The 55764-nt window shown below is 69.3% G+C and carries 59 protein-coding genes and 1 pseudogene (2 of these 60 only partly in view); 29 read left to right on the plus strand and 31 right to left on the minus strand.

Annotated features, from left to right (window positions below; all coding sequences use genetic code 11):
- The 5 genes from ACIA75_RS15530 to ACIA75_RS15550 form a co-directional block, all read left to right on the plus strand.
- Positions 1 to 241: the final stretch of a helix-turn-helix transcriptional regulator gene (locus tag ACIA75_RS15530; RefSeq protein ID WP_397104201.1), read on the plus strand. It extends 728 nt beyond the left edge of the window; 241 of the gene's 969 nt are visible here — the last part of the coding sequence; the start codon falls outside the window, past its left edge; the stop codon is at positions 239 to 241.
- 153 nt (positions 242 to 394) lie between these two features.
- Positions 395 to 646 (plus strand): Sec-independent protein translocase subunit TatA, encoded by a 252-nt coding sequence (gene tatA / locus ACIA75_RS15535; RefSeq protein ID WP_397104203.1) that lies wholly within the window; start codon positions 395 to 397, stop codon positions 644 to 646.
- 170 nt (positions 647 to 816) lie between these two features.
- Positions 817 to 1785 (plus strand): twin-arginine translocase subunit TatC, encoded by a 969-nt coding sequence (tatC, locus tag ACIA75_RS15540; RefSeq protein ID WP_397104205.1) that lies wholly within the window; start codon positions 817 to 819, stop codon positions 1783 to 1785.
- Positions 1786 to 1865: 80 nt separating this feature from the next.
- Complete coding sequence (locus ACIA75_RS15545) at positions 1866 to 4565, plus strand: DEAD/DEAH box helicase (RefSeq protein WP_397104207.1); 2700 nt, start codon at positions 1866 to 1868, stop codon at positions 4563 to 4565.
- Between the two features lie 228 nt (positions 4566 to 4793).
- The gene (locus ACIA75_RS15550; RefSeq protein ID WP_397104209.1) at positions 4794 to 5630 is read left to right on the plus strand and encodes a DUF4333 domain-containing protein; all 837 of its coding nucleotides are present in this window, start codon (positions 4794 to 4796) and stop codon (positions 5628 to 5630) included.
- A 282-nt stretch (positions 5631 to 5912) separates the two neighbouring features.
- Here the strand turns inward: ACIA75_RS15550 and ACIA75_RS15555 are convergent, their stop codons facing one another.
- Positions 5913 to 6881: a 5'-3' exonuclease H3TH domain-containing protein gene (locus tag ACIA75_RS15555; protein ID WP_397104211.1), complete on the minus strand. Its 969-nt coding sequence runs from the start codon at positions 6879 to 6881 to the stop codon at positions 5913 to 5915.
- A 70-nt stretch (positions 6882 to 6951) separates the two neighbouring features.
- Between ACIA75_RS15555 and ACIA75_RS15560 the strand changes: the two genes are divergently transcribed.
- Complete coding sequence (locus ACIA75_RS15560; RefSeq protein WP_397104213.1) at positions 6952 to 8085, plus strand: M24 family metallopeptidase; 1134 nt, start codon at positions 6952 to 6954, stop codon at positions 8083 to 8085.
- A 252-nt stretch (positions 8086 to 8337) separates the two neighbouring features.
- On the opposite strand, the gene ACIA75_RS15565 is transcribed toward ACIA75_RS15560, so the two are convergent.
- Positions 8338 to 8742, minus strand: coding sequence for a pyridoxamine 5'-phosphate oxidase family protein (locus ACIA75_RS15565; protein WP_397104215.1), 405 nt, complete (start codon positions 8740 to 8742; stop codon positions 8338 to 8340).
- An 82-nt stretch (positions 8743 to 8824) separates the two neighbouring features.
- Between ACIA75_RS15565 and ACIA75_RS15570 the strand changes: the two genes are divergently transcribed.
- The 4 genes from ACIA75_RS15570 (at position 8825) to ACIA75_RS15585 (ending at position 12453) form a co-directional block, all read left to right on the plus strand.
- Positions 8825 to 9589 (plus strand): SDR family NAD(P)-dependent oxidoreductase, encoded by a 765-nt coding sequence (locus tag ACIA75_RS15570; RefSeq protein WP_397104217.1) that lies wholly within the window; start codon positions 8825 to 8827, stop codon positions 9587 to 9589.
- A gap of 67 nt (positions 9590 to 9656) precedes the next feature.
- A complete protein-coding gene (cbiE, locus tag ACIA75_RS15575; protein WP_397104219.1) occupies positions 9657 to 10934 on the plus strand; it encodes a precorrin-6y C5,15-methyltransferase (decarboxylating) subunit CbiE in 1278 nt (425 codons plus the stop codon).
- A 125-nt stretch (positions 10935 to 11059) separates the two neighbouring features.
- Positions 11060 to 11683 (plus strand): hypothetical protein, encoded by a 624-nt coding sequence (locus tag ACIA75_RS15580; RefSeq protein WP_397104221.1) that lies wholly within the window; start codon positions 11060 to 11062, stop codon positions 11681 to 11683.
- Positions 11680 to 12453, plus strand: coding sequence for a cobalt-precorrin-6A reductase (locus ACIA75_RS15585; protein ID WP_397105337.1), 774 nt, complete (start codon positions 11680 to 11682; stop codon positions 12451 to 12453). Before ACIA75_RS15580 ends, ACIA75_RS15585 begins: the two co-directional genes overlap by 4 nt.
- Positions 12454 to 12642: 189 nt before the next feature.
- Here ACIA75_RS15585 and ACIA75_RS15590 read toward each other — a convergent pair whose 3' ends face one another.
- The 3 genes from ACIA75_RS15590 to ACIA75_RS15600 are packed head-to-tail and all read right to left on the minus strand — an operon-like array spanning position 12643 to position 15519.
- On the minus strand, positions 12643 to 13167 hold the full coding sequence (locus ACIA75_RS15590; protein ID WP_397104223.1) for a PadR family transcriptional regulator: 525 nt from the start codon (positions 13165 to 13167) through the stop codon (positions 12643 to 12645).
- Positions 13168 to 13219: 52 nt separating this feature from the next.
- Positions 13220 to 14887: a precorrin-2 C(20)-methyltransferase gene (locus ACIA75_RS15595; protein ID WP_397104225.1), complete on the minus strand. Its 1668-nt coding sequence runs from the start codon at positions 14885 to 14887 to the stop codon at positions 13220 to 13222.
- Positions 14884 to 15519: a precorrin-8X methylmutase gene (locus tag ACIA75_RS15600; protein ID WP_397104227.1), complete on the minus strand. Its 636-nt coding sequence runs from the start codon at positions 15517 to 15519 to the stop codon at positions 14884 to 14886. Before ACIA75_RS15600 ends, ACIA75_RS15595 begins: the two co-directional genes overlap by 4 nt.
- Before the next feature lie 139 nt (positions 15520 to 15658).
- Between ACIA75_RS15600 and ACIA75_RS15605 the strand changes: the two genes are divergently transcribed.
- On the plus strand, positions 15659 to 16081 hold the full coding sequence (locus ACIA75_RS15605; protein WP_397104229.1) for a PPOX class F420-dependent oxidoreductase: 423 nt from the start codon (positions 15659 to 15661) through the stop codon (positions 16079 to 16081).
- A gap of 4 nt (positions 16082 to 16085) precedes the next feature.
- Here ACIA75_RS15605 and ACIA75_RS15610 read toward each other — a convergent pair whose 3' ends face one another.
- The 6 genes from ACIA75_RS15610 to ACIA75_RS15635 all read right to left on the minus strand — a co-directional run bounded on the left by ACIA75_RS15610 (position 16086) and on the right by ACIA75_RS15635 (position 21799).
- A complete protein-coding gene (locus ACIA75_RS15610) occupies positions 16086 to 17045 on the minus strand; it encodes an SDR family NAD(P)-dependent oxidoreductase (RefSeq protein WP_397104231.1) in 960 nt (319 codons plus the stop codon).
- Entirely contained in the window at positions 17042 to 18310 is a 1269-nt protein-coding gene (locus ACIA75_RS15615; protein ID WP_397104233.1) for a class I SAM-dependent methyltransferase, read from the minus strand. The genes ACIA75_RS15610 and ACIA75_RS15615 overlap by 4 nt, the downstream gene beginning before the upstream one ends.
- Positions 18307 to 19032, minus strand: coding sequence for a DUF1365 domain-containing protein (locus tag ACIA75_RS15620; protein ID WP_397104235.1), 726 nt, complete (start codon positions 19030 to 19032; stop codon positions 18307 to 18309). The genes ACIA75_RS15615 and ACIA75_RS15620 overlap by 4 nt, the downstream gene beginning before the upstream one ends.
- A complete protein-coding gene (locus ACIA75_RS15625; RefSeq protein WP_397104237.1) occupies positions 19029 to 20354 on the minus strand; it encodes an NAD(P)/FAD-dependent oxidoreductase in 1326 nt (441 codons plus the stop codon). The genes ACIA75_RS15620 and ACIA75_RS15625 overlap by 4 nt, the downstream gene beginning before the upstream one ends.
- Before the next feature lie 149 nt (positions 20355 to 20503).
- Positions 20504 to 21346 carry a MerR family transcriptional regulator gene (locus ACIA75_RS15630; RefSeq protein ID WP_397104239.1) on the minus strand — a complete coding sequence of 281 codons (843 nt, stop codon included), beginning with the start codon at positions 21344 to 21346 and terminating at the stop codon, positions 20504 to 20506.
- Between the two features lie 87 nt (positions 21347 to 21433).
- Entirely contained in the window at positions 21434 to 21799 is a 366-nt protein-coding gene (locus ACIA75_RS15635; protein ID WP_397104241.1) for a hypothetical protein, read from the minus strand.
- Between the two features lie 98 nt (positions 21800 to 21897).
- Here ACIA75_RS15635 and ACIA75_RS15640 point away from each other — a divergent pair, with 98 nt between their 5' ends.
- Positions 21898 to 22503 carry a lipocalin family protein gene (locus ACIA75_RS15640; RefSeq protein WP_397104243.1) on the plus strand — a complete coding sequence of 202 codons (606 nt, stop codon included), beginning with the start codon at positions 21898 to 21900 and terminating at the stop codon, positions 22501 to 22503.
- 147 nt (positions 22504 to 22650) lie between these two features.
- Here ACIA75_RS15640 and ACIA75_RS15645 read toward each other — a convergent pair whose 3' ends face one another.
- Entirely contained in the window at positions 22651 to 23061 is a 411-nt protein-coding gene (locus tag ACIA75_RS15645; RefSeq protein WP_397104245.1) for a PPOX class F420-dependent oxidoreductase, read from the minus strand.
- Positions 23062 to 23157: 96 nt separating this feature from the next.
- Here ACIA75_RS15645 and ACIA75_RS15650 point away from each other — a divergent pair, with 96 nt between their 5' ends.
- Positions 23158 to 23583, plus strand: coding sequence for a nitroreductase family deazaflavin-dependent oxidoreductase (locus tag ACIA75_RS15650; protein WP_397104247.1), 426 nt, complete (start codon positions 23158 to 23160; stop codon positions 23581 to 23583).
- A 3-nt stretch (positions 23584 to 23586) separates the two neighbouring features.
- Here the strand turns inward: ACIA75_RS15650 and ACIA75_RS15655 are convergent, their stop codons facing one another.
- From ACIA75_RS15655 to ACIA75_RS15670, 4 genes are all read right to left on the minus strand, one after another.
- On the minus strand, positions 23587 to 24258 hold the full coding sequence (locus ACIA75_RS15655; RefSeq protein ID WP_397105339.1) for a sterol desaturase family protein: 672 nt from the start codon (positions 24256 to 24258) through the stop codon (positions 23587 to 23589).
- Positions 24259 to 24326: 68 nt separating this feature from the next.
- A complete protein-coding gene (locus tag ACIA75_RS15660; protein WP_397104249.1) occupies positions 24327 to 25052 on the minus strand; it encodes a FadR/GntR family transcriptional regulator in 726 nt (241 codons plus the stop codon).
- A gap of 65 nt (positions 25053 to 25117) precedes the next feature.
- A complete protein-coding gene (locus tag ACIA75_RS15665) occupies positions 25118 to 26203 on the minus strand; it encodes a dihydrodipicolinate reductase (RefSeq protein WP_397104251.1) in 1086 nt (361 codons plus the stop codon).
- A gap of 46 nt (positions 26204 to 26249) precedes the next feature.
- Positions 26250 to 27377 carry an NDMA-dependent alcohol dehydrogenase gene (locus ACIA75_RS15670; protein ID WP_397104253.1) on the minus strand — a complete coding sequence of 376 codons (1128 nt, stop codon included), beginning with the start codon at positions 27375 to 27377 and terminating at the stop codon, positions 26250 to 26252.
- A 236-nt stretch (positions 27378 to 27613) separates the two neighbouring features.
- Here ACIA75_RS15670 and ACIA75_RS15675 point away from each other — a divergent pair, with 236 nt between their 5' ends.
- Positions 27614 to 28465, plus strand: coding sequence for an oxygenase MpaB family protein (locus ACIA75_RS15675; RefSeq protein WP_397104255.1), 852 nt, complete (start codon positions 27614 to 27616; stop codon positions 28463 to 28465).
- 160 nt (positions 28466 to 28625) lie between these two features.
- Here the strand turns inward: ACIA75_RS15675 and cobG are convergent, their stop codons facing one another.
- The 3 genes from cobG to ACIA75_RS15690 form a co-directional block, all read right to left on the minus strand.
- Complete coding sequence (gene cobG / locus ACIA75_RS15680) at positions 28626 to 29801, minus strand: precorrin-3B synthase (protein WP_397104257.1); 1176 nt, start codon at positions 29799 to 29801, stop codon at positions 28626 to 28628.
- Positions 29802 to 29868: 67 nt separating this feature from the next.
- The gene (locus ACIA75_RS15685) at positions 29869 to 30048 is read right to left on the minus strand and encodes a hypothetical protein (RefSeq protein ID WP_397104259.1); all 180 of its coding nucleotides are present in this window, start codon (positions 30046 to 30048) and stop codon (positions 29869 to 29871) included.
- Positions 30045 to 30311, minus strand: a complete 267-nt coding sequence (locus tag ACIA75_RS15690) for a hypothetical protein (RefSeq protein WP_397104261.1) — start codon at positions 30309 to 30311, stop codon at positions 30045 to 30047. Before ACIA75_RS15690 ends, ACIA75_RS15685 begins: the two co-directional genes overlap by 4 nt.
- 530 nt (positions 30312 to 30841) lie before the next feature.
- Here ACIA75_RS15690 and ACIA75_RS15695 point away from each other — a divergent pair.
- Positions 30842 to 31171: a hypothetical protein gene (locus ACIA75_RS15695; RefSeq protein WP_397104263.1), complete on the plus strand. Its 330-nt coding sequence runs from the start codon at positions 30842 to 30844 to the stop codon at positions 31169 to 31171.
- A 299-nt stretch (positions 31172 to 31470) separates the two neighbouring features.
- On the plus strand, positions 31471 to 35103 hold the full coding sequence (gene cobN / locus ACIA75_RS15700; protein ID WP_397104265.1) for a cobaltochelatase subunit CobN: 3633 nt from the start codon (positions 31471 to 31473) through the stop codon (positions 35101 to 35103).
- A 127-nt stretch (positions 35104 to 35230) separates the two neighbouring features.
- On the opposite strand, the gene ACIA75_RS15705 is transcribed toward cobN, so the two are convergent.
- Together ACIA75_RS15705 and ACIA75_RS15710 are read right to left on the minus strand one after the other, a co-directional pair.
- Positions 35231 to 35722, minus strand: coding sequence for a hypothetical protein (locus ACIA75_RS15705; RefSeq protein ID WP_397104267.1), 492 nt, complete (start codon positions 35720 to 35722; stop codon positions 35231 to 35233).
- Between the two features lie 198 nt (positions 35723 to 35920).
- A complete protein-coding gene (locus ACIA75_RS15710; RefSeq protein ID WP_397104269.1) occupies positions 35921 to 36691 on the minus strand; it encodes a nucleotidyltransferase domain-containing protein in 771 nt (256 codons plus the stop codon).
- 273 nt (positions 36692 to 36964) lie between these two features.
- On the opposite strand from ACIA75_RS15710, the gene ACIA75_RS15715 reads away from it, so the two are divergent.
- Positions 36965 to 37090 carry a hypothetical protein gene (locus tag ACIA75_RS15715; RefSeq protein WP_397104271.1) on the plus strand — a complete coding sequence of 42 codons (126 nt, stop codon included), beginning with the start codon at positions 36965 to 36967 and terminating at the stop codon, positions 37088 to 37090.
- 136 nt (positions 37091 to 37226) lie between these two features.
- Here ACIA75_RS15715 and ACIA75_RS15720 read toward each other — a convergent pair whose 3' ends face one another.
- Positions 37227 to 38030: an SDR family NAD(P)-dependent oxidoreductase gene (locus tag ACIA75_RS15720; protein ID WP_397104273.1), complete on the minus strand. Its 804-nt coding sequence runs from the start codon at positions 38028 to 38030 to the stop codon at positions 37227 to 37229.
- Positions 38031 to 38114: 84 nt separating this feature from the next.
- Here ACIA75_RS15720 and ACIA75_RS15725 point away from each other — a divergent pair, with 84 nt between their 5' ends.
- Positions 38115 to 38669 carry a TetR/AcrR family transcriptional regulator gene (locus ACIA75_RS15725; protein WP_397104275.1) on the plus strand — a complete coding sequence of 185 codons (555 nt, stop codon included), beginning with the start codon at positions 38115 to 38117 and terminating at the stop codon, positions 38667 to 38669.
- 12 nt (positions 38670 to 38681) lie between these two features.
- On the opposite strand, the gene ACIA75_RS15730 is transcribed toward ACIA75_RS15725, so the two are convergent.
- The gene (locus ACIA75_RS15730) at positions 38682 to 39035 is read right to left on the minus strand and encodes a protein kinase (protein WP_397104277.1); all 354 of its coding nucleotides are present in this window, start codon (positions 39033 to 39035) and stop codon (positions 38682 to 38684) included.
- 45 nt (positions 39036 to 39080) lie between these two features.
- Between ACIA75_RS15730 and ACIA75_RS15735 the strand changes: the two genes are divergently transcribed.
- The 3 genes from ACIA75_RS15735 to ACIA75_RS15745 all read left to right on the plus strand — a co-directional run bounded on the left by ACIA75_RS15735 (position 39081) and on the right by ACIA75_RS15745 (position 41337).
- Positions 39081 to 40028: an endonuclease/exonuclease/phosphatase family protein gene (locus ACIA75_RS15735; protein WP_397104279.1), complete on the plus strand. Its 948-nt coding sequence runs from the start codon at positions 39081 to 39083 to the stop codon at positions 40026 to 40028.
- 48 nt (positions 40029 to 40076) lie between these two features.
- Positions 40077 to 40313: a hypothetical protein gene (locus ACIA75_RS15740; RefSeq protein ID WP_397104281.1), complete on the plus strand. Its 237-nt coding sequence runs from the start codon at positions 40077 to 40079 to the stop codon at positions 40311 to 40313.
- A gap of 223 nt (positions 40314 to 40536) precedes the next feature.
- Positions 40537 to 41337, plus strand: a complete 801-nt coding sequence (locus tag ACIA75_RS15745; protein WP_397105342.1) for a polysaccharide deacetylase family protein — start codon at positions 40537 to 40539, stop codon at positions 41335 to 41337.
- Between the two features lie 116 nt (positions 41338 to 41453).
- Here ACIA75_RS15745 and ACIA75_RS15750 read toward each other — a convergent pair whose 3' ends face one another.
- A complete protein-coding gene (locus ACIA75_RS15750) occupies positions 41454 to 42692 on the minus strand; it encodes a cytochrome P450 (protein WP_397104283.1) in 1239 nt (412 codons plus the stop codon).
- Between the two features lie 232 nt (positions 42693 to 42924).
- Between ACIA75_RS15750 and ACIA75_RS15755 the strand changes: the two genes are divergently transcribed.
- A complete protein-coding gene (locus ACIA75_RS15755) occupies positions 42925 to 43752 on the plus strand; it encodes a mycofactocin-coupled SDR family oxidoreductase (protein ID WP_397104285.1) in 828 nt (275 codons plus the stop codon).
- Between the two features lie 71 nt (positions 43753 to 43823).
- On the opposite strand, the gene ACIA75_RS15760 is transcribed toward ACIA75_RS15755, so the two are convergent.
- Positions 43824 to 44087: a helix-turn-helix transcriptional regulator gene (locus ACIA75_RS15760; RefSeq protein WP_397104287.1), complete on the minus strand. Its 264-nt coding sequence runs from the start codon at positions 44085 to 44087 to the stop codon at positions 43824 to 43826.
- A 74-nt stretch (positions 44088 to 44161) separates the two neighbouring features.
- Between ACIA75_RS15760 and map the strand changes: the two genes are divergently transcribed.
- A complete protein-coding gene (map, locus tag ACIA75_RS15765) occupies positions 44162 to 44926 on the plus strand; it encodes a type I methionyl aminopeptidase (RefSeq protein ID WP_397104289.1) in 765 nt (254 codons plus the stop codon).
- A 227-nt stretch (positions 44927 to 45153) separates the two neighbouring features.
- Here the strand turns inward: map and ACIA75_RS15770 are convergent, their stop codons facing one another.
- The 3 genes from ACIA75_RS15770 to ACIA75_RS15780 are packed head-to-tail and all read right to left on the minus strand — an operon-like array spanning position 45154 to position 48900.
- Complete coding sequence (locus tag ACIA75_RS15770) at positions 45154 to 46536, minus strand: metallopeptidase TldD-related protein (protein WP_397105344.1); 1383 nt, start codon at positions 46534 to 46536, stop codon at positions 45154 to 45156.
- Between the two features lie 20 nt (positions 46537 to 46556).
- Complete coding sequence (locus tag ACIA75_RS15775) at positions 46557 to 48113, minus strand: TldD/PmbA family protein (protein WP_397104291.1); 1557 nt, start codon at positions 48111 to 48113, stop codon at positions 46557 to 46559.
- Between the two features lie 19 nt (positions 48114 to 48132).
- A complete protein-coding gene (locus tag ACIA75_RS15780) occupies positions 48133 to 48900 on the minus strand; it encodes a TSUP family transporter (protein ID WP_397104293.1) in 768 nt (255 codons plus the stop codon).
- Between the two features lie 57 nt (positions 48901 to 48957).
- Between ACIA75_RS15780 and ACIA75_RS15785 the strand changes: the two genes are divergently transcribed.
- The 3 genes from ACIA75_RS15785 (at position 48958) to ACIA75_RS15795 (ending at position 51399) form a co-directional block, all read left to right on the plus strand.
- Positions 48958 to 50127, plus strand: a complete 1170-nt coding sequence (locus ACIA75_RS15785) for a sensor histidine kinase (RefSeq protein WP_397104295.1) — start codon at positions 48958 to 48960, stop codon at positions 50125 to 50127.
- 27 nt (positions 50128 to 50154) lie between these two features.
- Complete coding sequence (locus tag ACIA75_RS15790) at positions 50155 to 50814, plus strand: response regulator (RefSeq protein WP_397104297.1); 660 nt, start codon at positions 50155 to 50157, stop codon at positions 50812 to 50814.
- Between the two features lie 63 nt (positions 50815 to 50877).
- Complete coding sequence (locus tag ACIA75_RS15795; protein ID WP_397104299.1) at positions 50878 to 51399, plus strand: FxsA family protein; 522 nt, start codon at positions 50878 to 50880, stop codon at positions 51397 to 51399.
- Positions 51400 to 51477: 78 nt separating this feature from the next.
- Here ACIA75_RS15795 and ACIA75_RS15800 read toward each other — a convergent pair.
- Positions 51478 to 51621: pseudogene (locus ACIA75_RS15800) on the minus strand (alkanesulfonate monooxygenase); the annotation flags it as partial.
- 237 nt (positions 51622 to 51858) lie between these two features.
- A complete protein-coding gene (locus ACIA75_RS15805; protein WP_397104301.1) occupies positions 51859 to 52419 on the minus strand; it encodes a PadR family transcriptional regulator in 561 nt (186 codons plus the stop codon).
- Between the two features lie 101 nt (positions 52420 to 52520).
- On the opposite strand from ACIA75_RS15805, the gene ACIA75_RS15810 reads away from it, so the two are divergent.
- A complete protein-coding gene (locus ACIA75_RS15810; RefSeq protein ID WP_397104303.1) occupies positions 52521 to 53255 on the plus strand; it encodes a glyoxalase in 735 nt (244 codons plus the stop codon).
- Positions 53256 to 53377: 122 nt separating this feature from the next.
- On the opposite strand, the gene ACIA75_RS15815 is transcribed toward ACIA75_RS15810, so the two are convergent.
- Positions 53378 to 53779 carry a PPOX class F420-dependent oxidoreductase gene (locus ACIA75_RS15815; RefSeq protein WP_397104305.1) on the minus strand — a complete coding sequence of 134 codons (402 nt, stop codon included), beginning with the start codon at positions 53777 to 53779 and terminating at the stop codon, positions 53378 to 53380.
- A 97-nt stretch (positions 53780 to 53876) separates the two neighbouring features.
- On the opposite strand from ACIA75_RS15815, the gene ACIA75_RS15820 reads away from it, so the two are divergent.
- Together ACIA75_RS15820 and lnt are read left to right on the plus strand one after the other, a co-directional pair.
- A complete protein-coding gene (locus ACIA75_RS15820; RefSeq protein WP_397104307.1) occupies positions 53877 to 55475 on the plus strand; it encodes an amidohydrolase in 1599 nt (532 codons plus the stop codon).
- Between the two features lie 145 nt (positions 55476 to 55620).
- A protein-coding gene (lnt, locus tag ACIA75_RS15825) for an apolipoprotein N-acyltransferase (protein ID WP_397104309.1) crosses the window boundary here: on the plus strand, positions 55621 to 55764 show its start. Its footprint extends 1527 nt past the window's final position; the window shows 144 of its 1671 coding nt (coding positions 1-144); its start codon is at positions 55621 to 55623; its stop codon lies beyond the right edge, outside the window.

Here is a 55764-nt window from a genome sequence, read left to right on the forward strand (position 1 = left end):
CGCCGCCGATTACGCCTGGGTGCTGGACCAGTACCCGATGCATCGGATGGTGGTCCACCCGGACGGCAGCCTCGAGGCGACGATGCGGTTCGCCACCCTGGACTGGATGGCGCGGCTGGTACTCGGCTTCGGGTCCGGTGTGACCGTCCTGGGACCACCGGAGTTGGTGGGGGCGGTCCGGGACCGCTCCGAGGCCGCGCTGGCCGCCTATCAGGGTGCCGGGCTGGACGAATCGCCCTGACCCGGCGCGTCCGGGGCGGCGCGCCCGGGCGGCGGGGTGGTGAACAGCGGTTGACCAACGGTGTCACATCGCTGTGAGTGCCCCCGCTCCCGTTCGATGCCGCCATTACGCCAGGTAGCATCGGACAGACCACAGTCTTGGGAGGTAACCACAATGGGCAGTCTGAGCATCTGGCACTGGCTGATCATCGCGGCGGTGTTCGTGGTGTTCTTCGGCGCGAAGCGGATGCCCGACGCGGCCCGCAGTCTCGGCCGGTCGCTGCGCATCTTCAAAAGCGAGGTGAGCGAAATGCACAACGACGGCAAGTCCGCGAGCCCCGCAGCTCAGCCCGCACCGGAACTGCCGGCGGGCCGGGAAGCGAACGCATCGGCCACCGAGACCCGGAACGAGTCGAAAACGCTCTGAGGCCCGTCTCCGTGGGCCCGGGCAGCGCCCGGGCCCGGTTTGCGACGGCTGTCGACCCGGCGCTGCCGACCGGGCACTGACACCTCTCCCGTGCGGGGCACCGCCGGGGCCGGTCCGGTGCCGCAGGCCGAGCGGAGCGAGGCACGCTGATACGAGGGCATCCACACACCATGCGAATTCCGTTCGACCCCCGGCGCAGCAAACGCCGCACCAATCCCGACGGCACGATGTCGCTGGTCGAGCATCTCCGGGAGCTGCGCACCCGGCTGCTGATCTCGCTCGCGGCGATTCTCGTCACCACCATCGTGGGCTTCCTGTGGTACGCGCATTCGTTCCTCGGTGTGGAAAGCCTCGGCGAGATCCTGCGTGGCCCGTACTGCGATCTTCCCGATTCGGCGCGGGCCTCGCTGTCCCCGGACGGGGCGTGCCGGCTGCTGGCCACGGCGCCGTTCGAACAGTTCATGCTGCGGTTGAAGGTCGGTATGACGGCCGGCGTGGTGATGGCCTGCCCGATCTGGCTGTACCAGTTGTGGGCGTTCATCACGCCCGGTCTGTACCCGAAGGAGCGCAAGTACGCGGTCGGCTTCGTGGCATCGGGTTCGGTGCTGTTCGTGGTCGGCGCGATCCTCGCCTACTGGGTGATCGCGCACGCCCTGAGTTTCCTGCTCAGCATCGGCGACAATGTGCAGATCACCGCCCTGAGCGGTTCGCAGTACTTCAGCTTCATCATCCAGTTGCTGATCATCTTCGGCGTGAGCTTCGAGACGCCGCTGCTGATCATCGGACTCAACCTGCTCGGGATCCTGACCTACGAGCGGTTGAAGGCCTGGCGGCGCGGCATCATCTTCGGCCTGTTCGTCTTCGCGGCCATCGTGACACCGCAGGATCCGTTCTCGATGCTGGCGCTGGCGCTGGCGCTGACCGTGCTGTTCGAGGTCGCGGTGCAATTCGCCCGGGTCAACGACAAACGCCGGGCCAAACGCGCCGAGCAGGAGCTCGGGGCCCTCGACGACGAACAGGCCTCGCAGATCGGGGCACCCACCGGGGTCGATCCGGCGGCGCCGATCACCGCGGCGGATCCGGTGCCTGCGTCCGATACGCCGACCCGCACCGCATCGGACTATTCGGACACACTCTGAGCCGTTTCGCGCGGACCGGCGGCGATCAGGCGATTTTATCGGCGCGACCGGTGTCGTAATCCTCCATTAGTCTCGGACACGTGACATCGCACGCGTCGCTGACCGCCGAACTCTCCCGGTTCGCCGCCGAGCTGACATTCGAGCTGGACCCCTTCCAGCGCCAGGCCTGTACCTACCTCGAACAGGGACACGGGGTGCTGGTCTGCGCGCCCACCGGCGCCGGGAAAACCGTGGTCGGGGAGTTCGCGGTGCATCTGGCGCTGGCGTCCGGCGGCAAATGTTTCTACACCACGCCGATCAAGGCACTGTCGAACCAGAAGTTCGCCGATCTGACCGAACGGTACGGGCGCGACCGGGTCGGCCTGCTCACCGGCGACCAGTCGATCAATCCGGACGCCCACGTGGTCGTGATGACCACCGAGGTGCTGCGGAATATGATCTACGCCTCGTCGGACGCGCTGCGCGCGCTGTCGTATGTGGTGATGGACGAGGTGCACTACCTGGCGGACCGCTTCCGCGGCGCGGTTTGGGAGGAGGTCATCCTGCACCTGCCCGCGGAGGTACGGCTGGTCAGCCTGTCCGCGACGGTGTCGAATGCCGAGGAGTTCGGCTCCTGGATGGAAACAGTGCGCGGCAACACCGCCGTCGTGGTGGACGAGACCCGCCCGGTGCCGCTGTGGCAGCACGTGATGGTGGGCCGCCGGATGTTCGATCTGTTCGACAGCGAATCGTCGGACCAGCGGGTCCTCGTCGATTCCGACCTGGTCCGCTACATCAAACAGCGCGAGGCATCCGATCGCATGGAGGGCTGGGGCGGTCCGCGCGGCCGGGGCGGCCCGCGGCGTTTCTTCCGCCCGCTGCCGCGGCCGGAGGTGCTCGCCCGGCTCGACGAGGAAGGGCTGCTACCGGCCATCACCTTCATCTTCAGCCGGGCGGGCTGTGACGGGGCGCTGGCGCAATGCCTGCGGTCCGGGCTCGACCTCGGCGGTGCCGCCGACCCGGAGGTCGTGGACGCGATCATCGAGAAGCACACCGGGGAGCTGCCGCGCGCCGATCTCGAGGTGCTCGGCTACTGGGAATGGCGGGAGGCGCTGCATCGCGGGCTGGCCGCGCATCACGCCGGTATGCTGCCCGCGTTCCGGCACACCGTCGAGGAGCTGTTCGTCAAAGGCCTGGTCCGGGCGGTGTTCGCCACCGAAACGCTGGCGCTCGGTATCAATATGCCCGCTCGTACGGTCGTGCTGGAACGGCTGGTCAAGTTCAACGGCGAAACGCATGCCGAACTGACCCCGGGGGAGTACACGCAGCTCACCGGGCGTGCGGGCCGGCGCGGTATCGATGTCGAAGGGCACGCGGTAGTGCTCTGGCAGCCCGAGGTCGATACCAGCGCGGTTGCCGGGCTCGCCTCGACCCGCACGTATCCGCTGCGCAGCTCCTTCAAGCCCGGCTACAACATGTCGATCAACCTGATCGACCGGCTCGGTTCCGACGAGGCGCGGCTGCTGCTGGAGCGCTCGTTCGCGCAGTTCCAGGCCGACCGCTCGGTGGTGGGCCTGGTCCGCGGTATCGAACGCAACGAGGCGCAGCTCCACAAGCTCGCCGACCAGCTGGGCGGTACCGACGGCGATTTTCTCGAGTACTTCACCCTGCGGGAACGGATCAAACAGCGGGAACGGCAACTCACCCAGCAGACCCGCAGCGACCGGCGCACGGCGGGTGTCGCGGCACTCACCGAACTGCGGCGCGGGGATGTAGTCGCGATCGGTGCCGGGCGCCGGGCCGGTCTGGCGGTGATTCTCGAACCCGATGCCACTCCGGGGGATCCGCGCCCGCTGGTGCTCACCGAGGACAAATGGGCCGGCCGGGTCTCGGTCGCGGATTTCCCGGTCCCGGCCGAACCGCTGGGCCGGATGCGGTTACCGCGCCGGGTCGACCATCGCACGGCGCGCACCCGCCGGGATCTGGCCTCGGCGCTGCGCAGTACCGGGATCACCGCACCCGGCCGCCCGCGGCGCGAGAAACGCGCCCGGGGCGCGGACGATCCGGAATTGGCGACCCTGCGGCGCACCCTGCGGGCCCACCCCGCCCACTCTCGGCCCGACCGTGAGCAGCTGGCCCGGGTGGGGGAGCGTTATCACCGGGTGCGCCGGGAAACCGAGGCCATGCGCCAGAAAGTCGCGGCGACCACGAATTCGCTGGCCCGGACCTTCGACCGGATCGTCGGGCTGCTGGAGGAGCGCGGGTTCGTGCACGACGGGGAGGTCACCGCGGACGGGCGGCGGCTGGCCCGGATCTACGCCGAAAGCGATCTGCTGGTCGCCGAATGCCTGCGCCAGGGCTTGTGGCGCGGCCTGGGACCGGCGGAGCTGGCGGCGGTTGTGTCGATTCTGGTGTACGAATCGCGTTCGGAGGGAGGGTATCTCGGGGCCGCCGGGCCGACGGCGCCGATCCGGCGTGCGGTGGCCGACACCATCGCGCAGTGGTCCCGGTTGCGCACCGACGAGGCCGAGCACCGGCTGGCCCCGACCCGCGAACCGGACCTCGGATTCGTCGGCGGCATCTACAAATGGGCCCGCGGTGACGCTCTGGTGGACGCCATGCTCGCGGGCGGGGATCAGGGCACGCCGCTCTCGGCGGGGGATTTCGTGCGCTGGTGCCGTCAGGTGATCGATCTACTCGACCAGATCCACTCCACCGCAGACGATACCGAGGTCGCGAACACCGCGGCCAAGGCCGTGCGAGCGATCCGGCGTGGTGTCGTTGCGGTGGACGCGGCATGAGCGGGTCAGGCCCGGAGGCGGCAGCGCAGCGTAACCACGTAGGGCCCCCGCTCGTGCGTAATGGGCAGAGCATGAGCGTGTCAGGCCCGGAGGCGGCAGCGCAGCGTAACCACGTAGGGCCCGCGCTCATGCCCCGGTAGAGCCAGCGTGAGACCATCGATTGTGATTTGATTTCAACCGCACGCGGGGGGCTACCGTGTGTTCGACAATGCGAGTGGAGGCAACCAGATGAGTGGGCCGTACGGACCGAACGACGCCCCGGGGCCCGGGGAGGGACGTAACGATCCCACCCAGGCCTGGAGCGGGCAGCAGCCGCCCGGCGCGGCGCCGCAGTGGGGGAGCCCGCCACCCGCGCAACCCCCGAACGATCCGCAGCAGGCGCAGGCCACCCAGAAATGGGGTGGTGGCGACCAGAGCGGCCAGCAGTGGCAGCCCCAGCCGCAGCCGCAGCCGCAACAGTGGAGCCAGCCCCAGCCGCAACCACAGCAGCCGCAACCGCAGCAATGGAGTGAGCCCACGCAGCAGCAGTGGGGTCAGCAGCCGCCGCCGCAGCAGTGGGGGGACCCGAACCAGCAGCAGCCTCAACAGCCGCAACCACAGCAGTGGGGGGATCCGAATCAGCCGCAACCGCAGCAGCAGTGGGGCGATCCGAACCAGCAGCAGTGGGGTCAGCAGCCGCAGGCGCAGTCGGGGCAGTGGGGGCAACCCGCCCAGCAGCAGTGGGGCGCGCAGCAGCAGCCGTCGAGCGGGGGCGGGAAGAAGACCGGCCTGATCGTCGTGTTCTCGCTGCTGGGCGTGGCGGTCGTGGCCGGCGTGGTGGTGGCGATCCTGATGCTGACCGCCAAGGACGAACTCGATCAGGCCGCGGTGCAGACCGGCGTGACGAAGGTTCTCGAGGAGTCCTACGGCATCGAGGACGTCAAGGATGTTCAGTGCCCCGCGGGCCAGGAGGTCGCGGTGGACTCGACGTTCACCTGCGATCTGAAGGTCGGCGGCGAGGCCAAGAAGGTCAATATCAAGATCACCAAGGAGGATGGGACCTACGAGGTGGGCCGTCCGAGCTGAGTGCGGCATAACCAGAACCCGCCGGAGAGTGCTCTCCGGCGGGTTCTGCGTTTCCGGCAGGTCTTCGCGCTCGGATACCGGGCCCGGGTCGTCGGCCCGGGCACCGGTGATCGGCGGCTCGAGTCGCCCGCGCCCGCGCCGAGCCGCGGGGGCAATGCGCGCTTGTGGCGAGCGCCCGCGGGAATCGCGCCCACCACACCGGCGGCGCGGTCCGCAGGTTTTTCGGTCTGTAGCGCGGGGGGGGGGGGGCGGTCCGCCGGTCGCCGACGCTGCGGCGGTCTGCTATTCGCAGGTCGCGAGGGCGGCGATCAAACGTTTGACCGGGCTTTCGGCGTTGTAGGCGCGGGCCAGCTCCTTCAAGGCGTCGGCATCGGCCGGAATGGGGTGCAGGATATCGGGCCGGGACAGGATCACATTCGCGTCGCGGACCACCCGCACGACCGGCGCCGCGGCGTCGAGGTAGTCGGCCGCCGCGCGGAGTTTGGCCCGCACCCCCTGGGCGAGATCGGCGGCGGGATCGTCGACAGCGGCACGTAATGCCTCGAGCGAGCCGAACCGGTCGATCAAGGTGGCGGCGGTTTTCTCCCCGATTCCGGCGGCTCCCGGCAGCCCGTCGGAGGAATCGCCGCGCAAGGTGGCCATATCGGCGTAGGCGGGGCCCGCATTCTCTTGTGGCACACCGTATTTGGCGGACAGCTCGACAGGGCCGAAGAGTTCCGCCTTGGCCAGGCCGCGTCCGGCGTAGAGCACCCGGACCGGCGGGGCGGGGGTATCGCGTACCAGTTGCAGCAGATCCCGGTCGCCGCTCACCACGACCACCGGATCGGTCCGTTCGGTCGAGGCCAGGGTGCCGAGTACGTCGTCGGCCTCCAGCCCGGCGGCGCCACCGGTGGCGATACCGGCCGCGGCGAGCACCTCGAGAATCATGTCGACCTGCGGGGTGAGCCGGTCCGGCACTTCCTCGGCCCCGGGTTCGGCGCTCGCGGACGTGTCCAGGCGATGTGCTTTGTAGGTCGGCACCAGATCCACCCGGAACTGCGGGCGCCAGTCCAGGTCGAGGCAGACCACCAGGCGGGCGGGGCGGTGCCGGGTGATGAGGGCGGCGACCATATCGGTGAATCCGCGCAAGGCGTTCACCGATCTGCCGTCGGGCGCGGTGATCTTGTCCGGGATGGCGTGGAATGCCCGGAACCACAGACTCGCGCCGTCCAGCAGCAGCAGTGGACGCGGCGTGGTGTCGGTCGTAGTCACCCGCCGGAATCTACCGGGCCCTACCGACCGATACGGTGTGCCTCCCCTGAAGCCGGGTAAGTTCGAGTCCATGAGCGCGCACACGGAGTCACGGTTCGCGGTGGAGGTCTACGAGCAGCGGCTGGAGCGGGCGGTACAGCTGATCCGCGAGGCGCATCTGGACGCGCTGCTCATCACGCCCGGGCCCGATCTCAGGTACCTCATCGGGTCCGCCGCACAGTCGTTCGAACGACTCACCTGCCTGGTGATCACCTCGGACAAGGCCACCCCGTCGGTGGTGGTGCCGAAACTGGAGGTCGCCGGGCTGCGGGAATCCGCGGTGGACGAGCTCGGACTGCGGGTACTGGACTGGGTGGACGGGGTGGACCCGTACGAACTGGTGCAGTCGGCACTGCATATCGGATCGCGGGTGGCGGTCGCGGATGCCATGCCCGCCCTGCATCTGCTGCCGCTGGCGCGGAGTTTCAGCGGCCTGCCCGTCTCCGCAACTCCGGTCCTGCGCGAGCTACGGATGATCAAGGACGAGGCCGAGATCGCGGCCCTGCACCGGGCCGGTGCCGCCATCGACCGGGTGCACGCCCGGATGGGTGAGTTCCTGCAGGTCGGGCGTACGGAAGCCGAGGTCGGCAAGGACATCACCGAGGCCATCGTGGCCGAAGGGCATACCGAGGCCGCGTTCGTGATCGTCGGAAGCGGGCCCAACGGCGCCATCCCGCATCACGAGGTCTCCGACCGGCGGATCGAGGCCGGGGATGTGGTGGTCATCGATATCGGCGGTCCGGTGGAGCCCGGGTATTACTCCGACTCCACCCGGACCTACGTGCTCGGCGAACCCGCTCCGGAGATCGCCGCACGCTGCGCCGAACTGGAACGAGCCCAGGCCGCGGCCGTCGCGGCGGTGCGCCCGGGTATCCCGGCCGCGGCCGTGGACGCGGCGGCCCGCGAACCGCTCGAAGCCGCCGGTTTCGGACCGGCGTTCGTGCACCGCACCGGCCACGGGATCGGGCTCTCGGTGCACGAGGAGCCCTATATGGTCGCGGGCAACGATCTCGAATTGCGTCCGGGGATGGCCTTCAGCATCGAACCGGGGATCTATTTCCCGGGTGAGTGGGGTGCCCGGATCGAGGACATCGTGGTGGTCACCGAGGACGGCTGCGTCTCGATGAACCAGCGGCCGCACGGTCTCACGGTGCTGCCGGCCTGATACTCGGTCCCGGCCCGGGCTGTCTCGACAGCGAGCGCCCCGAGTGGACGTTCGGCGTGCCGCTGGACGGCATTGTGGGCAAGCACCGGCTGCGCTGATACCGGGCGACGGCGCCCGGCAGCGAGTTCGGTGTGCGCGGTGGCGTCGCCGTCTCGGCCGGGCGCGGCCTGCCGGTGACCGGCTCCGGGGTCGCTGGGTACCTACCGAGGCCGGGTATCGGGGACCCAGGGTGGCGGGGTGGTGTCGTGTGACTCATGCGTTCCGCAGCGCCACCCCGCACAGCACCCGCCGCACCTCGATGGAAAGCACTACGCGGGCCGGGTTCTCCCGTGGGGTGCGGTAGCGCTCGGCATAGCGGCGTTCGGCCTCCCGGACCTGCTCCGGGTCGTCCAGGACCGAGGCCGGGCCTTCCAGCGTGAGCCAACGCCGCCCATCGACTTGGCCGACCGCAGCGTAGCCGGAGCGCCGGATGTTGCGCGCCTTGACCGAGCTGCCGCTGGTGATCACGCGGACCAGCCCGGCGTCACCGTCCCAGGTGAATCCCACCGGCACCACATGGGGAGTGCCGTCGGCCCGCAGGGTCGTGAGGGTGGCCAGATGCCGTTCGGTGAGGAACTCCACGGCCGCGGGCGACAATTCGACGGTGTGCGTTGTCATGAAAGGACCGTAGCGGGTGGCGTGAGTGTGGCCCGAGGTCCCGGTGCGGATTGCGAACGGCGCCGGATGACAGACTGAGCGCATGGTTGCGCGTCGTACACGAGGGATCGACCCGGGCACCGTGCTGGTGCTGGGTGGGCGCAGTGAAATCGGTCTGCAGGTCGCGCTGCGGCTGGCCCCGGGCCGGACCGTGGTGCTGGCCGCGCGCCGGTGCGGGGATCTGGACACCGAGACCGCGGCGCTCACCGCGGCCGGTGCGACGGCGGTTCATCCGGTCGAGTTCGACGCCGACGATACCGGGAGCCATGCCGCGCTGCTGGGCAAGATCGTCGCCGACTACGGCCCGATCGGGGTCGCGGTGCTGGCATTCGGCGTGCTGGGCGATCAGGCCCTGGCCGAAACCGATCCCGCCCACGCACTGGCGGTGGTGCACACTGATTACACCGCCCAGCTCAGCGTCCTCACCGTGCTGGCGAACGAGCTGCGCACCCAGGGGAGTGGTCACCTCGTGGTGTTCAGTTCGATTGCCGGGGTCCGGGTGCGCCGTGCCAACTACGTATACGGTTCGGCCAAGGCCGGGCTCGACGGTTTCGCCAGTGGTCTCGGCGACGCACTGCACGGTAGCGGCGTGCATCTCCTGCTGGCCCGGCCGGGATTCGTCATCGGCCGGATGACCGAGGGGATGCGCCCGGCCCCTTTCTCCATCACTCCCGACCAGGTGGCCGCCGCCGTGGTCACCGCGCTGGGCCGCCGCGCGCGGCAGGTCGCTGTTCCGGGGATCCTGCGCCTGGTGTTCGTCGGTATGCGCCTGCTGCCCCAGGGCGTCTGGCGGCGGATGCCGCTGTGAACGCCGCGGCTGCCCGTCGCGCACGAGCCGGACAAGGGCTCCCCCGGCAGCCGGCCGGCGGTCGGCGATGAGCACCGGTCCGGGGTTCCGGTGGGCCGGGCCCCCGATCCCCGTGATCGGTCTCGGCGCCGACGGCTGGCCGGGGCTCGCCGAGACCTCGCGCGCGGCCTTGCGGGAGTGCGCGGTGCTGCTGGGGTCGGACCGGCAGCTGGCGTTGCTCCCGGACGAGGTCACCGCACACCGGCAGGCCTGGCCTTCGCCGCTGCTGCCCGCACTACCGGGACTGCTGGCGGAACGGGACGGCACCCGGCTCGGTGTCCTGGCCAGCGGCGATCCCATGTTCTACGGCATCGGAACCACGCTCGCGCGACTGCTCGGCCCGGAATCGCTGCGGGTGCTGCCGCAGCCGTCGTCGGCATCGCTGGCCTGCGCCCGGCTGGGTTGGTCACTGCCGGAGGTGAGCATCGTCAGCGTGGTCGGCCGGCCGCTGCCGCGGTTGCTGCCGGAACTCACCGAAGGACGCCGGGTGCTCGTGCTGAGTGCGGACGCCGGAACTCCCGGCCGAGTGGTGGAGCTGTTGCGGGACAACGGTTTCGGACCCTCGCAGGTGACCGTTCTGGAGCAACTCGGCGGCCCGGCCGAACGGGTGGTCTCGGGAACCGCAGCGGACTGGCGGGAACCGCCCGGCGACCCCCTCAACATCGTGGCTGTCGCGGTGGCTGGGCAGCCGGGACGCCTCCGCCTGACCCGGCTGCCCGGACTCCCCGACGCCGCCTACGGTGGCGACGGGCAACTCACCAAGTCCGAGATCCGCGCGCTGACCCTGGCCGCGCTGGCCCCCGGGCCCGGCGAGACACTCTGGGATATCGGCGGGGGCTCCGGCAGTATCGCCATCGAATGGTGCCGGACCCACCCCTTCTGCCGCGCGGTGACTTTCGAAACCCTGGACCGGCGTCGCGACCAGATCAGTGGCAACGCCCGCGCACTGGGAGTCCCCGAGATCGATATCCGCGGCGAGGCAATCGCCGAGATCACCGCCGGGACGGTACCGGGTTCACCCGACGCGATATTCCTCGGCGGCGGCCTCACGACACCGGGGCTGTTCGATCGGTGCTGGTCGCGGTTGCCCGGCGGTGGGCGCCTGGTGGCCAACGCGGTCACGGCGGAATCGGAGGCGCTGCTCGTCTCGTGGGCCGGCGCGCACGGTGGGACCCTGCGCCGGTTCCAGGTCTATCGCGGGGAACCGCTGGGGCGCTTCACCACCTGGCGGCCGCAGTTGCCGGTGACCCAGTGGTCGGTGGTGAAGACCCCGTCCGCGCAGCTCGGGGACGTCCGGGAAACGTAGTGCGAGCGGGCCCGTCAGTAGTGGGGATGCCGAATGCGGCATGGGCGAATCGGGCGGCGGTAGTAATGTCGGTGTGCGTTCCGAGCGTGGGTCAACGGACTCGCGCGCAACGGGGAGACTCGATTGTGAAATACAAGAAATTCGCCGCGACCGCGATCATGGCGGCCGCGGCCACCGGTATTGCCGCCGGCACCGGCTACGCCGCTCCGGCTCCCGCGGCCCCCGCCGTCGAACAGCCGCAGAACGCGGTACCGGAGGTCACCGGCCAGGATCGCGGCGTGGACTACACCCTGGCCCTGGCCGAGGCCGGTAAGTCGCTGGTCACCACGGTGTCCGGGGGTGTGTTCCAGCTGGACACCGCGAACAACGCGGTCGTGCTGACCAATGCCGCCGGCGAGCGCCTCACCAGTATTCCGCTCAGCCAGCGCACCGGCGATCAGGTGGTCGCCGTCGCCGCCACGATCGACAAGGACAGCAGCCGGCTGACTCTCACCCCGCAGGCCACCCCCGTCGCGGGGGCACCGGCGCAGGCCCGGTTCATCGGTGCCCAGCAGTGGTTCATGAACGAACTGCAGGACGCGTCACTGGGTGCGGCCGTGGGTGCGGCCATCGGTGCGGGTATCGGGTTCCTGTTCCTGGGTATCGGCCTGATTCCGGGCGCGATCATCGGCGCCGGTATCGGTCTCGCGGTGGCCGGTGGCCCGCCGCTGCTGGACTCCGCTGTCGCCTACTTCAGCGGTCAGCCCTGAGAATTCTGCTACTGGGCGGGACCGGGGAAGCCCGTGAACTCGCCCACGCACTCGCCGGCGAGCGAGGACTCGAGATCGTGTCCTCGCTCGCCGGTCGCGTTGCCGACCCGGTCCACCCCGGCGGGACGGTGCGGGTCGGCGGATTCGGGGGCGTCGAAGGACTGCGGAACTGGCTGGCCGGCAACCGGATAGACCTGCTTGTCGATGCCACCCACCCGTTCGCCGCGACCATGACCGAGCACGCCGCGTGGGCGAGTGCGGCGCTGCGCCTGCCCATGGTCAGGGTGAATCGCCCCGGCTGGACCGCCGAACCCGGCGACCGGTGGATCCGCGTACCCGATCTGGCCACTGCCGCACGAACGTCCGCGGAACTGGGTGACCGCATCCTGCTCACCATCGGCCGTCAGGGGGTCGGCGCGTTCGCGGAGTGTCCACGGCCCTGGTATCTGGTCCGAGCCATCGATCCACCCGAATCCGCGCTGCCGCCGCATCACGAAATCCTGCTCGCCCGGGGACCTTTCACGGTGGCGGCGGAATCCGCGTTACTGGCCCGGCACCGGATCGAGGTGCTGGTCACCAAGGACAGCGGCGGTGACGCCACCGCGGCCAAACTCGTCGCGGCCCGGGATGCGGGACTTCCGGTGGTGATGGTCGACCGGCCGCCCGCCCCGCCCGGCCTTGTCGAGGTGGCCACGGTCGCCGCCGCGCGGGCATGGGTAACGGAATATGCTGCGGCGCACCGTATCGGACCGGACGACTGGGAGAAATAATCGGATCAGCCGAGGTGGCGCCCGGTCCGTTGCGCTATTCGCGGATTGGGCCGAGTTCTCCGGCACCGGACCGCGCAACTCCGTGTGGAACGGTGCGTGATGCCTGCTTTTCGAACCGGGTATCCGAGGCGAATGCTGCCGCCGGATCCGCTCGGCGAGGGACCCGGCCCCTCCCGATGCGGGCCGATCTCAGGACGCGAGCAGGTCCGGCAGCCGGTCGAACCACTCCAGGACCGCGCGTTCGTAGCCGATACCGAATTCCAGGGTGGCGCGGGCGTGCGGTGGCATCGCCGCACACTCCTGCGCCCGGTACCGGTCCAGGCGTTCCTGGTGGATCTTGCGGCTGTTGTCGATGATCGAGGCCAGATGGTCCCGGTCGAGGTGACCGCCGAAATTCAGGGTGAGCAACAACGGAAAGCGGATGGTCTCCGCACTCGGGTCGCGGGCGATCCATTCGGCGAACTCGGCGCGGCCCGCGTCGGTGATGCGATACGGGGTGCGCTCGCGGGCGCCGGTTTCACCCTTGACCACCAGACCCGCGGCATCCATGGTGGCCAGCTCCCGGTAGACCTGACTCTGGGTGATCGTCCAGAAGTCGCCGATCCGTTCCTGGGCGATATTCACCAGATCCCACCCCGACATCGGACCCTCGTGCAGGAAACCCAGGAGTGAGGCGGCCGTGGAGTTCAGCGGCCGCTTCCGTTTGCCGTTCACCACGTGTCCCTTCCACCGACGTTATTCCATAGTGGAATGCTATCGGATGCTGCTATCGGGTGGGATAGCGCCGTGCGGTGAACACCCGGGGCGCGCCGGCGTCGCCGACCATCGCGGTGGTGGAGGCACCGATGATCAACAGCGTGCGCATATCCACCTCGGTGGGTTCCAGGTCGCCGAGCGTCACCACCCGCACCGATTCGGCCGGCCCGCCGACATCGCGGCCGAGGACCACCGGAGTGTCCGCTGCGCGGTGTCCGAGCAGGATGTCCTTCATTGCGCCGACCTGCCAGGTGCGCTGGCTGGAGCCCGGGTTGTAGACCGCGATCGCCATATCGGCGGCGGCCACCGCCGCCAGCCGCTGTGCCACGACCTCCCACGGTTTGAGCCGGTCGGACAGCGAGATCATCGCGTAATCGTGACCCAGCGGGGCGCCCACCCGGCTGGCGACCGCGTTCGCCGCCGTTACGCCGGGCAGCACCCGCACCGGAACCCCGGCCCACTGCGGGTCGGCGGATTCCTCCAGCACCGCGGCCGCCATCGCGAAAACCCCGGGGTCACCGGAGGACACCACGACCACTTTTCCACCGCGCCGGGCGAGATCCAGCGCCATGGCGGCGCGTTCGGATTCCACCCGGTTGTCGCTGGCGTGGCGGCGCTGTCCGGCCCGGACCGGGACCCGGTCGATATAGGTGGTGTAGCCGACGAGGTCGGTCGCGGCGGCGAGGGCCGCGGTGACCTCGGGGGTGGTCCAGGCGGAATCACCCGGACCGAGTCCGACGACGACCACTTCGCCGGTTTCGTCGTCGCTCGACCCGGGCGTGGTGGATGCCGTCTCGGCGGCGGCAGAGGTGGTCGGGGAGGGTGCGGTCGTTCCGGTGGTCGTGGACGGGACCGCGGCGATACCGGCGTTCTCCCCGGATTCGGTGCCGTCCCGCGCACCGCCGTCGAACGGGGTTGCCGCGGAACGCTGCCCGTGGGGAAGGGCGGTGGTCGGTTCGGGGCCCGGCACGATGGTGATCGCGAAATACGGGACCTGGGATTCGTCCACCTCCCCGGCGGGCAGCACCCGTTCCCGTTCGCTGCTGGCCCGTTCGACGTAATAGGCGCGATCGAGCCGGCCCGAATCGGCGAGCGCCTTGCGGACGGCCGGATAGGTGCGCCCGAGTTTCATGATGGCGGCCGCATCGCTGTCGGCGAGGCGGCGGGTGAGCTCATCCGGGGGCATGGTGCCCGGCAGGACCGTCAAAACCTGTTCGCCTTCGACCAGCGGGGTGCCCAGGGCGGCGGTCGCGGCGCTCACCGAGGTGATGCCCGGAATGATCTCCGCCTCGAAGCGGTCGGCGAGCCGCCGGTGCATATGCATGTACGAGCTGTAGAACAGCGGGTCACCGGCGGCCAGCAGCGCGACCGACCGGCCCGCCGCCAGATGGGCGGCCAGTCGCTCGGCGGCGGCGGCGTAGAACTCGTCGATCGCGCCCTGATAGCCGCCGGGATGGTCGGTGGTCTCGGTGGTGACCGGGTAGATGAGATGCTCCTCGAGCTGGCCCGCCCGCATATACGGTTCGGCGATACCCCGCGAGATACTGCGCCCGTGCCGGGCACTGTGGAACGCGACCACATCGGCTTCGGCGATGATCCGCGCGGCCTTCACCGTCACCAGTTCCGGGTCTCCCGGCCCCAGCCCGACACCCCAGAGTTTCCCGGTACGCACCGTCATTCCTTCTCGCTCGCGATCGCGTTCAAGGCCGAGGCGGTGATCGCGCTGCCGCCCCGCCGTCCTCGCACGGTCAGGTATTCCAGACCTGTGGTCTCGGCCAGGGCGTCCTTCGATTCGGCGGCACCGACGAAGCCGACCGGAATGCCGAGCACCGCGGCCGGCGTGGGCGCCCCGGCCGCGACCATATCCAGCAGATGGAACAGGGCGGTCGGGGCATTGCCGATAGCCACCACCGCACCGCCGAGCCGGTCCCGCCACAGTTCCAGCGCCGCCGCCGACCGTGTGGTCCCGAGGCGGGCCGCCAGCTCCGGCACCCGCGGATCCCGCAGGAGGCACAGCACCTCGTTATCGGCAGGCAGCCGGGTGCGCGTGACTCCGGACGCCACCATGTTCGCGTCACAGAGAATGGGTGCACCGTCGCGCAGTGCCTGCCGCGCGGCCGCCACGACACCGGGGGTGAACGCCACATCGCCTGCCAGATCCACCTGGCCGCAGCCGTGGATCATCCGCACCACCACCTGCGCGATATCCGCCGGAAACCGGTCGAGCTCGGCTTCGGCACGGATGATCGAGAACGATCGGCGGTAGATCTCGCCCGCGTCGGTGAGATAGCCGGTGCGTGTGTCGGACATGCGCACACCCTATGCGGGGCCGGGCGGCCGGGGCGGTCCCGGGTGCGGAACCCGGCATCGATTCGCGCGTGGCTCCTCTCCGTGGCCGGGGGTCTGCGTTAGAACTGGTGCACCGCCCCCGAACAGGTCAGGAGCCCGAATGTCGACACCGCCGCTGCCCCCGGCTGCCGCCGAGATGCTCGCCGGCCCCAATCCGTGCACCGTCACCACGCTGCGATCGGACGGCGCACCGGTCTCCACCGCCACCTGGTATCTGTGGGAGGACGGTCGCATCCTGCTGAACATGGACGACGGACGCGTGCGATTGAAACATCTGCGCCGCGATCCGCGGGTCACCCTCACCGTCCTCGACGAGGGCAACTGGTACAACCACATCAGCCTGATCGGCCGCGTTGTGGAGCTGCGTGCCGACGCGGAACTTGCCGATATCGACCGGATGTCCCGGATGTACACGGGGAACCCCTACCCCGATCGTGTCCGCTCCCGGACGACCGCGGTAATCGAGATCGACCGCTGGCACGGTTGGGGCAGTTTCAAGGACAGCGATCAGGCATCGCCCTGACCCGTCACGCTGCCCGCATCCCCGCCGCGCCCCGGCAGTACTGCCAGATCGACAGCAGGTGCTCCTCGGAGTAGCGGGTGCGGGGCAGGTAATGCTCCGGCCGGATATGCCGGTCGTGCCAGAAATGCCCCGACATCGGTGCCGGGGTGGTGGCCGTGAGCCAGACAGCGGTATCGGCGCCCTGGCCGGCGGTACGCAATGCGGGTCGCAGCGCGGAGCTGAAGCGGGGGAGCGATGCGGTGAGGCCGGGGGTGCGGACCCACCCCGGATGCATCGCGTGCACGCTCACCCCGTGGTCGGCCAATCGCTGGTCCAGCAGCGGTGTCACCGCGACCTGGATTCGTTTGCTGCGAGCGTAGGCGGTGGCGCCGTGATACTCGCCGCGGCGGTACTCCGGGTCCTGGATGGGGAGCGGTTGCGCGTACATACCGCCCGACGCGACGAAAACGATGCGGGCGTCGCCCGACCCGCCGAGCAGCGGAACGAGCCGGTCGGTGAGCCGGAGCGGGCCGAGGACATGGGTGGCCAGGGTCAGTTCGTGCCCGCGTGAATTCTCGGCCCGCTCCACCGGGAGCACACCGGCGTTGTGGACCAGGATGTCGAGGGTGCGGAACTCGGCCGACAGGGCGTCGGCGCAGGCGTCGATACTGTCCGGTTCGGCCACATCGCAGCGCACCAGGCGGATGTCGGCGCCCGGTACGGCGGTGCGGATCTGATGGCGAGTTCGCTCGCCGCGGCCGAGATCGCGCACCGCGAGGACAGTCACCGCCCCGAGCGCGGCCAGCCGGGTCGCCATTGCCGCACCGATACCCGACCCGGCGCCGGTCACCAGCGCCGTCCGGCCGCGGAGCGCGCCGGGGGCGGGATCCTCACCGGCCCAGCAGATTTTGCGCAGGTGGTAGCCGGCCCGGGTGTAGCCGGGGAGAATCGTCCGGTCGAGTAGAGCGTCGAGCGCGTGGATCATTCCTCGTCTCCTCGGGTGAGTAGGAACTGTTCGACATCCAGGTAGCCGCTGCGGAATCCGGCCTCGGCGTAGGCGAGGTAGAACTCCCACATCCGCCGGAACACCGGGTCGGCACCGAGGTCGGCGGCGGGCGCGGCGTTGCGGGTGAACTGTTCCCGCCACAGTCGGAGGGTTTGCGCGTAATGCCCACCCATCGAGAATCTTTCGCTCACCCGGAGATCGGTATGGCGACCGACGGTATCCGCGAGGAGGCGTGCGGACGGCAGGAATCCGCCGGGGAAAATGTACTTCTGGATCCAGGTGTAGGTGTTTCGCGTGGCGAGCATGCGGTGGTGCGGCATGGTGATCACCTGCAGCGCCGCTCTGCCCCGCGGGGCGAGGAGCTGTCGTACAGCTAGAAAGTACGTATCTAGATATTCGCATCCAACAGCTTCGATCATCTCGACCGAGATCACCGCGTCGTATTCGCCGGTGATCTCCCGGTAGTCGGACAGATCGACCTGGACGCGGTCGGCTGCGCCGGCCGCGGCGATCCGCTCGCGAGCCAGGCGCTGTTGCTCGACCGACAGCGTTACGGATCGGACGGTGGCGCCGCGTTCGGCCGCGCGGACGGCGAGAGCGCCCCACCCGGTGCCGATTTCGAGCATTCGGGTGCCGGGTCCTACCTGTGCCGCGTCGAGTATCCGGTCCATTTTGCGCTCTTGCGCGCCGGCGAGATCCGACCACCGGGGCGGTGGGGTGGTCGTGGGGAACAGTGCACTCGAGTAGGTCATCGTCTCGTCGAGGAATAGGGCGAAGAACTCGTTGGACAGGTCGTAGTGGCGGGCGATGTTGCCGCGGCTACCGCGGCGGGTATTGCGTTCGGTACGAGGATGTTTCGCGACGTAGAGCCGGCGTAGCCGCTGAAGGACGGGCGGGACGAGGTTCTCGATATCGGCCGCGAACACGGTCAGCACCGCGGCAAGGTCGGGTGCGGACCACTCTCCGGCCATATAGGACTCGCCGAAGCCGATGAGGCCCGCCGCGCCGAGTCGCGTGGCGAAATCGCCGGGGCGGTGGAGAACCAGCAGGGGTGCGGAAGGGTCGTCCGGCATGCGGCCGAGGGCCAGGCCGTCCGGGTATTCCACCCGCAGCGGTAAGCGGCGTACGGCCCGGCGGAAGAGCCTGTCGGCCACGGATGCCGCGACCGCGGTCCGCGGCCCGGTCGGCGGGCGTTCGACACCGGTTCGGGCCGGTGAGATGTGGTCGGACAGATCGGTTGTCACCGGGACTGCTCCTCGCTCGGTGAGAGGGGACGGGGGACGATCGGAAGACCCCGCAGCCAGAGCAGCACGCCCTGGATCCGGATCCGTGCCGCGACCGCGAGCGGGGCCAGCGGCATCGACAGTGCGGCCCGCAGGATCGCGCGCGTGGTCGCGGGACGGCAGGTGCCGGTGACCGTTGCGGTCAGGATCGGTTCGTCGCGGCGCAGCGTGATGGACAGATCCAGATGCTCGCGGGGTTCGGGTAGGCGCATCCGGTATTCGCCGTCCACCGCGTTGAACGGCGAGACATAGAACTGCTTGCCGACCCGGGCCCGCCCGGCTCCGTCGGTGCGCAGCAGGTACGGATGCCGCTCGCGATAGGTGTTGTGCACCTCGGCGACGACGCAGACCGGTGTGCCGGTGTCGTCACGGCACCAGTACAGCGTGAGCGGGTTGAAGACGAAGCCGAATACCCGCGCGTTGGTGAGCATCAGGATCGGTCCGTCGCGCAGGTCGATTCCGTGCTCTGCCAGGTACACGTCGAGGTTCTCGCGCAGGCTGCGACGGGGATCGCCGAGGTGATCGGCGGCGCGGATCCGGGTCACCGGACCCAACCAGTGGTGTCGCGGCGGGGCCGGATCGTCGAGGTCCACCAGCCAGCTGTAACTGCGGTACCGAAATTTATGCCGGACCGGGGCATGGCGCCTGTGTTCGATCGTGGTGTACACGAGCCGGGCGGTCATGACGTGGGAAGGGGACGCAGGATCCGGCCGGGCCAGTGCGCACCGAGCTTCTCGGCGGCGCGGACGCCGGACAGCGCACCGTCCTCGTGGAAACCCCAGCCGTGGTAGGCGCCGGCAAAGGCGATGCGGGAGCAGCCGAGTTCGGCGAGACGACCTTGCGCGGCCACCGATTCCGGTGTGTATCGGGGATGTTCGTAGACCATGCGGTCCAGGACCGCCTCCGGGGCCACCCGGTCCTCGTCGCCGAGGGTGACCAGGAACCGGGGTGCGGCCGGTTCGTCCAGGCGGTGCAGGCGGGTGAGGTCGTAGCTGACGAGCACCCGGTCGGGCGTCGCCGCGCAGCCGGGCAGGCGGTAGTTCCACGAGGCTCGGGCCCGGGCGGCGCGCGGTAGCACCGAGGTGTCGGTGTGCAGCACCGTGTGGTTGACCGAGTAGGGCATCGCGGCCAAGAGCCGCCGTTCGGCCACGGTGGGTTCGGCCAGTATTCGCAACGCCTGATCGGGGTGGGTGGCTATCACCGCCGCGTCGAAGACCCGGACCTCGTCCGCGTCGTCGCGGATCGCGACTCCGTCGCCGCGGCGGTGCACCGTCCGGACCGGAGTGCCGGTCAGCACCACCGCGAGCCGGTCGGCGACGGCCCGCACATAGCCGGCCGACCCGCCGCGGACGGTGCGCCAGGTAGGCGAGCCGAACAGCGTCAGCATGCCGTGGTGTTCCAGGAAGGTGAACAGGTAGCGGGCCGGATAGCGGAGGGCGGTGCGCGGATCGCACGACCACACCGCGGAGACGAGCGGCGTCAGGAAGTGGCTGACGAAGTAGTCGGAGAACCCGGCTCGGCCGGTGAACTCGCCGAGGGTGAGCGCCTCGGCGGGATCGCCGGCGAGTTCGGCGCGCGCGAGCCGGTGGAAGCGCGGTACTTCGGTGAGCAGGCGCAGGTACCGGCCGCGCAGAAGCGATCCGGCGCGCGGGAACAATCCGCCGATTCCGCACGCTCCCGCGTACTCCAGACCGCAGCCGTCACACCGGACCGACATGCTCATATCCGTGTCCTGGGTGGTGACGCCGAGATCGGCGAACAGCCGCAGCAGCGTGGGGTAGGTCCGGTTGTTGTGCACGATGAAGCCGGTGTCCACCCCGATCGTGCGGCCGTCCCGCAGGCGGATGTCGTGGGTGTCGGCGTGACCGCCGAGCCGGGGATCGGCCTCGTAGAGGGTCACCCGGGCCGTGCCGGAGAGCACCCAGGCGGCGGTGAGCCCGGCGACTCCGCTGCCCACGACCGCGATCTGTCTCTCGGTGCGGCCCGATTCGTCGTGATCGTTCATCGTGTTCCTCCGATCGGCGACCCGCGGCCGCCCATGCATCGATTATGCATCGCTTATGCAGCGAATGCGACCCGAGCCCGGAAACTCGTGGAATGTGTGTGCCGGCAATGAGCGGTTACCGGCCGCTGGGCCGGCGTAGATCCGGCGGCTCAGTCGAGTTGTGTGAGGGCGTCCGTGAGGCCGGTGAGGTGCCGTGCCCCCGCCGGCAGGATCACCGCGTCCCAGCCGGGACCGCCGACGAAAACCCGCGCTCCGGCCTCGGCCCCGGCGCGCACGCTCGAGGTCAGGGCCGTCGATTCGTGGTGCGACCAGAGGACGAGGTCGGCGGCACGCGGCAGCCGGGCGAGCGTATCGGCGAGCGCGGCCGTGGGAACATCGGCGCCGAGCATGCGAGCGCCCACGCCGCGCTCGGTCAGTGCCGCGCGCAGCACCTCCAGCGGCAGCGCATGGGTTTCGCCCCCGGTGCAGGCCAGTACGATCGGCCGCGCCGGCAACCGGTCCGGCGGCTGCGCGCGGTGCAGCGCCACGGTGATGCACCAGGACAGCAGATGCTCGACATCGATGCAGCCTTCGCCGCTCTCCTGCCGGGCGACGATCTCGCCGAAAGCGGGGCGGCAGAGGTTCTCCCAGGTGTCCACTACGCCGTGGGTGTCGAGGTGAGCGTTCAATTGTGCTGTCACCGAAGGGTGATCGAGGCGGAACGCCGCGCTCAGCAGTGAATCGCGATCGCCGGGGCCGGTGGCGGGAGCGCGGACCACCGCCGCGGCGCCGGCCGGCGTGGCACCGTCCCGGACCAGCTCGAGCATCAACCGCAACTGGGCGATATCGGCCTCGGTGTACAGCCGGTGGGTACCGGGCCGGTGCCCGGACGGGCCGATGGCATAGCGCTGGTTCCAGCTTCGCAGTGTCGCCGTGGGGATGCCGAGCCGATCGGCGACCGCGCGGACGGTGTACCCGGCCGCGTGGTCGGCGGGAGGGGAACCGGCGGGCATCGTCTTATTCTGCCCGTTGCGGCGTCCGGCCCCGGCAGGGCCCGGGCCTTCGCGGACCGCTCGCACGCCGGGGCCCGGTCGCCACGGTCACCGTTCCCGCGTCGCGAGCAGGCCCGATACGCCGCACAGCAGCCCCCAGCCCGCCGCGACGAGGACGGCTTTGCCGCGTTCCGGGCGCCCGCGCAGGGCCGCGGCCAGGACCGCGGCATCCGAGAAATCCGCAGCGACCCGGCCGGCGAGGGCCATTTGCAGTGCGCTGGGGGTGGGCGCCAGGGCGATGGCGAGACCGGAGGCGAGGTCGCGGAATCCGGTGGTGCGGGTCAGGACACGCCGGGCCGGATCGTCGTCGCTCCAGCCGCACGGCGTCAACAATAGAGCGGGGCGCACCGCGACGGCCGCGCCGTAGCACGCGGTGGCCACGCCCGTCAGTCGCGCGAGGGTGTCGGTCGCCATCGGTCCTCCTGAATGTCGTCGATGGTGTACGCATCGATTATGCATCTATATGGTGGTAGTAATCACCCATCACCCACACCGATTCACGAGGAGTAATCGTGACCACCCATCGAGCAGCTCGCCGGGCACTCGGCCTCGTCGCCGCCCTCATCGCCTTCGGTGCCGTCACCACAGGCGGAGCCGGCGCCGCGCCTACCGGTCCCGCTCCCGTACCCGCCCTGGACCTCGATCGCTATCTCGGCACCTGGAACCAGCTCGCCGCCGTTCCGCAACCGTTCAACCTGGAATGCGCTCGGGACACCCGGGCCGAGTACACCCTCGACCCGCAGGGGAATATCGGCGTCTACAACCAGTGCGTCACCTGGTCCGGTGGCCGCAACGAGATCCGGGGCACCGCGAAGGTGAACGACCCCGTCACCCGGGCGCAGTTGCACGTGAGCTTTCCCGGGGTGCCGGGCCAGGACGGGCTCGACGGTCCCACGAACTACATCGTCACCGCGCTCGCCCCCGACTATTCCTGGGCGCTGGTCACCGACCCCAGCCGGCTCTCGGGTTTCGTCCTGGCCCGTGACGTCGCACTCGACGCGCCCACCTGGGATCGGATCCGAGCGGAAATCACCGCGGCCGGCCAGAGCCCGTGCATGTACCTGAGCTCTCCGACCTCCGGCGGCCGGTCCGATATCGCGCCACTGTGCCTGCGCTGAACACCGTTACCTGCCCGCCGGCCCACCACCTCGGACAGGTTGGCCGGCGGCCGATACGTAGCGCCGGACGCGGCGCCGGGGCCGAACGTCTGCTCGCGCGGAACGTCAGGTCCCGATTCCCGGCGTGGACGGGCCCCGGCTGATTTCTCACCGGCGCAGCGGGGGCAGGCCGTCCGGGATGTCGAGCTCGAGGCCCACCGCGCGCCCGCCGCGGCGGCGCACGCTGCCGAGCAGGGTGGTGAGAACGAAGATCCGGAACTTGTTGCCGTACTTAGCTTTCAGCGCCTGCGCGGCGGTCTGCCGCCGGCCGGGTGGTAGCACCTGAGCCGTTCCGGCGCGCCAAGGCCCGGTCGGAGTGCCGTCGAAGGTGGAGCGGGCCACCTCGATTCGAGGGTCGGCGATGATCCGCCGGACCTTCCAGGATCGTCCCGGGGTGTATGCGTACCAGCGGCCTCCGGCCGGTGCGAGCCAGATCGCGGTGGTGACCGGCGAACCGTCCGCGCGGAAGGTGCGCAGGGCGAAGAACTGGTCGCCGTCGGGGTCGTCGGTGAAGGCCATGATCTGTAGTCTGACAGCCCCGCCGACGAGGAGAAAACGAGCGCCACACGCCGAGCGGAACCGGTACCGCGGACCGGATCACTGCATAATCCGGGTATGGCAGACGACTGGAATACTCAGATCATCACCGAGTTCCGGGACAACGAGGGCCGGGTCGGTGGACCGTTCGAGGGCGCGCCGATGCTGCTGCTGCACCATCGCGGCCGGAAGTCGGGCCGCGAGGCGGTGACGCCGACGATGTACATGCCCGACGAGCAGAATCCCGGCGACCTGATCTATGTCTTCGCGAGCAAAGCCGGTGCGCCGACCAACCCCGACTGGTACTACAACCTGGTCACCGCCGGCCGGGCCACCGTGGAGCGCGGTACCGAGAGCTATGCGGTCTCCGTCTCGGAGGTGACGGGCGCGGAGTGGGACCGGATCTACGCCGAACAGGCCGGCCGCTATCCGGGTTTTGCCGAATACGAGGAGAAGACCCGCGGTATCCGCACCATTCCGGTGCTGGCGTTGCGCCGGGCGTGAGCACTAGCTCGCGTGCGGTGCGTGGAGAGCTTTCACAGTGGGGGAGTTGGGGGTTCGTGCGGGATCGGGATAGGTGCCCAGGACCCGGTCCGCGGTGCCGGCGGTGGTGACCGCGAACCAGTAGTGCTCGTTCTTGAAATGATGGAGCCGGTGGTTGCGCCGCACCGCGCGCAGTACCGCACCGCGCGGCTGGTAATCGGTGTGGACCAGGTAGTGCGTCCACTCGTAGACCAGCCCGAGCACCCCCACACCGGTCAGAAAGGTCAGGGCGAGACCGGGACGGCCGAACGCCAGGAAGGCGATCACCAGGAGCGCGGGCAGTAACCACAGGAAGGTCTGCCACGGGATGAAGACCAACTCGGAGCGTCTGGGATCGGCGTGATGTTCGCGGTGCTTGCGGGCCAGCAGCGAATCGACCCGCCACCGGCCGAGGGTCCGTGGCCGCCAGTGCAGGACGCACACATGGATGATCCATTCGACGAACGGGAACGCCGCGATCATCAGCACCGGGACCAGGGCATCGGTGATCCGCCAGTCGCCCACCAGCATTCTGGCGGTCGCTGCGCCGGCCAGCAGGGTGAGGATTACCCACGGTGACGGCGCGCGCACGAAACCACGGAGTACCTGCCGCAGCGTGAGTCGTGTGCGCCGGGCGTGCGCCTCGTCGGCCGACAGCCGTTGATGGGCCAGACGGTCGATTTCGGAGTGCCGGGCCTGCCGGGCCCGGAGTGATTCGGAGATGTTCACGGTGAGCTCCGCTCCAGACGGCTCAACAGCGCGTCGAATTCCTCGGTGGCGGCCGACAGCAGCGCTTCGGCGTGGCTGCGGGCGGTATCGGAATCACCCGCGACGACGGCAGCGGCGAGCGCGCGATAGCGATCGGGCTGTCCGACCTCGGCATCCATCACGCCGGCCAGTGCGGCCATCGCGGGTTCGTAGATGCCGCGCAACTGGTTGAACAACAGGCGGTACACGATGGAATCGGCCGCGTCCACGAGGCGGTCCCAGAACACGAGCGCTGCACGCTGCCGTCCGAGTGCATCCTGGTGCTCCGCCACAGCGTCTGCCGCGGCCGCGAGTGCCGCACCGAGTTCGGCGCCGCCGCGCCGGGCGGCCAACCCGGCGACCTCCCTGCCCAGCGACGCTCTGGTTTCGAGGATGCTGCGCACCACACCGTGGTCGAGTTCGCCGCCCCGGAAGATCAGCCGGGGCAGCAGTTCCAGCCCGCCGTGGCGACGCGGATCGCGCACGGTGGTACTGCCGCCCTGACGGATATCGACCAGGCCGGTGCGGGCGAGCCGCTGGACGGCCTCCCGCACCGTGGGTCGTGATACGCCGAGCGCTTCGGCCAGCTGTCGTTCCGCGGGCAAGGCCGATCCGGGCGGCAGCTCGCCGGTGAGGACGTCGTCGACGAGCTGATCGAAGATTTCGTCGGGCACCGACCGCCGGGCGATCCGTTTCAGAGCCATGAGGTCGAATCTAGGCCGCTTATTGGTAAGAGGTCAAGTGGTCATACCAGTTGCGGTGCGGGTTGCTATTCGCCGCTGCCTCCGCTCGCCGCCGCCCGCAACAACCTCGGATGCGCGCGACCGGCCACCATCGGCAGCTCCACCGAGGTCCGGATTCCCGGCCCGGCCGCGCAGACATACGGAATCGAGTTGACACAGTGGGCGGCCGTAGCGGCGATTCCCGGGTTCTTCCGGTCCACCGGATCGCCGGGTTCGGCCTGCCAGCCCTTGATGGTGACGAAGGTACCGGGGTCGCCCTCGACCTCGATTTCGAAACGTTCACCCGCCGCGCCCAGGTCCCACGGCGGATCGAGATGCTGCTGACCCATCAACCAGTTCACTCCGATCCGCACCACGGTCTCACCGCCGACGACCGCCTCCCAGTGGAACCGCTGACCGGCCACCTGTCCCGGTTCGATCGTCCCGATCGGCGAGTCGATCGGTGCGGTCGCCACCGCCATTTCGTGCACGGTCCGGATCTCCGGTGGCACGGTGAAACCGAGGGTGTCGACGATCATCCGGACCGACTGGCGGAACCCGCCGTCGAGCAGTTTCTGCATCGGTCCCGCCGCCGCCTCGGCGGGATCGGCGCCGAACCGCATGATGTGCCGGACCACATCGGGCGCACCGTAGCTCCGGATATCGGAGAACTCCTCGCCGCGCACAAAAGTGACCGCCGACGACATGGCCGACAGGATCAGCGGGAACACCTCGGTGACACCGCCGGGATCGATACCGGTGCCGTGCAGGGTGGTCCCGCCGTCGTAGCAGGCCTGCTGTAGCGGCGCGGCCCGGTCGCCGGTCGGGTAGAACCACCCGACCGGCGTCACCACGTTCTTCCCGGACCGCAGCAGTGCCGCGACCTCGTCCGGGCGGGGCAGCAGCGGCGCGTAGACCACGGCATCGGCCGGGATCGCGAGGATCTCGTCGATATCGTTCGTCGCCGTGACGCCGACCGGCGCGCGGCCGATGAACTCCCCGGCGTCCCGTCCGTGTTTGTCCGGCGAATGCACCCAGCAGCCGGCCAGTTCGAGGTCCGGATGATCGAGAATGCACTCCAGTGCGGCCTTGCCCACGGATCCGGTGGCCCACTGGACGACCCGGTAACTCACATCTACTCCTTTGCGCTGCGCCTCGGCGGGATGCTGCGTCGCCGGGTCAGCGGTCGGCGTCGGTGTATCGGATGATTCCGCGGATATTGCGACCGGCGAGCATGTCCTGGTAGCCGTCGTTGATCTCCTCGAGCCGGTACTGCCGGGTGACCATATCGTCGAGATTCAGCTTGCCCACCTGGTACATCGACAGCAGATGCGGAATGTCGTAGTGCGGGTTGCCGCCCCCGAAAATGGTGCCCTGCAAGTTCTTCTGCAGCAGTGAGAGCATGGACAGGTTCAGCGTCGTCTGGTTGTCGGTCAGATTGCCCATGGCGGTCAGTACGCAGGTGCCGGCCTTGGCGGTGATACCCATCCAGCTGTCGACGTCCTCGCCGTGGACTTCGCCCACGGTGACGATCACCTTCTTGGCCATCCCGCCCCAGGTGATCTCCGCGCAGCCCGCGGTGGCCTCCTCGATGGTCGCGTAGGCGTGCGTCGCGCCGAACTTCAACGCCTGCTCGCGTTTCCACGGCACCGGGTCGACCGCGAAGATATAGCGGGCTCCGGCGTGGACCGCGCCCTGCAGGGCCGAGATCCCGACCCCGCCCAGACCGATGATCGCGACATCCTCGCCGGGCCGGATATCGGCGGTACGCACCGCCGACCCGTATCCGGTGGTGACCCCGCAGCCGACGAGGCAGGCCACCTCGAACGGGATCGACGGATCGATCTTCACCACCGAACTCTCGTGGACCACCATGTACGGGGAGAAGGTGCCCAGCAGTGCCATCGGGTAGACGTCCTGGCCGCGGGCCTGGATGCGGAACGAGCCGTCGGTCACCGAGGTGCCCGCCAGCAGCAGTGCGCCCAGGTCGCAGAGGTTGCGCAAACCGGCCTGACACGAGCGACACTTCCCGCAGGACGGGATGAACGACAGCACCACGTGATCGCCCACGGCGAGATCCTCGACGGCCTCGCCGACTTCGATGACCTTGCCCGCGCCCTCGTGGCCGCCGAGTACCGGGAATCCCATCATAGGGATGCCGCCGGTCACCAGGTGGTGGTCGGAATGGCACATCCCCGCCGCCTCCAGCGCGACCTTCACCTCGTGTTTGCGCGGATCGCCGATTTCGATCTCCTCGATCTGCCACGGCTGGTTGAATTCCCAGATGAGAGCGCCTTTGGTCTTCATCGTGTACTCGCTTTCGTCAGCGCGCCCCGAACCCTGCCGCATCGCCGGGTCACGGGTCGATCCCTCATGAACATCTGTATGGACATCAGTCCGGACAACGATACGACAGTCTAACCGCGACCGGCCGCCGATCGGCCGCGGACAGTGTTCTCCCGTACCCGACCGACCGAGAGGGTGAGACGGTGAACTAATATACGTCTCAAAGTTTCACTCCGTGTAGACAAGGAGATCGGATCGTGGGTGCTCCGCACACCGCCGTCACATCCGCCCCGGTGGGTGCGCCGATCGGGCCCGGCTCATTGACCTGGAAATATGCCGGCGATTTCCGGAACATGCTGTTTCTGGGCCGCACCGGGATCCTGCAGAACATGCACCCGGCCGTCGGCGCCGCCCTCCAGGACCATTCGAACTTCTTCGCCGATCCCTGGGACCGCCTGATCCGCTCCCTGCCCCAGATCCAGGGCATGATCTACGACGCCGATTCCGAAGCCCAGGCCGGCCGGGTGCGCGACTACCACCGCCCACTGAAAGGCACCGACTCGCGCGGCGAGCGCTACCACGCGCTGAACCCGGAGGTGTACTGGTGGACGCACGCCACCTTCGTCGAACTCACTCTCGCCGTCAATGAACATTTCGGCACTCCGCTCACCGACGCGGAAAAGGATCAGTTGATCGCCGAGGGGATCACCTGGTGGCGGATGTACGGATTGTCCGACCGGGTAGTGGTGTCGAATTACGCCGAGTTCGCGGAATACTGGAACCGCACCATCGACGAAGTGCTGGAAGCCAATGCGACCACCGATTTCGCGCTGCGGCTCGGCAGGGTCCGGATTCCGGCGATGCCAGGGATCCCGGAACCGGTGTGGTCGGTGATCTGGCGGCCGGTCATGGCATTCAACGTGTGGCTGGCCAACGCGCTCATGCCCGAGCGGGCCCGCGACATCCTCGATCTGCGGTGGACCCCGCGCGATCAGCAGCTCTTCGGGCTCTTCGCGACCACGGTGCGCACGATCTGGCCGCTGCTCCCGGAGCGACTGCGCTACGCGCCCCGCGCCTACGCGGGAATCAAGCGGGTGCGCACGGCCTGAGCGCCCTGTGCGGGAGGGCGCCCGCCGGGACCGATGCTATGCGACACCGGTGAACCTGCGTAGGCCGAAATGCTCGCGTGCAAGGGGCGGCTCGCGCGCTGTCGGCCGCGGGCGGGTCCCGCCGGCGCGGAAGTCGTGCCCGTTCCGCGCGCCGATTCACCTACCGGGCAGGCGTGACCCGATAGCCGTCCGGTGTGGCGATCACATCGGTGACCTGTCCCGCCGGCCGGCCGCAGTGCCGGTCGCACCCCGACCAGTGCTGACGTCCCGCGGTGACCACGCGCTCCGCCGGAATCGCCGGGGCTTCGGCGGTACCGGCGGTGGTACGGCCCGATTCGACCGCGGCCGCGGCGTCGGCCCGGACATCGGTATGGGATTTGGCGCAACCCGGTTGTCCCGCACACGCGGTGATCTGCAGCCACGGTGAGGCGGCGTCGAAAATGAGGCCCAACGGGGCCAGCACCCGGACCACCTGCTCGGCCGCTCCCTCCGCGAGATCGGTGACGACCAGGCTGCGCCACGGAGTGATCAGGAGGGGACGTTCGATCGCGGCCAGGAACTCGGCGGTCCGGGCGGGCAGCGAACCCAGGCGCACACCGGCGCCGAGCGCGACCAGCCCGTCGTCCTGCGGGAGCCAGCCGATCGGTGGTGCGGTGGTGTCGGCGAACTCCAGCCGTTCGGCGCCGGGGGAGTGGCCGAGTAGTTCGGTCAGCCGTGCCACGCCGTTCTCGACCTCGTGCAACCGCCACTGGCCGGTGCCGAGTTCGAGGAAACCGTGCGCGGCGGCCACCAGCGAATCCACCGCGCCGGCAGCCGGTATCCGGACGCCGCTGTCCCGGCCGGCGAGCAGCAGGGCGAACCGGTCGGCGTCCAGCGCGTGCACTCCGATATCCGGGCGCAGGCCACTCACATCCCCGCGGCCGTCGTCCACCGTGAACAGCACCCGCCCCGGGAGATCGGCCAGCGCCGGTGCGCCGAGCAGGCGGGCATCGAGCGCGGACACCAGGGGCCGGATATCCGGATAGTTGCCGATCCGCCCGGTCAGCGGGGACGCGATGATATTGCGGACTCGCTCATGGGTCCGGCTCGGCAGCAGCCCGGCCGCCCCCAGCAGATCGGCGAGCGCGCCGGCATCGCGTACCTGCCGCAACTGCACGTTGCCGCGCGAGGTCAGTTCGATATTTCCGTCGCCCAGGCGGTGCGCGGCCTCCGCGAGCGCCTGGACCTGCGCGGGGGACAGCCGGCCACCGGGCACCCGGACCCGCGCCAGCGGTCCGTCGGCGGCCTCGTGCAGCCGGAGGACACCGGGACAGGAGTCGGCAGTGGTACGTGACATGACCCGACCAGGATACGAGGTCCGCTAGTGTGCCGGTCGACCGGCGACCGCCCGGCGGACGGTGTGCTCAGGAACAGTCCCAGTAGGTGCGCGTAGCCCCGAAGCCGGCGGCGAGCAGGCCCGCCGGGTCGATGAACGAGTACAGCATGCCGAAATCGCCCGAGCCCATCCCGAGTGCACGGTCGGTATCGAACCGGGTGAACAGGATGTGGCCCCGCGGTTGCTGCGGGTGGAACCCGCTGTTCACTGCCGCCACTCGAGCAGGCCGCTGGGAGCGATGCCCGGGTGCCGTTGCCCGTAATGGCCCACCAGCGTCGCCTCGGCCGGCGACTTCGGTGACCATGCGGTCTTGTACGCGCATTCACCACATGACATCCGGACCTTCCGGTTGGTGCGCTGCGCGCGCAGAACGAAGAGGAGTGCTACGAACCCGGCGACCACGAGGAGACACAGGAACTCCGTGACGATTCTCCCGATATCGATGTCCACCCGGCCGCATGCCCGGGACATCGGGATCGTTTCAGCGGCGGGCCGGGAGGGGTCCCGGGCGCGGCTTCGTAGATTGACTCCGCGGCTCGGCCGTGGTCGGGTGTGTCGCCGAGTCCGGCCGGATTCCGGAACGACCGGGCAGGGGACGGCCGCTCCGGAATGCGGTGGTGCCGGGTGGGTGATTCCGTCCGCGCTGTCGATGGCGCAGGTGCGCAGCACTGTCGGGAGGTCTGCCCGCCGGATTCGACGGGCTACCGGCCGGCTGATTGTCAGCTGCTGCGTCGGCCCGCGTGCTGGGCTGCGACCGTGGAAAGGGTGTTCATGAAACCATGCCCGGCTACCGCCCGTGCTCGGCCCCGATACGCCGCGGGGCGGCCCCGCTGTACACATCGACCCAGCTTGTCGTCCACCCGTGCACAGTGCTCGGATCCGACGAGCGCACCCGGCACGGGTTCGCTGGTGTCCGAGTCCGCAAGAGACGCTTCCGCGGGGGTCAGGGACGTATGCGGCCCGGCCATCGAGATCGTCACGGTGACCGCGGAGCGAATCCGGTGAGTCCGCCCCGGAATCCTCTGCGACCGTCCGATTTCCGTTGGGTGATCGCCCTGCTGGCCGGTGTCGTCGGGGGCGTGGCCGGGCTGATCTGGTTGCGCTGTGTGCATCTCGTGCTCACGTCGCGTTTCGCCACCGACCCCCTGGCCGACCCGCACGGCTATGGCTTGATCTTCGGTACCGTCTGGGCTCTCCCCGCCGCGACCGTCACCGCCGCAGTCCTGCCCTTCGCCTTCCCCGGGCGTTATCGCGCACGGGTCACCAAGCTCGCGACTCCGGTACTCGTCGTGGTCACCGTGCTGCTGTTCGTGGCACTGTTCACGGCATAGATCCCGCGCGCCGCGGTGAGCCGGAGGTGCGGGCGGAGTCACGTCGGGAGGGCCGGGTTCGGCGGAACCTCACCTGCGCGAGCCGGCGTGACCGGGGCCGCGGCCGCCCGGTACTCGGTGGAATGTGCCGTATGCCCGGGACGGGACCATCCGGCGGGCGCGATACCATGCGAGCGCTCGACGGGTGACGAGGAAACCGGTGGAACTCCGGTGCGGTCGCGCCACTGACACAGCCAGACCCTCTCCGGCGAGCACCGAGAACCCCCGACGGGCGCGTCACCCCAGGAAAGGTCACCCTTGTGATTCTGCTGCTGTCCACCTCCGACACCGATCTGCTGAGCGCGCGCGCCAGCGGCGCCGACTACCGGTGGGGCAATCCGGCCCGGTTGCTGGTGGACGACCTGCCCGCCCTGCTGGACGGCGCCGAGTTGGTGGTCGTGCGGATCCTCGGCGGCAAACGTGCCTGGGAGGACGGTCTCGCCGTGGTGCGCGACAGCGGCGTACCGGTGGTGGCCGTGGGCGGGGAGATGGCTCCCGATGCCGAGCTCATGGAGTGTTCGACGGTGCCGGTCGGCGTGGCCTCCGATGCACACAACTATCTGGCGGCGGGCGGGCCGCAGAATCTCCGCCAGTTGTACAACTTCCTGTCCGATACCGTGCTGCTGACCGGTCACGGCTTCGAACCCCCGGTGCAGCTACCCAGCTGGGGCCGGCTCGAGCGGGACGCCCGGCACCCGGATCCGGTGGCCGGGAAGCCGACGGTCGGTGTCGTCTACTACCGGGCGCAGCACCTGGCGGGCAATACCGGCTATATCGACGCCCTGTGCACCGCGATCGAGGAGGCCGGTGCGGTGCCGCTGCCGCTCTACTGCGCGTCGTTGCGGACAGCGGAAACGGAACTGCTCGCCACCCTGCGGCAGGCCGACGCCCTCGTGGTCACCGTGCTGGCGGCGGGCGGAAGCAAACCGGCCACGGCGTCGGCGGGCGGTGACGACGAAGCCTGGGATATCGGTGCGCTCGCCGAACTGGACATCCCGATCCTGCAGGGCCTGTGCCTGACGGGCGGCCGCGCCCAATGGGCGGCCAACGACGACGGGCTGTCCCCGCTGGATGTGGCGACTCAGGTCGCGGTGCCCGAATTCGACGGGCGGATCATCACAGTGCCGTTCTCCTTCAAGGAGTTCGACGCCGACGGCCTGTCGACCTATGTCCCCGACCCGGAGCGTGCCGCCCGGGTCGCCGGTATCGCGGTACGGCACGCCCGGCTGCGCTATATCCCGGCCGAACGGAAACGGCTGGCACTCATGCTGTCTGCCTACCCGACCAAACATGCCCGGATCGGCAACGCCGTCGGCCTGGACACCCCCGCCAGTGCCATCGCCCTGCTCGGCGAACTCCGCGCCGCCGGATACGATCTCGGCGCCCCCGGTGCCGTTCCCGGCCTCGACGAGGGCGACGGTGACGCGCTGATGCACGCCCTCATCGCCGCCGGCGGTCAGGATCCGGACTGGCTGACCGCCGAACAGCTGGAAGGCAACCCCATCCGGATCGGCGCCGATATCTACACGGCCTGGTTCGACACGCTGCCCGACGAGCTGCGGGACGCGGTGATCGAGGCGTGGGGCCCGCCGCCGGGCGAACTGTATGTGGACCGGTCGGCCGATCCGCGCGGCGAAATCGTGATCGCGGCATTGCGTTTCGGCAGTATCGTGCTGATGGTGCAGCCGCCGCGCGGTTTCGGCGAGAACCCGGTGGCCATCTACCACGACCCCGACCTCCCGCCCAGCCATCACTACCTCGCCGCCTACCGGTGGCTCGCCACCGCGACCGAATCGGGCGGTTTCGGCGCCGACGCGATGGTGCATCTCGGCAAACACGGAAACCTGGAGTGGCTGCCGGGTAAGACCCTGGGTATGTCGGCCGCCTGCGGCACCGATGCGGCCCTCGGCGACCTCCCGTTGATCTACCCGTTCCTGGTGAACGATCCGGGTGAGGGCACCCAGGCCAAACGGCGAGCCCACGCGACGCTGGTGGATCATCTGATCCCGCCGATGGCCCGGGCGGAGAGCTACGGCGATATCGCCCGGCTCGAACAACTGCTGGACGAGCATGCCAATATCTCGGCGCTCGACCCGGCGAAACTGCCCGCGATCCGGCAGCAGATCTGGACGCTCATGCGCGCGGCGAAAATGGACCACGATCTGGGGCTGGCGGAGCGCCCGGACGAAGAAACCTTCGACGATATGCTGCTGCACGTCGACGGCTGGCTGTGCGAGATCAAGGATGTACAGATCCGCGACGGCCTGCACATTCTGGGTCGTGCGCCGGCGGGTACGAGCGAAGTGGATCTGGTCCTCGCCATGCTGCGCGCCCGGCAGCTGTGGGGCGGCGAGATGTCGGTACCGGGCCTGCGAGAAGCGCTGGGGCTCAGCGAATCCGGTGACGAGGCACGCGAACGCGTCGACGCGGTGGAGGCGCGTGCCCGCGAGCTGCTGATGGCGCTGCAGGCCGCGGACTGGGCACCGGCGGCGGTGGACGGTCTCGTCGAACGGTTTTCCGGCGAACTCTTCGGCGACGCCGGTGGTGACCGGGGTGCCGTGGCCGCGGTGCTGCGGTTCGCGACGACGGAGGTGGTACCGCGATTGCGCGGGACCGCCGTCGAAATCGACCGCGTCCTGCACGCCCTCAACGGTGGTTTCATTCCGGCCGGGCCCAGCGGCTCGCCGCTGCGCGGGCTGATCAACGTGCTGCCGACCGGCCGCAACTTTTATTCGGTGGACCCGAAGGCGGTGCCGTCGCGGCTGGCCTGGGAAACCGGGCGAGCCATGGCGGATTCGCTGCTCGAGCGCTATCTGGCCGACCACGGCGAGTATCCGCGATCGGTGGGCCTGTCGGTGTGGGGGACCTCCGCGATGCGCACCTCCGGCGACGATATCGCCGAGGTCCTGGCGCTGCTCGGAGTGCGGCCGATCTGGGACGAAGCGAGCCGGCGCGTCACCTCGCTCGAGGTCGTCGACCTGGCCGAACTGGGCCGCCCGCGCATCGATGTGACGGTCCGGATCAGCGGTTTCTTCCGCGACGCTTTCCCGCATGTGCTGGCCCTGCTGGACGACGCCGTCCGGTTGGTGGCCGCGCTCGACGAACCGTCCGAGTCCAATTACGTGCGCGCCCACACAGTTTCGGCACTGGACGAGCACGGTGACGAACGCCGCGCCACCACCCGGATCTTCGGCTCGAAACCCGGGACCTACGGCGCCGGTCTGCTCCAGCTCATCGACTCCAAGAGCTGGCGCACCGACGACGATCTCGCGCAGGTCTACACCACCTGGGGTGGTTACGCCTACGGCCGCGACCTCGACGGCGCCCCCGCGGCCGAGGATATGCGCACCGCCTACCGCCGTATCGCGGTGGCCGCGAAGAACACCGATACCCGCGAACACGATATCGCCGACTCCGACGACTACTTCCAGTACCACGGCGGGATGGTCGCCACGGTGCGGGCGCTGACCGGTAAGAACCCGGAGGCCTACATCGGTGACAGCACCCGCCCGGATGCGGTCCGCACCCGGACCCTGTCCGAGGAGACGACCCGCGTTTTCCGCGCGCGCGTAGTGAACCCGCGCTGGCTCGAGGCCATGCGCCGGCACGGCTACAAGGGCGCCTTCGAGATGGCAGCGACCGTGGACTATCTGTTCGGTTACGACGCCACCACCGATGTGATCGCCGACTGGATGTACGAAAAACTGGCCGAGAGCTACGTTTTCGACGAGACGAACCGCAAGTTCATGGAGCAGTCCAACCCGTGGGCCCTGCACGGTATCGCCGAACGGCTCCTCGAAGCCGCCGAGCGGCAGCTGTGGGCCCAACCCGAACAGGACACCCTCGACCGGCTGCGCCAGATCTATCTCGAGACCGAGGGCGAATTGGAGTAGGGGTCCACGGACGTAGTTCGCCGTGCCCTGTCCGGCTGAAGCGCGGGACCTGGGTGTTGTGCTCGACGGGGACCCGGCTACGGATGTGCCGGGGCAGCTCCGGGTACGCCGTAGCGGAGGCGGCCGGTCAGAGGGTCCAAGCGCTCTGGACGAAGTCGTCGTTGGTGGCGAAGACGATTTCCTTCGGCACCTGCCCGTCCGTGAGTCCGAAGGCGACCAGTCCGCTGCGCGGCTTGCCCGGCTCGATGAAACCGGCGGGGTATTCACCGGGCACGTCGGTGAGCGGATAGACCATATCGCCGTTCGTCGTCACCATCCGCAGGTCCAGGGTCGGCAGGAAGTAGGGCATACCCGCCGTCTGCTCCGCGCCGACCTCGAAGACCAGCACCGACTGACCGTCCGCGCGGGGCGCGACCTCGGCGTCGGACGGCCGGACCGTGATGGCCATATCGCCGCCCGTGCGGATCGGGAAGGTGGTGCCCAGCGGTCCGGCGGCGGCCGGTTCGGCGAGGACCGCGGCGGGCGGGCCCGGTTCCACGGGGGTGGGTTCGGCGATGGCCGGAGTCGCGAAGACGAGGGGCAGGACGACCGCGGCGGCGGTCACAAGAGTCTTTTTCATCCTCATCCTTTTTCCGGGTCTCGTATCACTCGGCGCCACCTCCCGCAGGGGCGTAGACGGTGGGCCGTCGAACAAGGCCGAGCTGTGCCCGGCCCTCCGCGAGCCTAGGGCCGACACGGCACCGTGCCCAACCCGCGAGGTCATTGGTACCGAACCTGTGATATTCGATCTTGCCGAGACCGTACCGTTACTGCGTGGTCACCGGGCGCGCCGGTCCGTGTCCGCAGCGGATTCGAACAACTGCCGGGCCGCATCGATCTGCCCGGCGAGCTGGGTGGAATCCGGGGACAACCGGGTGATCACGCTATCGATCTCGCGCAGACCGGCACGTTCCAGCAGCCGTTTCTCGTTGGTCACCCATTCACCCCGCCCGGCCAGGATCGCGTGCGCGGTCTGCATGGCCGCGGTGGCCAGGGCGCCGGCGGTTTCGGTGACCCGCCCGCGGGGCGCGTGCGCGGAGCGGGCGTAGCGCAGGGTGAGGTCGGCCTGGCGCCACCAGATCGGCGGCGCGACCTCCCGCATGGCGTCGGGGAACCCGGGTCGCGGCAGGTCGCCGCGCAGTACCCGGGACACCGCGAGCTCACCCACCACCAGGTAACTCGGAATACCGGCGAGATGGAACGCCAGCGGCTCCCAGCGGAAGCGGCCCTGTTCGGCCTCCGCGAGCTCGTGTTCGATCACCGAGAGATCGCGGAAGTGCACATCGACAGCGCGGCCGTCGACCGTCAGCCAGGCGCCGCCGTTGAACACTCCGCCCCACGCGCCGAGTTCGGAGACTTCCCCGTCCCATCCGATCGCACGCAACGACGCCGGATCGAACCGGTCGCGATAGTAGAGAGCGAAGTCCCAATCGCTGTCCGGGCCGTGCGTGCCCTGGGCCCGCGATCCGCCGAGCGAGACGGCGGCAACGCCGGGCAGGGCCGCCAAGCGGTCGGCGATATATGCCACGAAATCCTCGTCGGTGCGCACGGGGCCCTTCCTGATCCGGCGCCGGCCCGGGACCGGACGGCGCGGCGCTGCTCGCTTCGCCGGACACCGTATCCGCGCGGCGCCGCGTGCGCATCCAGGTTTCGAACGCCGCACACCAGGGCGCCGGGACCTGATGCAGCACACCTGTTCCGGCCGTGAGCTCGCCGTCGGGACCCCTCCCACCTGCGGCTGTATACGGTCGGACCTGCCGGGCCCCGGGGCGTGGGCCCGGTTTTCCGACTACCCGGGCGGAGTCGGAAAACCCTTACCGAAGTGGAGTTCATCATGGGATTGGCATCCGCAATCATCAGTCTGGTCGCCGTCGCCATCACTGCCGGCGCGGGCATACTGCAGAGCGTGATCGGGCTGGTCGTGACCGGCAGCTCGCTCATTCAGTGAGTTGAACGCTGCGGATCCGGCTCGAACCGAACCTCGGGGCGGGCCGGGTCCCTGTCTGCGGGCTCGGGACATGAACGCGTTCCGGAGCTACCGGGGGACGAGCTGGTTGCGGCTGCCGGGCCGGGGGCCGGCGGGGTCACCCCAGCTCGTGTTCGACGACTTGCACCAGACGTGCGATGTCCTCCCGGTCGTGATCACCGGTGACAAGCGGCCGTTTCTTCGCACCGCGGTAGGCGGCCCGGCCCGGAACCGGGGTGTCGATCAGGTCGATGATCGGGCGCACGGCGGATTCCGGTCGTGTGCCCACGAGTGTGCCGAGTACCGCGGCGGAGATCTTCATCGCCGGGCCGACCTCGCCGGCGAATCCGGTGCGGACCAGCCCGCTGGGCCCCCACGTCACGTACGCGAGACGCGGGTCGTGGCCGGTGGCGAGCAGGCCCAGTAACTCGTTGGCGCGCCGCTGCTGCGCGTTCGACCGGGCGAAGCTGAACCTCCGGCTCATACCGAGGTCGTCGAAGTCGATCGCGTCGGCGCGCGCGCCCGGTACTGCCGTGTTCACGACAATCGGCCGGGCGGCCGCGCCGAGCCGGTCGGCCAGCCCGGTGACGAACAGATATTTCGAGACGAAAAAGAGGATCCAGGACGCTTCGTGACCTTCGGCGGTGACGTGGCGGCGTTGCCGGATGAACGACGCCGCGAGGACGAGGGCGTCGATGCGTTCGTACCGGGACCGCAGTCGCCGGACGATGTCGCGGCTCTCGGCGACAGACGACAGATCGGCCGCGATGAACTCGGCCCGGTTGTTCGGGACCTGCTGCAGAGCTTCGAATTTCGCGCGGCTGCGGCCGATCACGACCACCCGATCGCCCGCGTCCAGGAAGTGTCGTGCCAGTGCCGCACCCATACCGTCGGTGCCTCCGGTGATCACGATCGTTCGCATACCTTCCACGCCCTTTCCGGAACATGTGTTCCGGATCAGCGTACATCAAGAGGAACCGATGTTCCGCTTCGCTATAGTGAGACAGTGACAGCGGAGCGGAAACAGCGGCGCGACGCCGCCGTCAACCGGGAGCGGATTCTGACGGCCGCACGGGAATCCCTCCGGGACAACGGGATAACGGTGGATATGCGGGCAATCGCCACCGCGGCCGGTGTCGGTATCGGTACCCTCTACCGGCATTTCCCCACCCGCGAGAGCCTGCTCCAGGCGGTCACCGGGACCGATCTCGCCGAACTCGCCGAAGCGACCCTGCCCGAAGGGCTATCCGCGCTCGCGGCTCTGCGCACGTTCTTCGCCGCGACGACAGATCAACTCGTCGGCAATCAGGCGATGGTCGACCTACTCGCCGCCGGCCCCCCGTCGAACGCCGACCTCGAACGCTGCCTCGTGCACCTCACGGAGATCGGGCAGGAGGCCGTCCGCCGTGCGCGCGCCGACCACACCCTCGCACCTGATGTGACCGCCGGCGATATCGCCTACCAACTCCTCGGACTCATCCGCATCGCCCAGCTGGTCCCCGATACGCGAGCCCGCGCGCATCACATCGAACTCGTTCTCCGTGGACTGGCCGCGGCCTGAGCGCCCCGCTGTTCAGCCGTTGTCGGCGTCGAACGGTGGCCGGCCGGTCAGCAGATGGAACAGGGTGCACCCGAGTGAGTGCTGGTCGGCCGCCGGCCCGGCCGGGAACCCGGACAGCACCTCCGGCGCCGCGTAACGGACGGTCGTCACCAGTGCGCTCGTCTCCGTCAGCGAGGTGGATTCGGCGACGGCCTTGGCGATCCCGAAATCGCCGAGCAGCACATGTTCGTGCCGCGTGCCGTGCGGGAACGCGGACATATCGGCGGCGCGCGGCAGAATGGCGCGTCGAAACCGGCGCCCGGCTTCCGGCTCGGTTTGCTCGGATATCGCGTCGGCTCCGTTCCGCGAGTGCTGCGGTGCGGGCAAGCTCCCGGCAAGGTTTTCGCAACCGTGCCGGATAGGTTGACGAGTGTGAAGCACAGAATTGTCCGCCGGGTCCTGCTCGGCGCGGGGTGGTGTGCGCTGATCGCCGGGGGCCTCGGTATAGCGCTCTATTTCGGTGGTTGGCAACGACAGGAGCTCATCCTGCTGGCCTCGGGCGCGACCTACCTGATGCTCGGCGCCCTCGCCGCCCTGCTGCTGTTCCTGCTGGCCCGCGGCTGGCGCAGTGCCGTGGCCGCGGGGATCGTGCTCGCCGGGGTGTTGTGGACCCAGCTGCCGCTGTACGTCCCCGACGGCCGCGCCGCGACCGGAACCGAGTTCACGATCCTGCAATCGAACGTGTTGTTCGGCAAGGCGGATATGGCGGCGGTCGTGGCCGCGGCCCGGGCCGGGCGGGCCGATGTGCTCACCGTCAACGAACTCACCCCGTCCGCGGTGGAGCGGTTGACCGCTGCCGGAATCGACCAGCTGTTCCCGCACCAGTATCTCGAACCGGGGCTCGGTGGCAGCGGTACCGGAATCTACAGCCGTTTCCCGCTGTCCGGCCAGGTGAAGCACGAAGGGTTCACCCTGCGTAATCTCTCCGCGACCCTCGAACACCCGGCGCTCGGCCCGCTCGCGGTGTACGCGTTCCACCCGATTCCGCCCACCGCCGACCATGCCGTCTGGGCACGGGAGATGCGCACTGTCGACGCGATCCTCCGGGAATCAGAGGGGCCGGTGGTCGTGGGCGCCGATTTCAATGCGACGAGCGACCACGTCGCCTTCCGGACTCTGGTGAACGGGAGTTTCGATGCCGCCGCGGAACAGGCGGGCGCCGGCCGGTTGCTCACCTACCCGGCCGATAAATCGTGGGGCCCACTGATCGGAATCGACCACATCCTGGTGTCCGGCGGCACCACCGACACCATCGGCACGCTGACCATCCCGGGCACCGACCATCGGGCCGTCCTGGCCCGGCTCCGGCTCACCACCTGATCCACGTCGTCACCGGCACCTTTCCCCACCGATCCACGAGGACCGAACATGTACACCCGCTCCCGGCTCCGCACCCTTACCTGCACCGCCGTCATCGCTCTCACCGCCGGCCTGGGTTCCGCCGCCTGCGGCAGCGACCGCTGGTGCGAATTCGACGCCACCGATACGAAGGTCGCCGATTCCTATTGTGCGAACGGCACACCCGGTTACGAATGGGAACCGGACAGTGACAGCAATTCCAAGAAGAAGCCGAGCAAATCGACTACGAAGCGCAACAAACACTGATTCCGGACCGCCGGCCCCGGCGCTCCTGGCGCCGGGGCGATCTGCGCCTCGGGTCCGTGATGATTCGTATGCCGATCGGCCCGGGCGGCCGAAGTGGCCGAGGGCGTGGCTCATCTGCGTGGCGATTCCGTAGGTTCTCCCGTCACGCCGGTAGAGTCCCGAACGCATAACAGCACGTCACTGTGTCTTTGCGGTAGCGCGATTCGATGTGATCGGGGTGGCGATGGACAGGCGTTCGATGTTGTCGATGATGGCCGCGGGGACCGCGATGGCGGTGGCCGGCTGTAGTGCGGCGCAAGGTGATCCCGTCGCTGTGGACGCGCCGGAAAGGCCCGAGGTGGCCGGTCCGGCCCGGGCGCCGGTTCGACCGGCGCTGCTGCCGCCACCGGTTGGCCGGAAGACGTCGATCCCGCCCGCCACCATCACCGCGCTGCCGGGGCCGGGAAGCAGTATGGCGCTCACCGTGGACGATGGAGCCAGTGCGGAGGTCGTCGGCGCCTACATCAGGTTTGCGAAGGATACGGGGGCGCGATTCACCTTCTTCGTCACCGCTTACTACCAATCGTGGATCGAGCATCGCGATGAACTGCGCCCGCTCGTGGAGTCCGGGCAGATCCAGCTCGCCAATCACACCTGGGACCACGCCGACCTGACCGCACTGTCCGATCTCGCCGTCGCGGATGACCTTTCGCGCTGTAAGTTGTTCCTGCAGAATATGTTCGGTGTCGACGGGATGCCGTACTACCGGCCGCCGTTCGGCCGGCACAATGCCCGGGTGGACCGGGTCGCCGCCGACCTCGGGTACACCGTGCCGGTCATGTGGTACGGCTCGCTGTCGGATTCCGGGCTCATCACCGAGCAATACCTGATCGACTGCGCCCGCAGATACTTCACTCCGCAGTCGATCGTCATCGGGCACGCCAACTTTCCGCCGGTCACGCGCTGCTACGGCCAGTTGGTGGACATCATCCGGGAGCGCAATCTGTCCCTGGTTACGCTCGACGATGTGCTCACCGTCGCCTGAACCGGGCGAGGACTCGGCCGAGCGCTCGCGGCGACACCGATGTGAATCCGTGCGTGATCCCGGCCGCTGACCAAGGCCCTTCTCTCATGGGCTGGTACCTCGCCGGCCATGAACCTTCAGGGGATGTGCAGGGGTGGCGAGGGCGGGAAGGTAACCGGCAGCGTGGCGAGGGTGCGATGGAGTGGACCCGGCCGCCAGGTCAGGTCCCCTGCGGGAATGGCCAGTTCGATCTCGGGAAGGGCGTCGAGTAGCTGGTCGATGGCCTCCTGTGCGACAACATATGCCGTGTGCTGCGCCGGGCAGCTGTGCGGGCCCGCGCCCCAGGCCAGATGCGCGCGGTTGCCGGTGTGGTTGCCCGCGCGGATCGCCGGGTCGTTGTTGCAACCGGCGAGGCTGATCACCACGGGCTCGTGCGCGGGCAACCAGGTGCCGTCGATCAGGACCGGTTGCCGGGGGTAGGTGACGCTCGCGTTGGGCAGTGGCGGATCGTCGAACAGGACGTCGTCCAGGGCGTCCCGGGTCGAGACGGAGCCGCCGAGCATATCGTCGGCGAACCTGTTGTCGGTCAGCATGAGACTGAGGGCGTTGATGATCAGGCTTTGCATGGGGCCCATCCCGACTCCGTAGAGCGCGAGGACCTGGTGCAGCATCTCCGCGTCGTCGAAGCCGGCGGGGTCGTGCAACAGCCGGGTGGTGATGTCGTCGCCGGGTTCGGTGCGTTTGGCATTCACCAGGTCGCCGACTGCCTCGCCGAACATCCGGTTTCCCGCTTCGGCATCGATACCGTCGAAGATGGCCGCGGTGGCCGCGGCGGCACGTTCGCTGATCTCGGGCGGGCAGCCGAGCATCGCGTTGATGACCTCGAAGGTGAGCGGAAACGCGTACTCGCGAACCAGGTCCGCCGACCCCGCCGAACAGAACTTGTTGATCAACGGCACCGCGAACTGCTCTACGGTGCGGCGCGCGGCGTGCAGGTCGACGCCGTCGAGGGCCGCGGTGGTCGCCCCGCGGTAGCGGGCGTGCGCGGAACCCGCACTGCGTGGCGCGTTCGGGCGCCACTGCAGGACCGGAAGCACCGGGCAGTCCTCGGCGACGGTCTGCTCCCAGGTGCGGGGATCGGCGGGAAAACGATCGGGATCATTGAGAATTCGCAGCGCGGTGCGGTACCCGATCACCAGCGTGGCGGGGACCCCGGGAGCCAGCTCCACCGGCACCAGGGAGCCGTAGCGTTCGCGCATTTCGCGGTAGGCGTGGTGGGGATGAGCAGCGAACTCGGGGGTATGCAGTGCGACGCGCTGTTCATCGCCTCGTCCGGGCGAGGGGTGCGCACGCCCGAGATCCGGCGGGGTGGTCATGGCTTGCTCCAGGCGGGTCGGCGGACAACGGCAGGAGAAAACGAGTCGTCGGTCCTGATGGGAATCGGCCGGTACCGCCGCGCTGCGGGACATCGCGATCATATGTCATATCCGGCGAACGGTCCGGACCAACGTATTCGGGTGGCCGGTGCGGCGGTCGACTTTTGGCAGTTCGTGTCATATTGTCGCTGGTGCCGGCGGCGAATCACTCACTGTGGATACGGAGCAGTTCATGGGCATTCTGGATGGCAAGGTCGCATTCATCACCGGTGCCGGCCGGGGGCAGGGACGGAGCCACGCGGTACGTTTCGCCCGGGAAGGCGCCGATATCATCGCCGTCGACACCACCGCGAAGATCGCGAGTGTCCCCTACGAGCTGGCCGATGCCGACGACCTCGCCGAGACGGCCCGGCTGGTCGAGGCCACCGGTCGCCGGATCGTGGCCCGCGACGCCGATGTCCGCGACTATGCGGCTCTGACCGCTGCGGTCACCGAGGGCGTGAACGCCTTCGGGCGGCTCGATATCGTGGTCGCCAACGCCGGAATCTCCAGCCCCGCGCCGACCCTCGAGATGAGCGAAGAGGTCTGGCAGGACATGATCGACGTCAACCTCACCGGGGTCTGGAAAACGCTGAAGGCCGCGGTGCCGCAGGTGATCGACGGCGGCCGCGGCGGTTCCGTGGTGATCACCAGCTCGCTGGCGGCGGTCTATGCCAACGAGAACACCGCGCACTATTCGGCCTCCAAGGCCGGTCTGGTCATGCTGATGAAGGTGCTGGCCAAGGAGCTGGCCCCGCACAGCATCCGGGTGAACACGGTCCACCCGTCGACGGTCGCCACACCGATGATCCTCAACGACGCCACCTACCGGCTGTTCCGTCCGGACCTGGAGAACCCGACCCGCGCCGACTTCGACGAGGCCGCCCGCACCCTCAACCGTCTCCCGGTCGTGGCGGCGGAGCCGGAGGACATCACGGACACCGTTCTGCACCTGGTGTCCGACGCCGCCCGCTACGTCACCGGAACCACCCAGATGGTCGACGCGGGCGGGGCGCTCTGAACAGACCGGCTCGGCCGGAGTAGGTGTGGGCGCGACTGTCGCTGCGGAGGGCCGGCGACTGAACCCGTCGGTCAGGCGGATTCGGCGAGATCCGAGGAGGTCCAGGTGGCGGCCAGCTCGTCCAGTGGCAGGTCGAGGGCGCGGCTGAGTGCGACGACCGTGCCGAAGCTGGGGGAGGGCAGGCGGCCGGTTTCGATTTTGCGCAGGGTTTCCGGTGAGATGCCGGCCGAGCGGGCGACCTCGGCGAGGTCCCGGTCGGCGCGGGCGGTCCGGATCCGGGCGCCGAGACGGCGGCCGGATTCGATCTGTGCGGGGGTCAGGGGGAGGCGGACCATGAGCACCAGCTTAAGAGTGGTATTAAAGTACCGCAAGAGTGGTATTGAAATACCGAAGTCTGGTGGAGGTAGTGATGGTGGAACTGAAAACGCCCGCGGAGATCGAGCGGATGCGCGTCGCCGGGGCGTTCGTGGCCGAGATCCTGGCGGAACTGCGCGACAAGGCCGCGGTGGGAGTGAACCTGATCGAATTGGAAAGTATTGTGCGGGAAAGGATTCGGCAACGCGGCGCGAAGTCGTGCTACTGGGATTACGCCCCGTCGTTCGGGCGCGGACCGTTCCGCAACACGGTCTGCCTGTCGGTGAACGACGCCGTTCTGCACGGCCTGCCGTTCGATTACCCACTGCGTGACGGCGATGTGCTGACCATGGACCTGGCGCTGAGCATCGACGGCTGGGTTGCCGACGCCGCCACCACCGTGATCGTCGGCACACCCGACGCCGCGGACCAGCGCTTGGTTCGCGCCACCGAGGAGGCTCTCGCCGCGGCGATCGAGGCGGCGCAGCCGGGTCACCGGATCGGCGATATCTCGGCCGCGATATCGGCCGTCGCCCGCTCCCACGGCTATCCGGTGAACACCGAATTCGGTGGTCACGGGCTCGGGCGGACCATGCACGAGGATCCACACATATCCAACGCCGGCCGCCCGGGACGAGGTTTCCCGCTCCGTCCGGGGCTCACCATCGCGATCGAACCATGGTTCGCGAAAACCACCGACCGGATCGTCACCGACCCGGATGGCTGGACCATCCGCTCGGCGGACGGCTCCCGCACCGCGCACTCCGAACACACCATCGCCATCACCCCGGACGGGCCCCGCATCCTCACCGCGGCCTGAGCCGCAGGTGCCTCACGCCGCTACGGCAGGTGTCGCCGGTGGCGGCACCGTGCCGATCGGCAGTTGCGGAAGGGGCCCGGCGGCCGAACAGTGGGGTCCCACTGTCCTGACCGGCACTGTATGACCGTAACGATCAAGCGAAGTCGCGGCGCCCGAGTTCGGTACAGCGCCGCCGGTGACACGCTCACCTCGAACGGTTGTTCAAGGTCAGGACCTCATCGATGGGCTCAGGTGGCCTGGCTCACCGAGGACATGTGGAAGTCCGGAATTCGCAGGGGTGGCATAGCGGTGCGGGTGAACCAGTCCTTCCACTCACGGGGCAGGGTCTGCTCGGTCGCGCCCGCCTCGCTGACCCGGCGCAGCAGATCGAGGGGGCTCTCGTTGAAGCGGAAATTGTTCACCGCGCCGGTGACTTCGCCGTTCTCCACCAGGTACACGCCGTCGCGGGTGAGACCGGTGAGCAGGAGCGTGGTGGGGTCGACCTCGCGGATGTACCAGAGGGTGGTGAGCAGCAGGCCGCGTTCGGTGCGGGCGATCATCTCGTCGAGAGTGGCCGTCGAACCGCCCGTGAGCAGTAGGTTCTGGGCGGCGACGGTGGGGGAGACGTTGTAGTCGGCGGCGGTGGCCCGCGGGTACACGAGGTCGGCGATCGCCCCGTCGCGCAGCCAGTCGACCCGCTGCGCCGACATCCCGTTGTCGAAGACGGAGACCGCCTCCGACGAGGCCTGGGTCGCGACGAACGGCAGGCATTCGAGTCCGGGCGCGGCCGGGTCCGAGCAGAGGGTCAGCGGGATATCGGTGAGTTTCTCCCCGACCCGGGTGCCGCCCGGGGCGGCGAACGCGGAGTGCCCCTCGTGTGCGCCGCGGCCCTCCATGGACCAGTACATATAGATCAGCAGATCGGCGACCGCGGACGGCGGCAGCAGAGTTTCGTAGCGGCCGGCGGGAAGATCCACGCGCCGCGCCGACCAGTCGAGCCGCCGGGACAGTTCGGCGAGCAGACCGGGGGTGTCCACGCCGGTGAAATCCGTGGTTCCCGCCCCCACCCAGGCGCTGGCCAGGTCCGCGCCCGCCCCGCGTTTCCCGTTGATCTCCACCGACCCGGTGGGCTGGGTATAGCGGCGCCGGATACCGGTGGAGGTGCCGAGCCAGGTCGTGTGGACCTGGTGGTGGGCGAAACCGTAGAGCTGGTCGGCACCGTCGAAACCGGTGGACAGATCGGCGGCCAGACCGGAGAACACCTCGATACCGGTGGTGCCGGCCGCCTCCTCCCAATCCGGTGCCACGGTGATCGTCTGCGCGTCGAGCAGCGGCATCGCGTCGCGGGCCGGTTCCGCGGCCGCGGCGGCGTCTTCGCTCGCCCGGACCACGACTTCGATATCGGCGGGATCGAGACTGGTCGAAGCCACACTGCCGACCCGCGCCCTGCGGGGACCGTCGCGCAGCACCGAGACGACCGACCAGCGCCGCGCGACCGAGGTGCCGTTGGTGGTCATGGAATTACCGGCCCAGCGCAACGACGCGTCGTATTCGTCGGTGACGATCACAATGGCCTCGTCGGCCCGGGACAGCCCGAGAGCCCGCTCGACCACCGCGCCCGCGGGCAGCACGCCCGCACCCGTCACTGTCATCATCGCCCCGCTTCCGTCCGGGTGTTGAGCACATTCACGCCGCGCACGAGCACCGACGGGCAGCCGTGGCTGACCGCCGCGATCTGCCCGGGTTGCGCCTTACCGCAGTTGAACGCCCCGCCCAACTGCCAGGTGGACGGGCCGCCGACGGCTTCCATCGAACCCCAGAAATCCGTGGTGGTCGCCTGGTAGGCCACATCGCGCAACTGCCCGGCCAGCTCGCCGTTGCGGATCCGGAAGAACCGCTGGCCGGTGAACTGGAAGTTGTAGCGCTGCATATCGATCGACCAGCTCTTGTCGCCGACGATGTAGATACCGTCGGTGACCCGCGAGATCAACTCCGCCGTGCTGGTATCGGCGGCGGGGTCCGGTTGCAGGGACACATTGGCCATCCGCTGGATCGGGACGTGGTGCGGGGAGTCGGCGTAGGAGCAGCCGTTGGACCGGTCGAGACCGAGCCGGGGCGCGAACACCCGGTCGAGCTGATAACCCACCAGTACGCCGTCGCGCACCAGATCCCAGCGCTGGCCGGCCACGCCGTCGTCGTCGTAGCCGACGGTCGCCAGACCGTGCTGCTGCACCCGGTCTGCGGTGACATGCATGATCGGGGTCCCGTACCGCAACGTGCCGAGCAGGTCGGGGGTCGCGAACGAGGTCCCGGCATAGGCGGATTCGTAGCCGATGGCGCGGTCGTATTCGGTGGCGTGGCCGATGGATTCGTGGATGGTGAGCCACAGGTTGGTGGGGTCGATCACCAGATCCGTCGGGCCGGGCACCACGGTCGGTGCCTTCACCTTCTCGGCCAGCCATTCCGGAATCCGGGTCAGCTCCGTATTCCAGTCCCACACACCGTCCCCGCCGGTGACGTATTCCCAGCCCCGCCCGACCGGCGGCGCCAGCGTGCGCATGGTCTCGAACGCGCCCGAGGCGGAATCGACGGTGATCGCCTCCAACTGGGGGTGCAGACGCACCCGCTGCTGGGTGATCGCCGACCCCGCCGTATCGGCGTAGTAGGTCTGTTCCTTGACCTGCAGCAGGCTCGCGGTGACGTGGTCGACACCGTCGGAGGCCGTCAGCCGGCCCGAGTAGTCCTGCAACAGGGCCACTTTGTCGGCGGCGGGGATGAGGAACGGATCGGTTTCGTAGGCGGATACCCAGCGGACGTTGTCGTAACGGGGTTCGTCCGCCAGTTCGACACGCTCCCGGTTGAGCGCCCGCAGGCTGGTCGCGACGGCCACCGCCGCGCGGGCGACCTCGGCCGCGGTCTGGGGATTCAATGCCGCATGCGAGGCGAAACCCCAGGTGCCGTCGACGACGACCCGCACCGCGAAACCCAGTTCGACGCTGTCGGTCAACGCCTCCACGCGGCCGTCGCGCAGCCGGATCGATTGCGTACACAACCGGTGCACCCGCAGATCCGCGTGTTCGGCACCGGCCGCGCGCGCCGCCGACAGTGCCGCGTCGGTCAGAGCCGTCAGCGGTAGATCCGCGAACTCGGGATCGATGGCGTGCCCGCCAGGTTGTCCGCCGGGGCCGGTGGATGTCGCCGTAGTCACCCTGATCAACTTAGTCGGGTCAGCCGAACTGCTGCCAGCCCAGCCGGATCACCATCGCCACCACGACCACCAGCAGCACCGCGCGCACGAACTCCGCGCCCCGGGCCAGCGCCATCCGCGAGCCCACCACCGCCCCCACGATATTGGCCAGGGCCATGGCCGCGCCCAGCGCCCACAGCACATGCCCGGTGAAGCCGAAGAAGATCAGCGCACCGACATTCGATCCGCAGTTGATCACCTTGGCCATCGCCGCGGCCCGCACGAATTCCGTACCCAGCAGGGTCGCGAAGGTGATGATGAGGAAAGTACCGGTCCCCGGGCCCAGCAGCCCGTCGTAGGCGCCGATCAGACCGGCGGCCAGGCCGATGACCAGCACCACCTTGCGGCGCGATGGCGGGTGGGTGGCCAGGGTGATCCCGATCGACGGCCGCGCCGTGACGAACACCGCCACCCCCACCAGCACCACCAGCACGATCGGAATGAACAGGTCGCGGTCGATCAGCGATACCGCGGCCGCGCCGGCTGCCGCGGTGACCGCCGCCAGTACCGCGGCAGGGACCAGCAACCGCCATTGCAGCGGGACCTTCCGGGCAAATGTGATTGCGGCCGTAGCGGTGCCGGCCACCGCGGACAGCTTGTTGGTCCCGAGTGCGGTCTGCGGCGCGATACCGGGAGCTACCAGCAGCAGCGTCGGCAGCACGATCAACCCGCCACCGCCCACCACGGCGTCCACCCAGCCGGCGGCCAACGCGGCTGAGAGCAGCACCAGCCAGTCGGTCACATTCATGAAACTCAGCAAACCAGACGGTCCGCCGGGTGTTTCGCGGGCATCTAGGCTGGTCGGGTGCGCCGGTTCAGTCTGTGGCTTCGAGGCAAACCTGTCGTCGCCGATTCCGCGCTCGCGCTGCTCCTGCTGATCTTCGATCTTCTGATCGCCCGCGAGAGCGGTAACCAGGCCGCGTTCCTGGTGTTCTCGGTACTGCTTCCGCTGCCGATCGCGTTGCGGCGGGTGTACCCGCGGGCGATGGCGGTGACGTTCATGGTGCTGTCGTTCTGCACCAGCACCATCGGGTATATCGTCGGCGACCCCACCGTGCACGCCGCACTGCTCGGACACGGGATCATGCTGTACACGCTGGTGGCCTACGCCGGGCGGCGCGACGGCCTCTGGTACGCGCTGGCGCTGGTCGCCGATACCGCCTACGGGATGGCGGTGGTGACCGGCTTCAAAGCCGGTGACCTCGCGTTCGTGGGGATCTACTTCGCCTTCTGCTGGGTGCTGGCCGAGTTCGCGGGCGCCCGGCGGGCCTACGATGCGGAAGTCGCGGCCCGGCACGCGGTCGCCGAATCCGATCGGGAACGCCGCTCGCACGACGCCGTCTCGGCCGAACGCACCCGCATCGCCCGCGAATTGCACGATATCGTCGCGCACGCGGTGAGTGTGATGATCGTCCAGGCCGATGGTGCCCGCTACGCCCTGCGCACCGCCCCGGAGACCACCGAACAGGCTCTGGTCACCATCGCCGGCACCGGGCGGGAAGCGCTACGCGAACTGCGCCGCACCGTTGCGTTGCTGCGCACCGAACACGCACCCGATCAGGTACCGCAGCACGGCACCGCCGGACTGGCGCGCGTGGCGCAGCTCATGCGCGATGCGGGTCTGGCGGTCGAACTGGAACTGTCCGGAGAACTGGACGAACTCGCCCCCGAGGTCGGGCTGGGCGTGCACCGGATCGTGCAGGAAGCCCTGACCAACACCCTCCGGCATGCCGGCGCGCATCCGAAGGCCTGGGTCCGGGTCCATCGGCACGTCCACGAGGTCGAGATCGAGGTCACCGACTCCGGTGGTGTCCCGGTGCGCCCCGAGGCCCGTATCCAGGGCAGCGGGCTGGGACTGGCCGGAATGCGGGAACGGATGGCGGTGCTCGGCGGCAGTCTGGAGGCGGGCCGGACCCCGGACGGGAGCTGGCGGGTGCACGCCCGGATCCCGCTGGCGTCACCGGATGGGGAATAGCACACCGGCGCCACTACATTGGAGTCCGTGCCGATTACCGTGCTCGTTGTCGACGATCAGGAACTGATGCGTGTAGGTCTGAAGATGGTGCTCGGCGCCCACCCCGATATCGAGGTGGTGGGGGAGGCCGACAACGGCGCCACCGCGATCACCCAGGCCGCCGAACTGAAACCCGATGTGGTGCTGATGGACGTGCGGATGCCGGTGGTCGACGGTGTCACCGCCACCGGCCGCATCCTCGAAGCCGAACAGGGCATCCGGGTCCTGGTGATGACGACCTTCGACCTCGACGAACACGCATTGGGCGCGCTCCGGGCCGGAGCCAGCGGGTTCCTGCTCAAGGACACTCCGCCGGAAGACCTGATCTCGGCGATCCGCAGCGTCGCGGCCGGTGACGCGGTGGTCTCGCCGAAGGTCACCAAACGCCTGCTCGACCGGCTGATCGCCGAGCAGCCGGCTCCGTCCCGCGACCCCGCGATCCTGGAGGCGCTCACCGCGCGGGAACGGGAAGTACTGGAGGAGATCGCGGCGGGCCGGTCGAACGCGGAGATCGCCGGCCGGCTGTTCCTCTCCGAGGCAACGGTCAAAACCCACGTCGGCCGGGTGCTGACCAAACTGGACCTGCGCGACCGGGTGCAGGCCGTGGTCCTGGCCTACGAAACCGGGCTGGTCCGGCCGGGTGGCTGACTGGCCGGGAGCAAAACGGACATCTCGTGCGTTGTACGGGTAGTCCGACCGAAAGGTTCGCCCATGCCCGTCCTCGGTTTCCTCGTCTACCTCGTCGCCGAGATCGCCACTTTCGCCGCTGTCGTCGCCTGGCTCGGCGTGGTCCCGGCGATCCTGCTCCTCATCGCCAGCTCCGCCGCGGGCATGCTGTTGCTCGGCTCACAGTGGCGGCGGGTAGGTGAGCAGTTCCGCCGTGCCTCCCGCGCGGAGATCACGCCCGGCACCGCGGTGGCCGACGGTGCGCTGGTGGTTCTGGGTAGTGTGCTGATGTTCGTTCCCGGGCTGCTCACCTCCGTGGTGGGCTTGCTGATGCTCCTTCCACCGACCCGTGCCCTGTTCCGCCCGGTGCTGGCCGGCCTCGCTGCCCGCCGGGTCGCGAAACTCGCCGCGACGATGCCGCGGCAGTCGGTCACCGTGGTCGACGCCGATATCGTCGACGGGGTCGTGGTCGACGAGTGGTACACCGACGAACCCCCGAGACCGGCGGTCGCGCTGGAGAAGCGTCCGGTGTCCGCCGAGGGCTTCGACTCCGGTCTCCGCGGCTGAGGGTCCCTCTGGCGTCATTCGCGCAGCAGCGGCAGGAGCTGGGTTCCCTGCCGCTCGATCTACCGGAGCGTGCTCTTCGACAGTCCGGCGAGCCGCCATCTCCGCGACCTTCGCCTCGGCGTCGGCCCAGGCCTGCACGGTGGTGTCGCGGACCAAGGTCGTGACGCGCAGACCGAACTCCAGCGGCGGGTGTTCGCGGCCGGCCTTCTCGCTGAGCCGCCTCGGGGATTTTCTCCCAACTGCTCTCTTCGCTCATCGAATCGGTACCGTCACCTCTCGTTGTCCAGCGCGGATCAAGGGTCACGAGGGCAGCATGTCCTCGCTGAGGGGGCGCCGTACTCGCCACTGGGCTTCCGTGCCCGAAGGCCATGGGAATCCGCCATTTTCGAAGTCCCCGTTCAGGTAGGACACGAACGGCGCAGTCGCCGGAGCCCGGCCGGCGGGTCGTGGCCCGGTCGTTCATCGGTCGGGATCGTCGGCCAACGAGTATTCGCCTCGCTCCAGGCGGTCGAGGACACCTGCGGTCCAGCCGGTGAGGTTGTCGAAGACGCCGCTCCACAGTTCGAGGAGGTCGGGGAAATGTGGGGGTTCGTGGCGGCCGGGGTAGTCGGCGGTCATGGCCAGGAGGTCGTTGCGGACGGCGTGGCTGCGGGTGCGCTGTTCGCGGAGTTTCGCGATGACCTCGGCACGGGGGAGGGCGTCCATGAAGGCGATACCGGCGCCGAGTTCCTCCATGTCGACGCTGGTGAGCGCGGCGTCGAGGCGTTCGAAGAACTCGCGTTCGCCGTCTTCGGTCAGTTCGAACACCGCGCGGCTCGGGCCGCGGCCGCCGCCTTCCGTCCCGAGGGTGCGGAGTTTGCCTTCCTGGGTGAGTTGCTTGATGGCGTGGTAGATGGAGCCGGGCTGCACATTGGTCCAGGTGTCGGCGCGCCAGGACAGGAGTTCGCGGCGGACCGCGTAGCCGTGGGTCGGCTGGTGCCGACGCGTCACCCCCAGAACCAATAGCCGTACCGCGGACATCGGCGCTCCTTTCGTCACCGGAACAGTACGGTAGTCAAATTTGACGACTGGGCGGGCCGAGTCTACCTTCAGTAGTCAAAGTTGATTATTGGAGGATTCTCATGGGTGATACCGCGGTCCCCGTCCTGTCCACCTGCGATCTGGTGCGCACGCTGGAGTTCTGGCGCACGCTCGGGTACACGGTCACGCACGAACAGCACAAGCCCTACGCCTATGGAGCGTTGCGCGCGCACGACTGCGAGATCCACTACTACGGGGCGCCGGTCGGCGAGCGCGAACGGCAGGCCCAGGAAACGGCCGGATGCCTGATCATGGTCGACGATGTGGCGGGCCGGCACCGCGAATTCACCGCCGCGCTGCGCGAGCGGTACGGCAAGATACCGGCGAAGGGGTCCGCGCGCCTCACCCGGTTCCGGCCGGGGCAGACACGGTTCAGCGCGGTCGATCCGGACGGTAACTGGATCACTTATATCCAGGTGGATGAACCGGAGGACGCTGCCGAGTACGGTGGCGCGGCCGAATTGACCGGACTGGCGAAGGTGCTGGACAACGCGCGGATTCTGCGGGATTTCAAGGTCGACGACAAAGCCGCGGAACGGGCCGTCGAAGCCGGGTTGCACCGGTACGGGGCGGAGGCGAGCCGGATCGAGCGTGCCCGGGCCTATGCCGCCCTGGTCGAGTTGGCGGTGGCACTGGAGAATCCGGCCAAGGCCGAGGCCCGTCGCGCGGACCTGGAGGCGCTCGAGCTCAGCGCCGCCGAGCGTGACCTACTCGGGGCCGACTACGACGCGGCCGGCGATCTCGCGGCCTGGCTCGGCCGGCCGCCGGAGGAGTGACTTCCGGGCTGGGTGTCACCGATGGTCCAGGGAACGTCCCTGCCGTGTGAGCACGGGCGCCCTGGGCCGGCGGGATCGGATCCGCAACCTCGCCGCGGAGTGCCGGCCCGGCCCGGCGACTGTTATCCGGCGTCGGCGGGTGGCGCGGTGAGTTCGATCTGGATACCGACCGTGCCTGCTTTACCGCGGCGCAGGGTACTGCCGAAAACGATCAGCGGACCCGTCAGACGGTATTTGCGCCGGATCAGCTTGCGCACATGCGCGCTGCCCGCCGCGTCCAGAATCCGGCCGGTGCCGTGCCGCGGTTCGCCGTGGGGTGTGCCCTTGTAACTGCAGGGCTGCACGGTGACATCGGCATTGCGCCGCAGCCGCTTGACCTTCCAGCTGTCGGTGACGGTCCAGACATACAGCTTGCCTTCCTCGGCGACCGCCCAGAGCGGGGTCGGGACCGGGGTTCCGTCCTTCCGGAACGTGGTGAGCAGAACGTAGTCGGCGGTGCCGACCGCACCGAGCGCAGTGGTCATATCGGACAGCGTAATTCGCCGGCGGGCAGCCGGTGACCGGGCGGTGGGCCGCGACCGGTCGCAGGCGGCGCGCGGCGGTGCGGCAGACTGGACCACCGTGAGTACGCAGCTGCTGGTCGGAGGCCGGATCTACAGTTCGAGTGCACCGGATGCCACCGCGCTGGCGATCACCGACGGGGTGGTGGTCTGGCTCGGCGCCGATCATGTGGGGCGGGCGCTACATCCCGAGGCCGAGGTGATCGACCTGGACGGCGCGCTGGTGACCCCCGGTTTCGTGGAACCCCATCTGCACACCACCGCGCTGGGATTGCAGTTGTCGGGACTCGACCTGTCCGGCGCCGTTTCCCTCGCGCACTGCCTCGAACTGCTCGCGGACTTCGCCGCGCGACATCCCGAGGGCGCGATCCTGGCCGACGGCTGGGACGAGACGCGCTGGCCGGAAGGCCGCCCCCCGGCCGTCGACGAGATCGATGCCGCCGTCCGCCCCGGACAGGTCGTGTACCTGGCGCGGGTGGACGTCCATTCGGCCGTGGCGTCCTCGGCGCTGCTCGACGCGGTACCCGGCCTGACCGGCACCCCGGGGTACCGGGCCGGTGAGCCGGTGCGCGCCCGGGCACACCACCTGGTGCGTGCGGCGGCGCGCGCCCGGCTCACCCGCGCGCAGCGCGACAGCGCGCGCCGGACGGCGCTGGACGCGGCGGCCGCGCACGGGGTGGTCGCGGTGCACGAATGCGCCGGACCGGATATAGAAGGAGAAACCGATCTGCGCGAGCTGCTCGCCTTCGAGCACGGCGTGCAGGTGCGGGCCTACTGGGGGCAGGCGGTACGGACAACGGACGAGGCCCGGGCGTTGCTGCACGACCTTGGCGCGCACGGGCTGGCGGGCGACCTGTTCGTCGACGGGTCACTCGGATCGCATACCGCCTGGTTGCGCGACCCCTACACGGACAGTTCCGGAACAGGCGTGCCCTACCTGGATGCCGCGCAGATCGCCGATCATGTGCGCGCCTGCACCGAGGTCGGTGTGCAGGCGGGATTCCATGCCATCGGCGACGCCGCCGTGGACGCAGTCGTCGCCGGTATCGGACAGGTGGCCGCCGACCTCGGCGGCCCCGCCGTCGCGGCCTGCGGGCATCGCGTCGAGCATGCGGAACTGCTCGACAGCGACCAGATCGAGGCGCTCGCGCGCTGGGGGATCATCGCCAGCGTGCAACCTGCCTTCGACCGGGAGTGGGGCGGGCCCGACGGTATGTACGCCCAACGCTTGGGCGCGGCGCGGGCCGCTGCCCTGAACCCGTTCGCTGCTATGGCGGCCGCCGGGATCTCGCTCGCCATCGGGTCGGACGCACCGGTGACCGCGCTCGACCCGTGGGCGGCGGTCCGGGCGGCCGTCCATCACCGCACGCCTGGGCACGGTCTCTCGCCCCGGGCCGCGTTCGCCGCGGCGACCCGGGGTGCTTGGCGGGCCGGCGGGGTCCGGGACGGGGTGGCCGGCACGCTGGTGCCGGGTGCGCCCGCGTCGTACGCGGTCTGGGCAGCGGACGATCTCGTGGTCACCGCGCCCGCGGATTCCGTGCAGCGCTGGTCCACCGATCCGCGGTCCCGGGTCCCGGGGCTGCCGCCGCTGACCCCGAACGCCGAGCTGCCCCGGTGCCTGCGGACCGTGCACCGGGGGGCGACTATCTACGCGGCCTGATCGGCGGGTAGGGCAACGGATCGAGGGGCGTAGCGACGTAGGAATACGGAACGCGATCTGTCCCACGGGCCGTCGCCGCTACCGATCCGCACTGCGCACCGCCCCGAACTACCGGCGATCCGGACACGTTCAGGGTCCGGATCCGATGGAACGACAGGACAGAGAAGTGGAACAGGGCAACACGACGGCGAGCCGATGGTCCGAGCAGCTCACCCGATATCCGGTGGCGGCGCGGTCATTGGCCGCGGTGGCGTCGGGGTTGCTGCTGTTCGGTAGTTTCCCGCCGCGG

The sequence above is a fragment of the Nocardia sp. NPDC051750 genome, from assembly GCF_044453135.1.
In the GTDB taxonomy this organism is placed as follows: Bacteria; Actinomycetota; Actinomycetes; order Mycobacteriales; family Mycobacteriaceae; genus Nocardia.

Coding starts and splice junctions, on each gene's coding strand:
- tatA (WP_397104203.1), top strand. CDS start 395: ATGGGCAGTCTGAGCATCTGGCACTGGCTGATCATCGCGGCGGTGTTC.
- tatC (WP_397104205.1), top strand. CDS start 817: ATGCGAATTCCGTTCGACCCCCGGCGCAGCAAACGCCGCACCAATCCC.
- ACIA75_RS15550 (WP_397104209.1), top strand. CDS start 4,794: ATGAGTGGGCCGTACGGACCGAACGACGCCCCGGGGCCCGGGGAGGGA.
- ACIA75_RS15560 (WP_397104213.1), top strand. CDS start 6,952: ATGAGCGCGCACACGGAGTCACGGTTCGCGGTGGAGGTCTACGAGCAG.
- ACIA75_RS15565 (WP_397104215.1), bottom strand. CDS start 8,742: ATGACAACGCACACCGTCGAATTGTCGCCCGCGGCCGTGGAGTTCCTC.
- ACIA75_RS15570 (WP_397104217.1), top strand. CDS start 8,825: ATGGTTGCGCGTCGTACACGAGGGATCGACCCGGGCACCGTGCTGGTG.
- cbiE (WP_397104219.1), top strand. CDS start 9,657: ATGAGCACCGGTCCGGGGTTCCGGTGGGCCGGGCCCCCGATCCCCGTG.
- ACIA75_RS15595 (WP_397104225.1), bottom strand. CDS start 14,887: ATGACGGTGCGTACCGGGAAACTCTGGGGTGTCGGGCTGGGGCCGGGA.
- ACIA75_RS15600 (WP_397104227.1), bottom strand. CDS start 15,519: ATGTCCGACACACGCACCGGCTATCTCACCGACGCGGGCGAGATCTAC.
- ACIA75_RS15605 (WP_397104229.1), top strand. CDS start 15,659: ATGTCGACACCGCCGCTGCCCCCGGCTGCCGCCGAGATGCTCGCCGGC.
- ACIA75_RS15610 (WP_397104231.1), bottom strand. CDS start 17,045: ATGATCCACGCGCTCGACGCTCTACTCGACCGGACGATTCTCCCCGGC.
- ACIA75_RS15620 (WP_397104235.1), bottom strand. CDS start 19,032: ATGACCGCCCGGCTCGTGTACACCACGATCGAACACAGGCGCCATGCC.
- ACIA75_RS15625 (WP_397104237.1), bottom strand. CDS start 20,354: ATGAACGATCACGACGAATCGGGCCGCACCGAGAGACAGATCGCGGTC.
- ACIA75_RS15630 (WP_397104239.1), bottom strand. CDS start 21,346: ATGCCCGCCGGTTCCCCTCCCGCCGACCACGCGGCCGGGTACACCGTC.
- ACIA75_RS15635 (WP_397104241.1), bottom strand. CDS start 21,799: ATGGCGACCGACACCCTCGCGCGACTGACGGGCGTGGCCACCGCGTGC.
- ACIA75_RS15645 (WP_397104245.1), bottom strand. CDS start 23,061: ATGGCCTTCACCGACGACCCCGACGGCGACCAGTTCTTCGCCCTGCGC.
- ACIA75_RS15650 (WP_397104247.1), top strand. CDS start 23,158: ATGGCAGACGACTGGAATACTCAGATCATCACCGAGTTCCGGGACAAC.
- ACIA75_RS15660 (WP_397104249.1), bottom strand. CDS start 25,052: ATGGCTCTGAAACGGATCGCCCGGCGGTCGGTGCCCGACGAAATCTTC.
- ACIA75_RS15670 (WP_397104253.1), bottom strand. CDS start 27,377: ATGAAGACCAAAGGCGCTCTCATCTGGGAATTCAACCAGCCGTGGCAG.
- cobG (WP_397104257.1), bottom strand. CDS start 29,801: ATGTCACGTACCACTGCCGACTCCTGTCCCGGTGTCCTCCGGCTGCAC.
- ACIA75_RS15690 (WP_397104261.1), bottom strand. CDS start 30,311: ATGTCCCGGGCATGCGGCCGGGTGGACATCGATATCGGGAGAATCGTC.
- ACIA75_RS15705 (WP_397104267.1), bottom strand. CDS start 35,722: ATGAAAAAGACTCTTGTGACCGCCGCCGCGGTCGTCCTGCCCCTCGTC.
- ACIA75_RS15720 (WP_397104273.1), bottom strand. CDS start 38,030: ATGCGAACGATCGTGATCACCGGAGGCACCGACGGTATGGGTGCGGCA.
- ACIA75_RS15740 (WP_397104281.1), top strand. CDS start 40,077: ATGTACACCCGCTCCCGGCTCCGCACCCTTACCTGCACCGCCGTCATC.
- ACIA75_RS15745 (WP_397105342.1), top strand. CDS start 40,537: ATGGACAGGCGTTCGATGTTGTCGATGATGGCCGCGGGGACCGCGATG.
- ACIA75_RS15750 (WP_397104283.1), bottom strand. CDS start 42,692: ATGACCACCCCGCCGGATCTCGGGCGTGCGCACCCCTCGCCCGGACGA.
- ACIA75_RS15755 (WP_397104285.1), top strand. CDS start 42,925: ATGGGCATTCTGGATGGCAAGGTCGCATTCATCACCGGTGCCGGCCGG.
- ACIA75_RS15760 (WP_397104287.1), bottom strand. CDS start 44,087: ATGGTCCGCCTCCCCCTGACCCCCGCACAGATCGAATCCGGCCGCCGT.
- map (WP_397104289.1), top strand. CDS start 44,162: ATGGTGGAACTGAAAACGCCCGCGGAGATCGAGCGGATGCGCGTCGCC.
- ACIA75_RS15780 (WP_397104293.1), bottom strand. CDS start 48,900: ATGAATGTGACCGACTGGCTGGTGCTGCTCTCAGCCGCGTTGGCCGCC.
- ACIA75_RS15795 (WP_397104299.1), top strand. CDS start 50,878: ATGCCCGTCCTCGGTTTCCTCGTCTACCTCGTCGCCGAGATCGCCACT.
- ACIA75_RS15805 (WP_397104301.1), bottom strand. CDS start 52,419: ATGTCCGCGGTACGGCTATTGGTTCTGGGGGTGACGCGTCGGCACCAG.
- ACIA75_RS15810 (WP_397104303.1), top strand. CDS start 52,521: ATGGGTGATACCGCGGTCCCCGTCCTGTCCACCTGCGATCTGGTGCGC.
- ACIA75_RS15815 (WP_397104305.1), bottom strand. CDS start 53,779: ATGACCACTGCGCTCGGTGCGGTCGGCACCGCCGACTACGTTCTGCTC.